This window comes from Vagococcus silagei (assembly GCF_004795745.1).
In the GTDB taxonomy this organism is placed as follows: Bacteria; Bacillota; Bacilli; order Lactobacillales; family Vagococcaceae; genus Vagococcus; species Vagococcus silagei.
In genome coordinates this window covers 83,755-140,499 of sequence record NZ_SDGV01000014.1, presented here as the reverse complement: position 1 = coordinate 140,499, position 56,745 = coordinate 83,755, and the positions used below count along the sequence as shown (strand labels likewise).

Sequence of the window (56,745 nt, the reverse complement as noted above, 5' to 3'; positions counted from 1 at the left end):
AGATATTGACTCAAATCCAAACCGTATACGGAACCGTACGTACGGTGGTGTGAGAGGGGCAATAAACCTAAAGGTTTATTCCTCTACTTGATTTACGCCGATTGTAAAATTAAGCTAGACAACTAAAAAATCATTTGTGATAAACTCAAATTGTATTTCCGACCAAAGAAAACAAGGAGAGCGATCACAAATGACCTATACACATCTTACTACAGACGAACTCGTTTTAATAGAATCATATTACTATTAAAAGAAGAAAGTAACTTTTGTTGCTAAACAATTGAAACGTTCTAGACAGACTATCTATAACGTTTATAACGCATTAGATGATGGTTTATCTATTCTTGATTATTATAAAAGCCGAAAATTTCAAGTACAAGTTAGCCACCTGTAAAGTGTCTAACGTCATTTAAAATTCCTAGTAAATATGTCAAATCGCGTTAAGTCCAGTTTTAATTTACAGATTTCGTTAATAAAAGACTCATAAGGTGTTTGCATAGCTCATCATCTTTCTTGGTAAATTGTTCATCCACTGTTGGATATATTTTATGTTTGATACGCTAACTGTACTGATTTTTGTCCCTTTAGGTATGAAACGACGAATCATTCGATTATGATTTTCGTTGGTCCCACGTTCCCAAGATGAATAAGGATGTGTGAAATAGACCGCCAATTCATTTTGAAAGAGACTGGTTAAACCTGAAAATTCTATCCCATTATCAGATGTGATGGACTGAAAGATTTTTGAAAAATTATGGCCCAATGCTTTCATTAAACCAAAAAGTGCTTTTTATATAAGTTCAAAGCGTGTTAGCCTTTCAGTTAACGTTAATAAAACGGGTTCGTTTCTATTTAATGAACCAACAACGGTATCAATTTCCCAGTGCCCAAAAGTCGCTCTTGTATTGATAACTTGTGGTCTTTTATCAATTGATATACCTAGATTGGTCTTGTTTCTTCTCGCTTTTTTCTTCTTGGTATTGCGACTCATCTTGTAAAGTAAATCAATATTTTTTGTTTTTAGAAAACCTTGATCAATCCAATGATAAAGAGTAGAAGTACTGGGCAATTCACTCGCTAAAAAGTCCCCATTATTTCTCAAAATATACAAGGCGATATCTGGTGAGAAGCAATTTTTTCCACTCATCAGGTCATCCAACTTTCCAAGTATGTCAGGAAAATCAACCCACTTCATCCGGCGTCCCGAATTTTGACGATTCTCATGGTATTTACGCTCGGCAACATCAGCTAAATATAATGTGTGTAGATATTGATACACTTTTCCATTTTGTTTCCGTTGGCTGATTTGAGTCGTCATCCCACGTTTAATTTCATTATTAATCGTTTATGGCGCACGACCTAAATGCTTCGCAATCTCACGATTTGAGTCGCCATCTTGTTTCCAACGTTCAATAGAGATACGTTCTTTAAGAGATAAGTGTTTTCCTTTAGTTGTTTTTGTGATAATCTTAGTTTGCGTCATAGTGAAATCATCCTTTATTAGTTGGTGTTGGAACCCTAATAATACATGAATTTTCGCTATGACGTTTTTTTAATGTTTCAAGTGGCTAACTTGATTATAAAATTTGCCTAAAAAAAAAATTGTATATATCTCTTTCTTTATACAACAAGTTATCAAGATGTGTCATACTACCCAAAATTTGGCTTTAAAATAAATTCAGAGATTGATAATTATCCACTAAAAGATAGACAATTCGTAAGTTTTATAAAGGAGATTTAAAAATAACGCTTTTAAACTGCACTACACAATCATTTTATAAGAAATAACGATCCGACCATTAAACGCTCGTTGCTCTTCTTCAGTGAGATTACAATTCATCGAAATATCTACGAGACAGCTGTTAGTATATTTCTTTAAGATGATCCCTGAATAGTTTCGTGTATCATTTAAAACGTGAAATGTGATTTGATCTCCTACGTTTCTTTGCAAATTGTAAGTATTTTCTTTAATATCAAAATCTAACGAGCAAGATCTTGTTTTGTAGTTCATGTGAGCCCTCCTATGACATATTAATACAAATATTATATCGTATGAAACTGATAGGTACGCTGAATTCTTAAGGAAAAATTAATAAACAAAGATGTAAAGATAGGGATTAAGTAAATTTTTTAACAAAAAAATAAGCATTCACCTTTCATGGAAGAGGTAAATGCTTTCAGTAATAATAAGAATCCGAATCGTTCATTTGGGTTGTTAACTCCTTATACAATTTTTTGTAATTCTTTTACTGCTTGTTGAATGGTAGTACCAGTTGCAACTTTGTTTTCATTTTCTTTTGAGAAAACGATGAATAAGTTTAGATTAGTATCTAATGTTACGCGGTACTCCAATTTTTTGTTATTGAATGTCATATAGCATTCTCCTTTCTGTATGTTGATGAAAGGCAACTAAAACGTTCATAACGAAATTCCATTATTAGTATATTATATTAAAAAGAAAATTGCAAATGAAAAGTTTCAGAAATTGAAAAATCGAATGAATCCTTGTTTTGACTCATTCGATTTTCTTTTTTATTTATCTATGGTTTTTTTAGTAAGATACTCATACCAAGAGCAGTACTAATTAATGAAATGCCTAGTAGTGTGAAGTGAGTTGCTTTTTCCCCGGTTTGAGGGAGTTTCTTAGTTGGTGTAGTTGTAATAGGTTTAGTTGTATTCGTAGTAGTTGGTTTTACAGGGTCGATAATTGGTTCAGGTTTTGGAACGACAAAGGTAAATTTTTCACCAACACCTGTGCTATCAGAAGCTGTAATATAAATAATATCTCCTGCTTTTGCTGGTGCCGAAATGCTGAAGTCTCCATTTTTATCAGCATCAACAATGCCATTTCCGCCATCTTTTCCAACGATTGAAACTGCTGCGCCTGGTTTAGTTGTTCCACTCAATGTTTGAGTATTAAAGTTATAAGCCACATTAGAAATATTGAGCTCAGTATTAGTTACAGTCACTGAATAGTTTGCAGGCATTAAGTATTGCTGTCCACTGTTGATTGTTCCAATAAGTTCAATAGTTTTAACGCCAGATTTATCAGTTATAGGAGTGAGACCATCTTTGAATTTAAGTTCAATAAATTTAAGATTATGTATTTCTTCTAAACCATTTTTAAAATCAGCGGGACTTGCTTTTTGACCAGCTTGATAATTGACTAAAACAGATCCTGAGTTTGGTAGTGTGATGATTTCTTTAATTGGTTTGGTTTCTGTTGTTGTTGGTTTTGTCTCTGTCGTATTAGTGGGTTTAACTTCAGTTGTATTTGTTGTCGTTGAAGTAGAGTCGGCAAATACAATAGCGGAAGTACTAGCAAGAGATGATAATGTAAATAGACTAAGAATAATACCGGTTGTAATAACTTGATTTTTTTTCATGATTTTCAGCTCCTTAATTTTTGTAACGCTACATAAATGTTTGTAACTTATTTGTAACACAATCGTAACATCAGGATGTATATTTGTCTATTACTTTTTTAATAAAATTTATTAAGAATTCTTAAAGATACAGAAAAAGTGACATGCTTGTCAGTGTAAGATATCGTATAATTCAGTCATAAATAATAGAAAGTAGGTATAGACGATGATTTTATTTAATCAAATTACTAGATAAAATTTTGATGAATGTCTCTTTTTGGATGTGACTGAAGCACAAGAAGATTTTGTAGCATCAACAATGTATTCGTTAGCAGAAGCCAAAATTTTTACAGAAAACCAACCATTCGCTATTTATGATGAAGAGCAAATGGTCGGATTTATCATGTATTCTTTAGATCCTGACGACAATCAATATTGGGTGACGCGATTATTAATTGACGAAAAATTCCAGCAAAAAGGATATTGCTCTCTAGCGATGAAGAACATACTAAAGCTAATTAAAAACGAATTTAATCCAAAATGTGTGTATACAAGCTTTGAACCAGAAAATAAAGTAGCTGAAAAATTGTATCTCAAGCTCGGATTTTTACATACTGGCCGCATCATTGATGATGATGAACTAGTCTTGGAATATATTTATTAGTTTATTTATTGAATAGTTTGACAATGTGTTCTTTTAAATTCTAAACTTATCATATATGTAACTAATTTTTTTGAGGTGGTATTTAATGGATTTAAATAATAGCAATCTATCTGAACAAGATAGAATTCAAGTGAAAAAAATTGTGTCAATGATTGAATATGAATTAGATTCCAAGTTGATATCTCTTTACTTATTTGGTTCAGCTGTTGATGAAGGATTAAAGGTAAACAGCGATTTAGATTTTTTAGCAATCACGAAGAGCACGATTCCGAATAGGAAGAGGGGACTTATTACAAAGCAGTTAATGAATAACTCACGTGAAATAGGGACAACTGATAAAATTCGTTATGTTGAATTGACAAGTGTTGTACTTGAAGATTTGCACCCTTGGAAACACCCAATAACGCAAGACTTCATATATGGAGAATGGTTAAGGGAGGAATATCAATTAGGAGAGTATTCACAACGACTCATCAATCCAGACTTAACCATTTTGTTATATCAAATCCAAAAGCAAGGTATCTTGTTAATTGGTAAAGACAAGCAACTTCCCAATGTACCATTTAGTGATGTTAAACTTGCAATTAGTGATCAACTTGACATTTTAGTTACAGAACTAGATGGTGATAAATCAAATGTTATTCTTACTTTGTGTCGCATGCTCTATACACTTAAAACACAAGAGTTTATCTCAAAAAATAAAGCTGCAAATTATGTCGTGGAAAACTTTAGCACAATTGAGACAAAAGTCATTTTGGCTGCTCTTGATGAGTATCTAACGGGAAAGTCGATGAATTTGATGTCAACGAGAGTTAAATCAACGGTTCATCAACTTATCCAGCAAATAAAAATTGAGATAGGAGTTTAGAAAAATGATCAAAAAAATAAGTCAAATCACACAAACCGAACTTGATACGATTTCAGATATTTGGTTGACTGCGAATAAAGAAGCACATGAATTTATTTCCGAGAGCTATTGGGATCATCATTATGCGGAAGTTAAAAAAATGTTACCGGAGTCAGATTTATATCTATATTACATGGAAGAAGAAATTGTTGGTTTTATGGGAATTATGGATGATTATATTGCCGGAATTTTTATTAAATCTTCTTATAGAGGAAAAGGGATTGGTAAGTGTTTAATTAAAGAGGCTAAAGGAGACCACGAAAAATTAGAACTCGCTGTGTATAAACGAAATGATGCTGCCTATCAGTTTTACATTCAACAAGGATTTATTGTTTCTGTAGAACAATTGGAAGAAGAAAATAACGAAGTTGAGTATATCATGACCTGGACGAAAAACGAATAACAGTTAATGTAATTAAATAAGCAGTGTTGCTATCTTAAATGGAGGTGCCATATGTGTACAAGTATTTATTTTAAAACAGCAGATCAAAAACATTTACTTTCAAGAACAATGGATTTTTCCTATGAATTAAATCCGAATCCAATCTTTATGCCACGACGATATCAATGGAAATCAACCATTGAAGGTGAGCTTAGAGAAAATAAATTTGGATTCGTAGGGGCGGGAAAAAAGTTAGCTGATCATTATTTTGTTGCCGATGGTGTAAACGAAAAAGGCTTAGCAATTGCTGAACTTTATTTACCTGGTGAGGCAAAGTATCAAAGTTCACTTGACCCGGACATGATAAATTTGGCACCACACGAGTTTATTACCTTTTTACTTGGCAATTGCGCTTCGATTGAAGATGTAAGGATTCTACTTTCAGAGATACGACTTGTCGAAGCAAAAGTACCAGTCATGGGCATTGTAACGCCGCTTCATTGGATTTTAACTGATTGTGACGGTAATTGTTGTGTGATTGAACCAACTGAAAAAACACTAAAATTAAAACCTAATCCGGTTGGGGTGATGACTAATACGCCTTGTTTAGAGTGGCACTTGGATAATTTAAGAAATTATTTAAATCTATCAAATAGGCAACGTCCTTCATGTCAATTTGGTCAATATACAGCGGTACCGTTTTCGCAAGGAACAGGAAGTTTAGGTCTACCAGGTAGTTATACGCCACCAGATCGATTTGTCCGTGCAGCCTTTTTCAAAGAGCATACACTTGAAGCTCAAAATGAAGCAGAAGGTGTTCTAAATGCCTATCATATTTTATCAACAGTTTTTATACCTAAAGGTGTTGTTGTGACGGACCGTGAAACGAACGACTATTCTCAATATATTGGTACCATGTGTAATGAGAGTCGAACATACTATTATAGTTCATATGATAATACGCAAGTTTCTAGTATTATATTAGATGAGGAACTATTAAAAGAAACGGAACCAAGAATATTTAATATTAATCAAGAATTTATCATTCGAAATCTGAATGTTTAGTAAATTGCGTGAATGAAGTGGAGATGAAAAAGATGCGAATTTTGTCGGTTATTGATTCTATGAAAGGGTCTTTAACAAGTATAGAAGCTAATGCGATAATTTCTGAGGTTTTTTCTGATGAAATATTTTCAGTGACAGAATTAGCAATTGCTGATGGCGGTGAAGGAACAGTTGCGGCATTTCTCCAAAATTGTGCAACAGAAGAGAAGTTGGCTAAAGTATCGGATTTAGCAGGTCGAGAGATGCTGGCGCATTATGCTTGGCTTGAAAAAGAAAAACTTGCTGTTATTGAATCTGCGAATACTGCTGGGATTCATCTCTTAACGGATAACAATATAAGCCATCCGCGGCAAACAAGTACTATTGGTGTTGGTCAAACGATTCAAGTTGCACTCTCTAATCAGGCAAAAAAGATTATCATTGGCTTAGGTGGAACTGGAACGATTGATGGTGGCATTGGGGCAATGTCGGCCTTAGGAGTTGCATTTTTTGATGTTGAGGGAAAATTATTAGAACCGATTGGCAATTCACTTGGTTCAATCTGCACGATATCCTATGATAATGTCGACCCACGAATACGAGATGTCGAGTTTATTCTTGCATCTGATGTGGACAGTTTTCTAACTGGTGAAGCGGGTGCCGTACAAATGTTTGGCAAACAAAAGGGACTTAAAGATTCTGATATGAACCAATACGAAGCAGACATGTTGTCTTATCATAAAACTTTAACAAGTTCTTGTGAAAATGTAGCTGGCGACGGAGCAGCAGGTGGTTTAGGAATTGGTTTAAGAGTATTACTACAAGCAGAAATGGTTTCTGGAATTGATTTACTTGCCCAATATTTTCAGCTTCTAGATCAAATTGCTCAAGCGGATTTAATTTTTACTGGAGAAGGGAAATTAGATTCTCAGAGTCTAAAAGGAAAAGTGCCTGTTGGTATTAGTCGTCTAGCTCAAAAAAAAGATGTACCAGTGATCGCATTTGTTGGTTCATTTGAAGGTGAAAGTCGACAATATGAAGAAGTTGGCATTCATGCAGTGGTGCCAATGATTACTAAAGTCTGTACTTTGGAACAAGCGTTGTCTGATGCGGTAAAGAATTTAACTCAAGCAGCCAATACGGTAAAAAATATTTTAGTATTAAACAAAGGAAGTAACGCTTAATGGATTTAAACGATACTAAAAAAGCAGTTTCTCAACGGAATATATTTCCGCTAAGAAACTGCTTTTTGTCTAATCTGGTTGTTGACCATCGTGAGGTAACCATAGACATTCGCCAAATTTAAATTCAGAAAAGCTTGCTTTAAAGGAAGAGTCTTCAGGTGAACATGCGTAGATACCAAACTGAACATCTTCATAAGCTTCATGCATATGACAAATACGCATTTGATGGAAGTAAATACCATCTGTGGAGTGTTCAATACAAAAATCTTGATCTCGGCGACTCAAGCGATACCACATCGTTTTTTGCGAACTATCAATCTCAGTCGTAGCCCAGTCAGAAAAGCCGTGATTTGTGACAACACTACCTAAATGTTGAAAAGTATCATTTTCATATTCAATTGACGCTTTGAGCCAGTTTTCGCTATTGAGATACATAACAATGCCGCATTGATCGAATCGGACAGCACTATCTTTGAAATCGGTCTTAACACTAAAACTGAAAGATTTAAGAGCGGTATTGATTTGAAAGACAGGAGCATTATCATTCTGAAAATGATAATAGGTACGTTGCCATAAGTCTGTTTTAGGTTGAGTTAAAATGTCGATTTTATCATCATTAAGCCAATAATATTTCGGTGTTCGTGTCCATGCAAAGTCAGTAAGTTTCATTATTGTTTTCCTTTCGTCATCATTTTAAATTCAACAATTCAAAATGATGAGTAATCCATGTTGAAAAATCAATCAGATAGTAGTTTGGACCGGTTAGAGTGATCCGAATAAATTTTTGTGGTAACAATTGATAATTAAATTTTTTAGTAACAGAACTTTCAGCATACATTAGATTAAAGTGTGCTAACGTTTTGTCGCGAAAGAGGCTGATTGCTTGATCTGAATCGAATTGAAATGTTAGGACAGTTAAGCCTTGGTTTAGTTCCGGTACCTGTTTTAAATAGTTTAAAGCTAGGTTGTTTTCTTCGTTTAAATCATCTGTTTTACCAAAAAAATCGTAAATATTTTGTTCGGTGAAACGCCATTGTCCCCCTACTTTTGTTCCCGTCAGTTTTCCTTCCTTTAGATAGTTACGAATGGTGCGGGTGGTCACATTTAATTCTTCAGCAAGTTGTTCAACAGTTAGCATTCTTCAATGTCCTCCGTTAAAGTTTTATAGTTTTGGTTGCGTGAATTTGATTGGTTTGATCATGAGAAGTATAGATGACAATTTTACCTTCAGCGTGCGAGAGCAATGTCTTAAAAATGTGTAAACTAGCTTCTTCATCAATATTACTAGTACATTCGTCCAAGATATATAAATCGGCATCAGTCATTAAGAGTCGGGCGATTGCAAGACGCTGTTTTTCACCACCAGATAGATTGCTACCATTTTCAGTTAAAAGAGTATCCCAAGACTTTGTTTCAAAAATGGGTTCAAGAATTTTCGTATTGCGAAGGTATTCTTTTTGACTACTCGTTAGTTTTGTTCCTAAGCCAATGTTTTCCTCAATTGTCGCTGTTAAGATTAATGGATTCTGCGATAGATAACCAATTTTTGCTCTTAAACTGGTTTGCAAGATTTGATTGATAGGCATTTGATTAATGTATATACCTTCAGAATGCCTGAATTGAAGTAGTAGTTTTAATAATGATGATTTCCCACAACCTGATTTTCCAGTGAGGTAGATAATGTCACCTTTTTCCATCTCTATATCAATAGTATAACCAAAGATTTCTTCTTGTAAATGAAAGCTGGGATTTTTTAGCGAAAGAGTAGTAATCTGTTCAATAGATTGGTTACCCTTTATTTCTAAGTTTTGATCTAAGTCAGTTTCAATAAAATCTCGTGTTGAAGTTAACGTATTATAATCGATATTCATTTTTGTTAAATCACCCAGGGAAGCAAAAAATAATGGGAGTAAAATACTGACGATAATTAAATTTGCAAGTGGTAATTGATTTTGGCTAATCAAAAGACTAGTTTGAATCAAGACAAAAGTTTGAAAAGTTTGATTCAGAAACGTTAAGAAACTACTCGTTGTTTGCGCAAATTTATTTAATTTTGCGACAGTCTGATACATGTCGCTAATGTTTACATACAGTAAATGATGAAGGGTTTGAGCGTTTAATTGAATTTTTACCGCGTCATGATTACCGAAAGTAGCAATCAAGTTTTTATTCGTCTGAGCTGCTGATTTTTGCATATCGTTTAGACGTTGTTTAAGTTGTTTGTTGATATATCTGAAACCAAAATAGTTAATTGGAATTAAGAGAAACATAAAAAAACTTAGTTTAATTGAAATAAAATGAATGAGAGTCAAGGATAGGATAATTGTGAATCCCGATCTAACTCCCGTACTAAAACTTGAAATTAAAAATTGATATAAAGCATCGACTGCACTAAAGATTCGATTAATGAGGTAACTTGATTCGAGCTTAAGAAATGCATCATATTCAAGGTCATACATCTTTGTTAGTAAGTTAAACAAATAATCAGTATTAAATTTTGCAGCGTAATTCTCTTTATAAACCATGATGAACATTTGGATAATAAAAGAGCTGAGCATGGCCAAAAAAATGATGACTAATAGATTTCCGTTGAGCGTTTTGTCTTTTTGGGCAATTTGTAATAAAATGGGGGCAATTAAAGAAGTTAAGGTTGTCACAATGGCTGTAAGACTAATCAAAATAATAAAATGTTTATTTTCACGGATAACCTGTTTCATAGCGAGACCTACTTTCCTACTTTTTCTCTATTTTAGGAAAATAAAGGAATAAAGTCAAGAGTTGTTTACGTTAATTTTCCTAACTGAAAGGAATAAATAGGAAAAATAAAATTAAAACAAACTATTTTGTTGACCTAAAACGGGTTACAACAGTTAGAATAGAGGTGGTAAAGAAAGCGTTTTGGAGTGAGCAGTAAGGTGAGCATGATAATCTGACGTTTTTTGCCAGAATATCATGATTGACTTAGTGCCGAACTCCAGCTTTCAGTCCCCGTAAATAGAGGTGATAAAGTTTGCTCTTTAGATGAACAATAAATAATACGAGCATGATAAATAGAACAATACCAATGCTTACCCTCTATCATGGCCCTATAAAAAAGACAAGGAATGATAATCAATGATAAAACGAATTTTTTCGGATATGGATGGAACTCTATTAAATAAACAAGGTGAAATTAGTAATGCTAATATGAATACTATTAAAACAATGCCAATCCCTTTGACACTAGTATCTGGTCGTGCGCCAATTGAAATGGCGCCTTCAATCAAGCGGCTAGGTTTGACAGAAGATCAAATTGGATTTAATGGTGGTCTGATTTATAAAGTAATTGATGGTGGTTTTGAACTATTACATGAAAATTATTTAGAATTAGAAGTGATTGAAACAATCAGTCGAACAATTAGAGAGAAGTATCCTCAAGTCAGTTTAAGTGTTTATGATGAAGCAAATTGGTTTTCGGATTTAAAAGATCGAGGTATTGATTTGCAGCATCAAGCAACGAGATGTAATGTCCAACTGACATCATTGGCAGAACTATTCCGGGCTAAAAAGCGTAAAATTTTCAAAATGATGTTGATTGTTTTTGATCAAAAACAATTAGATGAAATACACGAATATATATTAAGTTTAGGCTTTGACTCGATTGCGGTTCATCGTTCGGGAGGAATCTTTTTAGAGGTGACATCAAACCAAGCACAAAAAGCCTTAGCGATTCAAAAAATTATGGCTTTAGAGAACCTAAAGAAAGAAGACATTGCAGCTTTTGGTGATGGTCACAATGATATCTCGATGTTAAAATTAGTAGGAATGCCCATTGTGATGGGAAATGCTCAAGATGAAATCAAAGAGTATGCGTTACACATTACAAAGAGTAATCTTCAAGACGGTGTTGCTTACGGGATTGAAAAGTTTTGTTTACCAAAATAAAAGGAGTGAGTATTTGTGGCAAATATCTATGATATTGCGAAACAAAGTGGTTATTCTGTGGCAACTGTTTCAAGGGTTATTAATGGACATAAACATGTTTCTAAAAAAGCACAGCAGGCAATCGAGGAAACAATGACACGACTTGAATTTGTTCCCAATGCGATGGCACGGAATTTGAGCTTTGGTAACACCTATAATATTGGTGTTGTATTACCACACACAAAACATCCTTTTTTTACAGAAATTTTAAACGGTATAATTGAACGTGCTATTTCAACGTCATATCAAATTGTGATCTTACCATCAAAATACGATGAAGATTTAGAACTAAAGTATTTGGAGCAATTGCGACAAAAAGCAATTGATGCGATAATTTTTACCTCACATGGTATTTCATTAGAAACATTAGCAGAATATTCAGAGTACGGCCGGATTGTATGCTGCGAAAAAACGAATCGGAAGGAAATATTATCCGTTTATCCAGAACGAGAAGGGGCTTATGTAGAAGTTTTTTCATGGTTAAAAGAAAAAGGGATTAAACAGATGCATATTCTGTTAAGTCGTTCATATGATAAGAGTACTACCAGTCAAGTTACGATTGATACATTTCGAAAGGTGTATGCAGAGACACCACACAAGGAAGAAATCATTACAGGTATTATTTCAAATGTTGACGCCAAAGAGGCGATGCTCAAAAGAATAAACGCTGGAGAAAAATTTGAGTGTATTTTCTCAAATGGTGATGATGTGGCGTCTGGCGTTTATGAGGCATTTTTAGAGAGTGAGCAGGAAATGCCGCTTATTATTGGTCAAGAAAACCAAATTAGTGGCCGCTTATTAGGTTTGCCAACCGTTGAACATCGCTTTAAAGAGATTGGTTTGCGTGCTTTTGATCTTGCAGTTATGAATCAACCTAGTCAACCTGAACCAATCATCTCGACCTTCATTCCTCGCTAACGAGTGTGTAGGTCGTTGCCTTTTCAAGTGAAATAAGGTAGTGTTAAAAATAAAAGGACGTGATTAAAATGATGATTGATTTAGCAAAAAAATTTAAAGAAGAAAATATCTATTTTGAGTTGTATAATCATCGTGCGATTTATACGAATGAAGATGCTTTAGTGATTAAAGCTGAACAAGGATTTAATGGCACTGAAACTAAAAGTTTATTTTTAAAAAATAAAGCAGGCGATAATTTTGTTTATTTAACTTTTACAACAAAAGCGACTGATTTTAAAAAGATTAAAAAAATTGTGGGTCAAAAATTATCGGTAGTAAAACCTGAAGATATGGAAGCAAAAACGGGTCAAAAACCGGGTGCTGTTTCTCCTTTTGGTTACAAAGAACATGTGCCAGTCATTGTGGACGCTGAGCTATTGCAACACGAAAAACTTGTTTTTGCTCCGGGAAGACCAGATCAAACGATGGTTGTTTTAGTGAAAGAATTGCCAAAAATTATCGATGTTTTAAATATTGAGACATATGATTGTCCAGTTGAAGATATTGAATAAGTGAGGAACAATTGATGCAGATATTAGAAGGATCTATGCCTTATTTAGGATATGAAACATATTACCGAGTTGTCGGTGAGAAGAGCACAAAAAAAGCGCCACTCATATTAATTCATGGTGGACCGGGCTCAACGCATAATTATTTTGAATTATTAGACGAACTGGCTAATGAGGGGCGTCAAATTATCATGTATGACCAATTAGGTTGTGGTCGCTCGAGTATGCCTGATCGACCAGATTTATGGCATGCCAAAACTTGGATTGAAGAATTGATGGCTTTAAAAAAACATCTAGGCATTGAAGACTGTCATTTGTTGGGTCAATCATGGGGTGGTATGTTAGTTATTGCTTACCTTTGTGATTATCAGCCCAAAAATGTTAAGAGTGCTGTTTTTTCGAGCACACTATCGTCAGCTAAGCTGTGGGCTGAAGAACAAGCAAGATTGATTCGTTTCTTGCCAGAAGTACACCAAGAAGCGATTGCAAAAGCTGAACAAACACAGAATTTTAAATCAACTGATTATCTAGAGGCCAATGCATATTTTATGCAGAAATATGCAGGTGACCGTCCGACTGAGGCTTCACCAGAACCATTAAGAAGACCTAAAAATAGCGGCGTTCAAGCATATCAAACTGCTTGGGGACCCAACGAATATATGCCAACAGGCACACTAAAAGATTTCAATTATACTGAAAAATTAGCAACAATTGAAATCCCGGTGTTAGTCACAAGTGGCACAGAAGATTTATCAACGCCATTTGTGTCAAAAACAATGGTTGATCATCTCTCTAATGTGCGATGGGAGTTATTTAGACAGAGTCGTCATATGCCTTATGTTGACGAAAATCAGCGTTATATTAAAGTTTTGAATCAATGGTTAAATCAACAAGATTAACTATTTTGAGAAACTCGGATTCATTTGAGAAGCATATTGCATGCTTCTTTTTTCTTGTTCAACAGCACTAATTTTCATCACGATACCAATGAGAATTGAAAGTGTTAATAAATTAGAACCACCATAACTCATAAATGGTAATGGCACACCAGTTAAGGGGATAATACCTAAAATTCCACCTAAGTTGACAAAAGTTTGAATCAGTAAGACAGCACCAGTTCCTAAGCAGACTAAGGAATTAAACGGGTCTTGAATTTGAACGCCGATGGCCAATATTCTTAAAATTAAGAGAAAAAGTAGCAGTAAAATACCAATTGAAGCAATAATGCCAAGTTCTTCTGTGATTAAAGAGAAAATAAAATCGGTTTCTGTTACAGGAAGAAAACCTTTCTTTTGAATACTCTGTCCTAAACCTTGGCCAAACCAACCGCCATTGTGAATGGCAATATATGAATTCGAAAGTTGATACCCATTTGTTGAAAAGTAAGCAAAAGGGTCTTTCATGACAGCAAATCGATCAAAAATATAAGCATACTTTTGTGGTAAGAGTGCACCATCTTTAAACATAATCAGCGATGTAGCAAGGAAATTAATGATAAACACACCTAGAAGACCGCCAAGAAAATATAAATATGAGATACCACTAGCGAAAATCATTGTGAAAAATAGTAAAGTAAGAATAGCTGCGCCGCCAACATTTGGTTGAATCAGTGTTAAAAAAATCAAACTCCCAACAATTAAACCAGGTACTAGAATTGATTTAAAAAATGAGTGTTGTAATGTTTTTCCTTTCTTTGAAAACTGTACGGCGCAAAAGAGAATCACAGTAATCATCATCACTTCAGAAGGTTGAATACGAAAGGGGCCAAATTCAAGCCAGCGCTGTGCGCCTCCAACCACAGTACCTAAACCTAAAATACTTGTGATAAACAGTAAGACAAAAGACCCGATGATCATCAATGATTGAAAAATATTACTTTTAAAAATACTTAATTTTATTCTTAAAATAATAGCGATTAAAATAAGTGAAAGGATTAAAAAGACACCTTGTTTTACGCCCGTACTCATTGTATTTTTTTGCATTTGATCAAGATGATATGAACTCGCACTGGTAATCATTAGTAAACTAATCATATTTAATAAGAGATAGGGGATGAAAATTTTAAAATCAATTTTTTTTAACATGGTTACACTTCCTTTCGCTTTTTAGCATACATGAAAAGTTTTCTGATTAAAAAAACAATTGTCAACATTTAAAGAAAATTAATAAATAAGCGGGTTTATTTAAAGGTCACATTTGTGCTATTGTTGACATAGAAAATAAATTTGTTGAGGTGACATATGAAAAGAGTACTTGTGTTACATACAGGAGGTACAATATCAATGGTTCAAGAAGAAGGAGGCGTCACACCTACTTCACATCATCCTTTGATGGACCCAATGGCATTTTTACCTAAAGATATCGAAGTGACTGTTGAAGAAATATTTAATTTACCTTCACCACACATTAGACCTGAAGAAATGTTACAGTTAAAGACACGCATTGTTGAAGCACAAAAGCAAGGGTTTGATGGTGTCGTGATTACACATGGAACGGATACCCTTGAAGAAACAGCGTATTTCTTAGATATGACGGTATCAAAACAAATTTCCGTTGTCATTACGGGCGCAATGCGATCTAGCAATGAAATAGGTTCAGACGGCCAATACAACTATTTACAATCAATTATTACGGCTGCAAATGAAGAATCAAAAAATCAAGGCGTACTTGTCGTGATGAATGATGAGATTCATGCAGCCAAATTTGTGACTAAAACTCATACCACAAGTGTTGATACTTTTAGAACACCAACATTTGGGCCAATTGGGATTATTTCTAAAAAAAAGGTCATCTTTATTAAAGATGTTGTTGATCAACGAATTGTCGATATTAATACAGTGACAGGAAATGTGCTTTTAATCAAAGCATATGCAGGGATGGATTCCTTTATTTTTGATTTAATTGAAAAGCAAGATGTCGATGGTATTGTGATTGAAGCACTGGGTGCTGGTAACATGCCACCTAGTGTCATTGAATCGCTACAACGCTTAATTGATAAGGAAATTCCGATTGCACTTGTTTCGCGATGTTCAAATGGAATAGCGCAAGATATTTATGATTATCCTGGTGGAGGGATTCCCCTATCTAAGATGGGTATTACTTTAGTTAAAGGCTTGTCGGGACAAAAAGCACGTCTTAGAATGTTAGTTGGGTTAAACTGTGGTTTCAAAGCACAAGAACTGAAACAATATATGATGAGTTAGAGTATTAAAATGTTGATGTATTTGTATCTTTCACTTGCATGAGGTGCAAGTATCGGATAAACTACATTAGGAATCTATTAGTTGATAAATATAGGAGGTGACTAAAAATGACAAAACCAACATTAGCAATTGTCGGTCGTCCGAACGTCGGAAAATCTACCATTTTTAATCGAATTGCAGGCGAGCGTATTTCTATCGTCGAAGATGAACCAGGAGTAACGCGTGATCGCATTTACGCTCAAGGTGAATGGTTAGGTCGTGAGTTTAATATTATCGATACTGGTGGTATTGAGATGAGCGATGAGCCTTTTATGGAGCAAATTAAGCATCAAGCAGAAATTGCGATTGAAGAGAGTGATGTTATTCTTTTAATCGTTAGTGGTCGTGAAGGTGTGACAGATGCAGATGAGTATGTATCACGTATTTTGTATAAAAGTGATAAACCTGTCATTTTAGTTGTAAATAAAGTTGACAATCCAGAGATGAGAAGTGATATTTATGAATTCTATTCTTTAGGGTTAGGTGATCCATTCCCAGTCTCAGGAGCACATGGTATCGGATTGGGAGACGTGCTTGATGAAGCGTGTCAAAATTTTGGTATCGAAGAACAAGAAGAAGAAGACGATATTATTCGTTTCAGCTTAATCGGTCGTCCGAATGTCGGTAAATCTTCATTGATTAACGCGCTTTTAGGCGAAGATCGTGTGATCGTTTCGAATGTTGCGGGAACAACTCGTGATGCAATTGATACTTCTTTTGTTTCAGCAAGTGGTCAAGAGTTCATTATGATTGATACGGCTGGTATGCGTAAAAAAGGTAAGGTCTATGAGAATACTGAAAAATATAGCATGATGCGTTCTCTAAGAGCGATTGAACGCTCAGACGTTGCATTAGTAGTATTAAATGCTGAAGAGGGTATTCGTGAATATGATAAGCGTATCGCTGGATTCGCACATGAAGCTGGTAAAGCGATTATTATTGTTGTGAATAAATGGGATACATTAGAAAAAGATAATCATACGATGAAAGAATTTGAAGAAGATATTCGTTCTGAGTTCCGCTATCTTGATTATGCACCGATTATGTATGTTTCAGCGAAAACAAAACAAAGACTACACTTATTACCAGAGATGATTGAGGAAGTGAGTCAAAATCAAACATTACGTATTCCATCATCAGTTTTAAATGATGTGATCATGGATGCGGTGGCAATTAATCCAACACCAACTGATAAAGGTAAACGTTTGAAGATTTTTTATGCAACCCAAGTTGCGATCAAACCACCAACATTTGTTGTATTTGTAAATGAAGAAGAATTGATGCATTTCTCATATGCGCGATTCTTAGAAAACCAAATCAGAAAAGCTTTTGTTTTTGAGGGAACACCTATTCGTATTATTGCACGTCGTAGAAAATAATTTTGCATTTTACCATAGTTTTTTAATTTAAGCAATAACTTGGCATTTATTAAAAAAAAGTCCTAATAAAAGACTGAAAAGCCTTGATATCACTTGGTTCATATGGTATCTTGATTAAAGAAATATTGAAATCAATATTTTAAATAATCATTTTTGGACCACTCAAAAATGATTACTCTTATGATGAATAATCATACATCAATTCCTTTTTGAGGAGGTGAAAATTAAGATGGCTAACAAAGCAGAATTAATCGAAAAAGTTGCAGAAGCAACTGGTTTAACTAAAAAAGATGCAACTGCATCTGTTGATGCTGTATTCGCATCAATCCAAGAGTTTTTATCTGAAGGTGAAAAAGTTCAATTAATCGGTTTTGGTAACTTCGAAGTACGTGAACGTGCTGCCCGTAAAGGACGCAACCCACAAACTGGTGAAGAAATCCAAATCGCTGCAAGTAAAGTACCTGCATTCAAACCAGGTAAAGCTTTAAAAGATGCAGTAAAATAATGTAACAAGTAAAACCCTTGCGTAGCAAGGGTTTTTTGTATGTCTTGGGCTAGTAAAACTGTTTTAGTGACAAAATGCATATTTATATTCTTATATAATATATATAAAATTTATAAAAAATAAGATCAATAAAAAATCCCGATTAAACAGTGTAATGACTCATTACTTTGTTCAATCAGGATTTTTTTATTTAAGTTGTTTATTATTTTTTTACAATAAAGATTTCAACTCGGCGATTCTTCGCACGATTTTGTTCAGAATTATTGGCAACTTTCGGTCTGAACTCACCATAAGCTTGAATTGAGACTTTCTTCTCGCTGACAGCTTTTTGTTGAACTAATTCGTCCATGACACTAATTGCCCTAGCTGCACTTAATTCCCAGTTAGATTGATATTCAGCAGTATGGTTAGGGACGTTATCAGTATATCCGGCGATAATAATTTCATTCTCGACATTCTTTAGCGAATTTCCGATTTTTTCCATTACTTCTTTTGCTGAACTTGGAATTTTTGTACTACCAGGAGCAAAAAGTAAACCACTATCAATGATGATACGAACGCCATCTTTTTCTTCATTTACTTGTACTTCAGAACCATGGCCAGCTTTTGTTAACTCACTTTTAATATCTTCACCGGCTTTATTGATGGTTTCTTCGTTTTCTTCTTGTTTTGGTTTCTGTTTGTGAGCTTTAGGATGAGCAGGTAAGATGCCACCATTTCCACTAGTAGCACTTCCAGAAAGGATAATATTAAATTGATCACTTAAATCATTTAATTTACCAGTATCTGTTTTTGCCATAGCAAACATTACGATAAACAAGGCTAGAAGTAACGTCATCATATCAGAATAAGGTAAAAGCCATCCTTCATCGACATGGTCTTCTTGTTTCTTTCTACGCTTCATGTTTTCACCTCGTTACTTATTACCATCATTTCTTAAATTAGGATCCATTAAACCATTTAGCTTGCGTTCAATTGTATTTGGATTTTGACCACTTTGAATGGCAAGAATCCCTTCAATTGCGATGAGCATATAATCTACTTCTTCTTGAGATTTACGAGCAAGTCGATTACCAAACGGGATTAAGATGACATAACCCAAGAATATTCCGTAAAGAGTAGCAACGAAAGCTGCAGAAATCATATGTCCTAAAGCATCCACATCATTTAAGTTACCAAGCGCTCCAATTAAGCCGATAACTGCTCCTAAAACGCCAAGAGTAGGTGATGATGATCCAGCAGTTTTCATCATAGCTGCTCCAGTTCCGTGTCTAGCTTCTAAAGACATCACTTCGTTTTCCATAATCTCTTTAATTTGATCAGGGTTCATCCCATCAACTACCATTTCCATTCCGTTCTTTAAAAATGGATTTTCTAAGGCGTTAACTTCTCCTTCTAATGAAAGTACACCTTCACGACGCGCTTTTTGTGCCAATCCCAAAATCGTTTCAACAAGTTCACCAGTGTCGAATGATTGATTTTTAAAAAGGACGCCAAAAATTTTGGGAAGACGTTTAATATCTTTTCTCGGATATGAGTTGATTAAAGCTGCAAATGTTCCGATGAATATGATAATCGCCGCAGCTGGGTTTAAAAGAGCTAAGACATTTGCCCCTTTAACAATCATCCCAACAATAACAGCAAACAGTCCTAAAAATATCCCGATTAGTAAAAATATATCCATGATTCCTCTCCTAGCTTAAATTTTTTATAACACTTTAAATATCGGTTATATCATCCTAAATATTAAGGGTTCTTAGACATTAAATCAAGTGAATATACAAAATTAGAATGACTGTTAATTGATTACGTTTAAAAAGTATACAATTAAATGGTGGTTTTTTAACACAAATGGAAATTTGTTAAAATGGTTTTGACAAAGTTTTCGTGCTATATTACCATGGGAACAGAGTGCAAATAACAAAATATTGATAATTTGTATACAATATTGAGTTGTTTGCTGAAAGTTTCAATACATATTTTTAGAAAACGTTTTTAACGATATGTAAAATAACAACAAAAAATCAGGAGAATGCGGAAATGACTAACAATATTTTGATACGTCAAGCAATGGACGCGGCAAACTTGAGACAACAGACTATCTCAAATAATCTTGCTAATATTAACACCCCGAATTTTAAAGTCGAACGAGTCGTTTTTGAGGACAAATTGAAAGATGCTGTAAATAATCAAGTCAATTTACCTCTCACTCGAACAAATCAACGTCATGTTGATCCACGTGGAACTTTAGGTCCGGAAGTCCTCAAAAGAACGAATACGTCAACGAAGGAAAATGGCAATAATGTTGACATCGAAATGGAGATGGCGGAAAAAGCAGCGAACGAATTTTACTATAATTCATTAGTTCGTCAAATCAACGGGCAGTACAATATGTTAAATACTGTAATTAATAGTTAGAGGTGGAGGAGAAAGAAAATGGCGATTTTTGATGCATTTAACATCAATACTAGTGGACTTGCATTGGAGCGATTTAAGCTCGATACGATTTCTACTAATATAGCGAACGTGAATACAACACGTGGAGAAAATAATGAACCATATAGGAAGAAAACAGTTCTTTTTACTGAAAGTTTGAAAGAACAAGAACAGAAATGGCAGACACAAGCCGCTCAGCCTCAATCAAAAAGTATGGGTGTTCGTGTCGTTGGTTTAGAAGAAAGTCAGGAAGAATTCAATCAAGTCTATCAACCAGATCATCCAGATGCGGATGAAAACGGTTATGTTTCATTGCCAAATGTAAACATAAGTGACGAGATGGTTCAGATGATGGAAACGGTACGTACCTATGAAGCAAACGTTTCTGCATTTGAAAGTAGTAAAAACATGATGCGAAAAGCATTGGAAATTTCTAAAGACTAAAAAGGAGAGTGTTAGGAATGAATATTGAATCAAAGCTTCCATTAATGGATTACCAAGCTACTTTAAAAGAACTTGGTAATTCGACTTCTCAGATTGGTAGTCCAAAACTTAATCCAGCTGAGGTTTATCAACAAGAAAAGGATTTTAATCAATTCTTTGAACAAGCATTTAATGGTTTGGAATCTAAGATTAATAAAACTGAGACAAATATTCCAGATTCAATTACGGGTAAAACTGAGAATTTACACGACGTCATGATTGATATGACTGAAGCGCAATTGAGTTTGCAAACAGCAATTCAAATTAGAAATAAAATGGTAGAAGCCGTAAATGACTTAAAAAATATGCAGTTTTAATGATGTTAGAGGGGAAACGAGAAGCAAATGAAAGAAAAGTTTCAAGAACTGACGGAGCGGTTCAAGAATTTTTGGACAGAATTAGCTCCATTAAAGAAAGTAGCGATAATTTCTGCTTGCATCAGCTTCTTTGTAATAGTAGGCTTGTCATTTTACTTAACGCAAAAAGTAAATTATACAACTCTATTTCAAGGGTTATCTGAAGCTGAATCGGGGGCAATTGTAGAAGATCTTGAGTCAAAAGGAATCAAATATAAGATTGAGAATAAAGGAACTAAATTATTGATTGATGAAAAAGCAATTGATAAGTTTCGTATTGATTTAGCAGTTGAAAATAAATTACCTAAAAAATCAACAGGTTTTGAAATATTTGATTCGACAGGAATGATGACAACGGATGAAGATCGCAAAATTATGTATCAACGTGCAGTAACAGGAGAAATTGAGCGTTCGATTGAAACTTTAGATTCAGTTGAAAAAGCAAAAGTAATGCTTGTTTTACCCGATCGCAGCATTTTTGAAGAAAAAAATAAAGATGCGAGTGCTTCGATTGTATTGAATTTGGTTAACGGCTCAATTGACGAGAACTCGATTAAAGGAATTGCTTCATTAACATCCGGTGCAATAGAAAACTTACCTCTTAAAAATGTCAAAATTGTTGACGCGAAGGGAAACGTTCTTTCAGATATTTTAGAAGAAGGGACACCAAACGCGACATCAATGATTAGCAAGTATACAGAGATAAAACGTGATTATGAAACGCAATTAGAACGTAAAACAGAAGATCTATTAGGCGCTCTGTTTGATAAAAATAAAGTCCGTCTTTCTGTAAATGCTGATTTAGATTTTGATTCAATTGAGCGAACGACCGTCACTTATGGCGATACAAAAGTCAGAAGTGAAAGTGTTAACGCTTCAGGAGACCGTTTGAATCAACAACAAGTTCAAGGTGGCAATATTAACGATAATGTCGCTAATGTTATTGGGAATAACAATAATAATGGTAGTAAAAATTATCAAAAAAATACGAATAACGAAGTCGATACGGAAACAACTAAAGTTTTAAGCGCACCAGGAGTTGTCAAAAAAGTATCAGCTTCAGTCTTAATCAATCAAAATCTTTCAAATGCCGAAAAAGATCGTCTTGAACAAGTTGTTCGAGGTGCTGTTGGTTTTGATGCGAAACGTGGTGACACAGTAAGCATTCAAGGAATGAACTTTTCAAGTGCTGAGGAAGAGGAAGTTGTTAAAGAAAAAGAGACTGGAATGATGAAAGTGTTGCAAGAAAAAGGTGCATGGTTCCTTGTTGGAATACTAGCCATTATTACATTAGTCATCCTAATCGTACTATTAAGAAGAAAGAATAAGCAGTCATCTGAGGATGAATTAGATCTTGAATTAGAAGAAGAAATCGATGTAACTCAAGAAGTACCAGTCTTCATGCCAACAGAACCTGTTGCAGTTGAACCAGTACAACCTGAACCTATCGAAGAGCCTGAAGAAGATCTTGAAGCGCAAAGGAAATTAGAGCGTGCAAGAATCGAGCGAGAAAATAAGGCAAACGAAGAAGAACAAAAAATTAATGATCGACTCGAAGAAATGGCAACTGCTAAAAAATATGCAAAAGATAATCCAGAAGTTGCAGCTGAGTTAATTAGATTATGGATGAAAGAAAAATAGGAGATTGATGTAGTGGACATGGAAGATGGAACAAGAAAAGCAGCCCTATTACTGATTTCATTGGGAAAAGAATCGGCTGCAAAAGTTATGAAATTATTGCCGGAATCAGTAATTCAAAAAGTAAGTTATGAAATTGCTAACATCGATTATGTGAGTGCTGAGGAACGAGAAAATGTCATTTCTGAATTTGTGAACACCTCCAAAGCTAGAGAATATGTAATTGATGGTGGATTAGACTATGCTGTTGACTTACTCAATCGAGCATTGGGTTCGCAAAAAGCAAAAGAAGTTATTGGTGTATTAAATCAAATTCAATTAAGGGAAAGACCGTTTGATATTGCAAGAAAAGCCGATACACAACAATTAGCAAATTTACTTCAAGGAGAACATCCGCAGACTGTAGCGCTAATTCTTTGTTACATGCAGCCGGATAAAGCAGCACAAATTTTATCTCAATTTCCAGATCATCGCCAAGCAGAAGTTGCAGAGCGAATTGGTACGATTTCAAATACGTTGCCAATCGTGATTGAAAAAATTGAAAAAGTTATCGAGAACAAATTCTCAAATGTAGTTGAAAATCGCACTGAAAATGTTGGTGGTGTGAACACGCTAGTAGAAATTCTTAACTCTGTGGGTCGTAGTACTGAGAAAAATATTATTGATGATTTAGAAAAAACTCAACCCGAATTATCAGAAGAAATCAAAGCGAACCTATTCACCTTCGAAGATATTGTGGGACTGGAACGATCAGACGTACAAAAAGTTTTACGCGACGTCAATCACGATGTTTTGGTGCTTGCGCTTAAAGGTGCAAGTGAGTCAATTAAAGAATTTATCTATAGTAACCAAAGTTCACGTTCTGTTGAGATGCTGAAAGAAGATTTACAGTTCTTAGGACCAGCACGTTTATCTGCTGTTGAAGAGGCACAACAAAATATTGTGGCTGTTATCAGACGTTTGGATGAGCAGGGTGAAATTTACATAGGACGAGGGGATCAAGATGCTGTTATCTCATAAAGTTGTTAAATCAAATCAAGTGAATGAGACAGATAAAAATAAAAAAATTGAAGTTTTACAAGCTGCAATTAAAGCAGATTCAACCCTAAATACGTTAGCTGGAAATTCTGAAGAAGTGTCGGTTGTGGAATTAAAAAAGCGTGAGAGTGCTTTCTTTAACGATGTTGAAAAAATGAAAGCATTTATAGCTGAAGAAAAAGAAACCCAATTAAAACAACTTGATATAGAATTGTCAGAAAAAAAAGCAGCACATCAAGTTGCTTTGGAACAAGAGAAAGAAATATTTAATCAGGAATTACAAGAGTTAAAAATGAAAATGATTCAGGAAACTGAGTTAGAAATTGAAATTCTTAAAAAAGATGCAGAACAAGAAGGCTTTGAACAGGGACAACAAGCTGGCTATCAAAAAGGTTATGAATATGGTAAGGCAATTGTCCTTCAAGAAATGGATGAAGTTCGAGCTAAGTCAATTGAGACGATGCAAGATGTCGTTAGAAAATCGCAAGAATACGCGATTGAAAAAAAACAGGAATGGATTGATTTAGCCGTTACAATGGCTCAAACCATTCTTGAAACAGAAATTTCTCAAGATGACACTTCCTTATTCCTAATCTTAAAACCGTATTTATTCACCTTAAAACAGCAGGATTCATATGTAATGGTTTTTGTGAATAAAAAGAATTCTGAAAAGATTAAGCATGATGTTTTAGCTTTTAAGGAAGAAAATCCGCAATTAAAACTATCGATTATTGTTGATGAATTACTTGCAGATGACGCGTGTCAAATTGAAACGACCTCAGAAATTGTTGATTTATCAATCAAAGATCAATTAGAACGCATGAAAAATACATTGGTAAATGAGGCACTTGAAAATGTTTAATATGGATTTTGAACACTACCGAAAAATTTTAAATAAAAATAAATATTATTTAAAATCTGGAAAAGTTTCGCAAGTGGTAGGACTCATTATCAAGGTGGAAGGACTGGACGTTTTTATTGGTGAAGTTTGTGAAGTCACAATTACTAAAACTAAAAAAATTGTTTTGGCTGAAGTGGTGGGATTTGTCGATAAAACCGTTTTGTTAATGCCACTTGATGAAATTGACGGCATTGGTCCAGGTTGTTTAGTTAAGCCAACAGGTAAAAGTTTACAGTTAAATATTAGTGAAAAAATGCTGGGATGTACTCTTGATGGTCTGGGGAGACCACTTACAACAAAACCATTTGAAGAAGGCGAATCGTTTGATGTCAATCGTGAATCTCCTAATCCGTTTACGAGAAGAAAAATCGAAAATATTATGAGTACGGGTGTGAGAGCGATTGACGGGATTTTAACCGTCGGAGAAGGGCAAAGAATGGGGATTTTTGCCGGTAGTGGTGTTGGTAAGAGTACACTCCTAGGCATGATTGCACGATACTGTGAAGCTGATATTATCGTGATTGGTTTAATAGGTGAGCGTGGTCGAGAGGTAACGGAATTTATTCAAAATGATTTAGGTGAAGAAGGCTATCGTAAATCTGTGGTTGTTTGTGCAACCTCAGATCAACCGCCGCTAGTCAGATTGAAAGGTGCATATGTTGCAACTGCCATTGCGGAGTACTTTAGAGACCAGGGGAAAAAAGTAGTCTTAATGATGGATTCGGTCACACGTTTCGCAATGGCTCAGCGTGAAATTGGTTTGGCAACTGGGGAGCCACCAACTTCAAAAGGATATACGCCGTCAGTATTTACGCAACTGCCGAAATTATTAGAACGCAGTGGTATGAACGAAATTGGTTCAATTACTGCCTTCTATACAGTTCTTGTCGAAGGGGATGACATGAACGAACCGATTGCAGATGCGGTTCGGGGGATTCTAGACGGACACATTGTTTTATCTAGAAAAATCGCATCTGAAAATCATTATCCGGCAATCGATATTCAACAAAGTTTGAGTCGATTGATGAAGAGTATCGTTTCTAAAGAAAGTAATGCCTTGGCTGGGCGTTTAAAAGAGTCTTTAGCTACTTATGCGGAATCGAAAGATTTAATTGATATTGGTGCCTATCAAAAGGGTACAAATTTGAAAATTGATCAGGCGATTGAGTTAAATGATAGTATTAAATCTTTTTTAAAACAGCCAACAGATGAACCTACAAGATATGATGAAACAGTCGTCCGTCTAAATAAAATATTTCAAGATAATCGAAACTGGTCTGTGTAAATAAGGAGTAGTCAATGAAACAATATAAATTTTCAATGGAAAAAGTTCTAAACTTGCGCCAATCACAAGAAGATGATGCTAAAAAGGACTATTTAGAAAAAAAATTACTTCAGCTTCATGAAGAAGAAAAATTAGAAAAAATGGTCAAAGCAAGTCAGGACTTAAAAGAAACAACGCATTCATTCGGAACAGTTAATGAATTACGTCAACAGTATTTATATAAAAACTATTTAGATGAACAAATAAAATTTCAAGAATCAGAAGTTGCGTTAGCCGAGAGAAATACTCATTTTGAATTGTCAGTTTTTGTCGAGAAACAAAAAAAACGCAAAATGATGGAGCGTTTAAAAGAAAAGAAATATGAATCTTTTAAAGAAGAAGAACGTAAAGAAGAACAAAAAGAGCTTGATGAAATGGGTATTCTAAGATTTAAATCAAAAACAATATAAAAGGGGGTTGACTGTAATTGGATATTAATCCTACGCAGGAACTTAACCTACAACAATCTGAAAGTGGCAATAAACAGTCGGTCCCAGTTGATGTGTCACTGTTCAAAGCATTGCTCAATCAACAAGTGATATTGACAGGTTCAGAATATTCAATCGCACCTCAAGATGCGGGTGTAGAAAATACTGAAATTATCCCAGAACAATTAGTGGAAAGTTCCGTTAACAAAACAGAACTGTTAGATGCTATTACAGAAATTCCAAATCAAGTTCATTCGAAACCTGATATGGATTTAACGAAAGTTTTTCAAAACTTTAATGGTATTTTGAAAGATGGCACACAAATTAATTTGTGGATTGAACCGCAATCAGAAACAGCAATTCCTTCAGTAAATCAGGAGGGATTTAATCTAAATGTTGAAAATGAAGCAACTTTAATATCTGAATTTCCGAATTTAGAGTGGGAAGAACGTGTTTTAACTGAACCCATCACGCTTAAGAGTGGGCAAGTTCTAGGCAAAGACCAAAAAGTAATTTTACTTGATATGCCAACACATCATCAAAAAGATCATCAATTGATGTTAATTCCAAGTGAATTTTTAGATCTTGAGGCAGATGTCTTGCAAGTGGAATCAAAACAAATTGAGACAACAATGCCAGTTAGTCTTGAATCAATGTTAACTACATTAGAATTAAAAAATAAGCAAGAGATGTTAATTGAGCCGGTGATTGTTCCGCTTGAAAAAGCAATAAATACTGGATTTTCAAGTGAATCACAAGCAGTATCAAGTGTTATGTCAAAAGAAGCTTCGATGACCAGTCAACGTTTAACCCAACAAGTTTTCCAAAAAGAAAACGTACCTAAAATTAGTCGTGAAGTGACTGAAGTTTTAAGTCACATCAAGGATGGTGAAACGTTAACAACGAGATTAACGTTAAAACCTGAAAGTTTAGGAAAAATAGAAGTTGTTTTACATAAACAAGAAAATGCTGTTCAAGCAAAATTTATCGTTGGTAGCGAACAAGTAAAAGAATTAGTTGAAAAAAGTTTACCTTTATTTGAACAAAATCTAGGCAAACAACAAATTTCTTTAAATAAAGTTGAGGTTGTCACACCTCAAGTAGCAACAAGCGATTTTAATTTTAGCGGTCAGTTTTCTCAAGAACAACATCAAACTTTTCAACAGTTTAAATCACTTAGAAAAGAATCTTCTCAACGTCAATATCAAGTTGAGCAAGAGATTGATGAAAAAAAATCTGACGTCTTAGCAAGTCGCGTCGATATCACGGTTTAGGAAAAAGGAGAAAGAAAAATGCCAAATGTATCAGGACCAACAAATTATGGTGTTGGTAGATCTGCCAATGCCGCCGCAGCATATGGTAGTCAAGATTCTGCTATCAAGAGAAATAGTGGAATTGACATGAATGATTTTCTAAAAATTCTTGCCGCAACGATGAGTAATCCGTCAATGGGTGGCGAAAGTGGTGGACAAGGAACGGACTATATTTCTCAGTTAGTTCAATTTACAACACTGGAACAAATTGAGCAGCTAAGTACAAATTTAGAAAATACGATGTTTATGACGCAGCAACAACAGGCAATGAGTATGATTGATAAAGAAGTCACACTTGTAAATGAAGCCGGTGAAACAATCACTGGAAAAGTTGAACGTGTTAAATTTATCGGCGGGATCCCAACGATAAAAGTATCTGGAAAAGATTACATGATGGGACAAATTGTTGAATTAGGAAAATAATAACAACTTATTAGGGGGAATTTTAAAATGCTTAAATCATTATATTCTGGAGTTAGCGGAATGAAAAGTTTACAAACTAAGATGGACGTTGTCTCAAATAATATTGCCAACGTAAATACGACTGGATTTAAAGCGGGACGTGTTCGTTTCCAAGATATCATGAGTCAAACAGAAGCAAACGCGCAAGGCCCAAATGATTTTGGGTTGGGTGGAACGAATGCTAGACAAGTAGGTTTAGGAGTAAAAGTTGGTGCTATCGATACAATGACAGGTGTAGGTGCACCGCAACCAACAGGACGACCATTAGACTTTGCTTTAGATGCTGGAGGCTATTTTATTCTAGATTCTGGCAATGGCGATACGAAATTCTATTCTAGAGATGGTGCGTTTACTTTAGATAATGAAGGAAACCTTGTTTCTTCAAGTGGATTCAAAGTGATGTCACGTGGGGTATCATTTTTAGATGAAAATGGCCAAGTAGATGGTCAAAAATTAATTAAATATGATAAAGATTTTACAAATGATCAGTTACAACCAACAGATGATTTGAAAACAGTTAAAATCCCAACTGAGTTAAAAGGTGAAACAGGAGATACTGTTAATTTAGTAAGTTACTCAATCGATTCTACAGGATTGATTACAGGTAAGTATAGTGATGACAATACTTATGTCTTAGGACAAATTCAAACAGCAACATTTGCTAACCCGGATGGATTAGAAAAAACAGGAGGCAATAACTATGTGGTTTCAGGTAACTCTGGAGAACCAACTGTAGGTGCACCTGGTTCAAACGGTTCAGGAAAAATGGTTCAAGGAGCTTTAGAAGGTTCAAACGTGGACTTAGCAAATGAGTTTACTGAAATGATCATCGCGAGTCGTGCTTATCAAGCGAACTCAAGAAGTATTAGTACATCCGACGAGATGTTACAAGAATTGATTAACTTGAAACGATAATAAATGAAACGAATTGAGGAATTTTCATGATAAAACTAACGTTGCTTAACGGCATAAAAATATATTTGAATACAAGTGTAGTTAGAACCTTAGAAGCATCACCAGATTCAATCATAACGTTAGTTGATGGAAAAACAATAATTGTAAAAGAATCACCGGAAGAAATAGTGGATCTTTTTAAAGAATATCACCAAAGTATTGGTCTTATAGGACTTTAAGTAGTTTGGATTATTTAATGAAAGACGGAGTGAATGAAATGGAAAAAAATCAGGATGTAGAAAAAGAACTTCAAGAAGTTGAAGAAACCGAAGTACCAATCGAGAAAAAAGGTCACTCAAAAATGATTCTATTACTGGTTGTCGTATTAGTTGTTGGGGTTATTGGCGGAACAGCAGGCACGTTTATCGGTAATTTATTTTCAAATAAAAAAGCAAAAACAGAAGAAGTTGACCATATTTCTGGAAAAATCAGCAATGAGCAAGATTCAATTGCACTTGATGAATTTTTGGTGAATTTAGCACCAAGTAAAACTGGTGAGGACGAGTACATTAAAATCTCAATTTCATTACTTGTACCAGCTAAAGTTGGTGAAAAAGAAGTTGAGAAAAATAAAGATGTCATTCGTGATAGTATCGTTAATACATTAAGAAAAACGCAAGCTGAGAGTATTCTAAACGATAGTAAAGGTGTTGAATCATTAAAAGTTGAGTTGAAAGAAGCGATTAATAAAGCAAATAACTCTTCATTAGTGAAAGAAGTCTTTATTACCAATTTAGTTATTCAGTAGTTAGTCAGTCAAACATCAGGGGGAAAAAATGGATCAAATGTTTATGTTAATTAAGGGGATTTTCTTTCTTATTGTTGTCCTGTTACTGGCAAATTATGCGATTCGTTTTCTAAATCGGTATGTCAATCAGAATACCCAAAATTTAGAAATTATTGAAAGACTTGCTGTCAGCAAAGAAAGTAGTTTATGTATCGTCAGAATGTGCGGTACATACTACTTTATGACAGTTGGTCAAAGTAGTTCAGATATAATTCGAGAACTGACAAGCGAAGAAGTCGAAGAGATTAGCCGAAAAAAATTAAAGGCTGAGGTGAAACAAGTAGCACAACAAACAAAGTATCAAGAAGTTGTTTTACGTTTTTCTTCATGGGTTACTGGCAAATTAGAAAAGAGGAAAAAAAGTTGAAAAGAAAAATTTCAGTTGTTTGTTTGTTGATTGCCTCATCTCTTTTTATATTTACTGAGAAAGTTGAAGCAGTAGGTTTAGATGATATTACAACCACCATTGAAAAATTAATGGGTCAAACAAGCGGTTCTTCAAATGTGATTAATATTTTCGTATTGATGACATTACTCACTTTAATACCGACTCTTTTAATTCTGACAACTTCATTTACCAGAATTATTATGGTGCTTTCTTTTGTTAGAACGTCTCTAGGTACACAACAAACACCGCCAAATCAAGTATTAGTGGGAATTGCTTTGTTTTTGACCTTTTTTATTATGACACCTGTTTATCAAGATGTGAATAAAGAGGCTATTCAACCATTAATAAAAAACGAGATTACCCAAACTGAAGCAATCCAAAAGGCTGAAAAGCCAATCAAACGCTTTATGTTAAAAGAAACACGGGAAAAAGATATTGAACTATTTTTAAAACATTCAAAAGCTAAGAAACCCAAAAATCCTGAATCCTTATCAATGGTGGTAGTAACGCCAGCCTTTTTAATTAGTGAATTAAGAACAGCATTCAGTATTGGTTTTTTAATCTTTTTACCATTTTTAGTGATTGATATGGCCGTTTCAAGTATTTTGATGTCGATGGGGATGTTTATGCTCTCGCCGGTCATGATATCGTTGCCGTTTAAATTATTATTATTTGTATTAGTCGATGGCTGGTATTTGGTCGTTGAAAGTTTAATTCGAGGTTTTAATTAGAGGGGGAAATTATGACAGTTCAAATGGTTTTAGATGTAATGCGAGATGCATACATAAAGATAATGCTCGTGTCAGGTCCGATTCTAATTATTGCAATGGTTGTGGGCTTATTGATTTCAATTATCCAAGCTACAACACAGCTTCAAGAGCAAACGTTGAGTTTTGTTCCTAAATTACTTGCAGTTTTCCTTTCATTGATGATCTTAGGAAATTTTATGTTGAATACCTTGTTAGAGTTTACCAAATCTCTTTTCAAAATAATTTCAACATTATAAAAGAGGGAAATTATGAGCGAAACACTTTTCAATTTTTTATTAATATTTTCTAGAATAACGGCGTTTATCACTTTGGTTCCGGGACTATCGTATAAGCATTCACCAGTGATAAGTAAAGTCGTTGTGTCGGTTGGATTAACAATCGTTTCTTTAGAAGTGATGACTCAAGGGGTTCCTTTACCAGATTCTTCACTACTAATATATTTTGGTTTAATGCGTGAAGTATTATTGGGACTTGCAATGGGGTTTATCGTTCAAATGCTTTTTCTATCTATCGAAATGGCGGGACAATTTGTCGATTTTCAAGTTGGTTTTTCAATGGGAACTGTTTTTGATCCAGCATTGGGCATACAAGCTTCTAATTATGGACGATTATTTCATTGGATCAGTTTAGCGTTATTTTTCGCCTTAGATTTTCATCATTTAATTATCGGTCAATTATTGGATTCGTTCATCGCGATTCCAATCGGTCAAGCCCAACTTTCCAACTCAACAATTGAAGGCATCATTAAATTGTTTGGTGAATCGATGAAGCTCGCGTTAATATTGGCGTTGCCACTAATGATAGTAGCTTTAACGGTTGATGTCATTTTAGGAATCATTTCAAGAAGTGTCTCTCAAATAAACGTCTTAATGTTAGGTTTGCCTTTAAAAATCTTAACCACATTTGCTTTTATGTTGTTTTTGATTCCTAATTTAGTTCGTGAAATTCAAAAGATATTTCCTATAATAGTTCGTTATCTAGCAGAATTTATTACGTCAATGAGTTAAAAGAGGTGAGGATCGTTGTCTGATAAAGATGGAAAAACAGAAAAACCCACCCCAAAGCGGCTGAGTGATTCCAGGAAAAAAGGGGACATTGCGAAGAGCCAGGAGTTAATTTCTGCTGCTAGTTTTGCAATTATTACATTTGCTTTTTTGCCTCTGTGGCGCTTAGTCACCAATCAAATCATGAACTTATTAAAAAAATCATTTAGTGAAAATTTAGGGGTAACCGGTTTTGAAAATAATGTCAGTCCTATCGTTATGAAGATGATGCTGAATTTTATTGTGATTATCGGTCCATTTCTAATACTTGGCTTTTTAGCCTCAGGGTTAGCAGTTTTTTCTCAAGTTGGCTTTCTATTTACACCAGAGGCAATCAAATTTGATTTAAAAAAACTAAACCCGATAAGTGGTTTTAAAAATATCTTTAGTTCGCAAGCGATATTTTCTTTAATAAAAAATCTAGTTAAATTAGCTTTGATTTTTTACATTACAATTCAAGAAGTAAAAAAAGTACTACCAGAATTATTAAATCTTTTTAGTGTCCCGCTTCAAGTAAGTTTTAATTTCTTTTTGGATTTACTCTCAAGTATTGGTTTTAAATTAACATTTGTCCTACTTGTCTTAGGTTTTGCTGATTTCTTTTATCAAAAGTATAAGTATAAAAAGAAATTAAGAATGTCAAAACAAGAACTTAAAGATGAATATAAAGAGCAAGAGGGCGATCCTCAAGTTAAGTCACAAAGACGAGCGATGTATCAGCAGTTGACAAGTGGGATGATGAATAACGTGAAAGATGCAACAGTCGTTATTACCAACCCGACACACTTGGCAATCGCGATTAAATACGAAAGAGATCAAGAACAAGCACCAATCATATTAGCTAAGGGTGCTGATTTTATTGCTCAAAAAATCAAAGAAGAGGCTAAGCTTCATGAGATACCAATTATTGAGAATAAACCAGTCGCCAGAGCGCTCTATAAAATTGGTGAAATTGGCTTACCAATTCCACTTGAGATGTACGAAACAATTGCAGAAGTTTTAGCACTCGTCTATCAAATGGAAGAATCAAACAAAGGAAAGATTTAACAATCTAAGTAAAAATGGAGATAAGGAAGGGAAAATTTTTGAAGGAATATTCAATAAAAAAACGTCTCAGCCATATCAATTATGCAGACGTAATTGTGTCATTCGTAGTTGTTGCGGTAATAGGGTTAATAATGATTCCACTTCCAAGTTTTTTACTGGATTTCTTAATTATTATCAACATAACAATCGGGATAAATGTACTGTTAATGACACTCTTTACGAAGAGTGTATTGGAATTTTCAACATTTCCAACCCTGTTATTAATCACGACAATGTTTCGATTAGGCTTAAACATTTCTTCGACACGATTAGTGTTGACGCAGGGAAATGCAGGACATGTTATTGATGCTTTTGCCAATGTTGTAGCAGGTAATAATTATATTGTAGGGGCAGTCATTTTTGTCATTATTACAATTATCCAAATTATCGTTGTAACTAATGGTGCCAGTCGAGTTTCAGAAGTGTCGGCTCGTTTTACTTTAGATGCAATGCCAGGTAAACAAATGGCAATTGATGCTGATTTAAATGCTGGCATTATCAGTGAAGAGGAAGCCAAACAACGACGAAGTGATTTACAACGAGAAGCCAGTTTCTTCGGTGCCATGGATGGTGCTAGTAAGTTTGTTAAAGGAGATGCTATTGCAGGTATCATTATTACTTTAATCAACTTAATTGGTGGAATTTTGATTTTCTCAATTGGTCAGGGCATGGAAATTACAGAGGCCTTGAGTACTTTTGGGAAACTTTCAATTGGAGATGGTTTAGTTAGTCAGATTCCGTCACTATTAATCTCGGTTTCTTCAGGGATTATCGTGACGCGTTCGAATGATAATTTAACATTTGGTGGCTCAATCAGTGGGGACTTATTCAAGAATCCATTAATCATGTGGATTGTCACAATTGTCTTAATCACATTAGCACTTGTACCAGGTTTTCCAACGATTCCATTTCTCATTGTTGCAGCTTGTTTTGCCGCAATTGGTTATTTCTTGAAAGGTAAAGAAAAATCAGAAATAGCAGCTGCCAAGAAAGCAAAACAAGAACAAGCTTTAATTCGAAAAGAACAAGAAATGGAAGAGGACGAAAGTGTTGCATCATTCCAAGTAGAACCAATCTCAATCGAAATTGGCTATGCTTTAATTTCTTTAACGGATGAAACAATGGATAACAGCTTGATGCGCCAAATTGTAAATATTCGTAAACAATGTGCCCATGAACTCGGGGTATTATTGAGTCCAATCCGTATTAGAGATAATTTGCAACTCGCACCAAATGATTATTGTATCAAGATTAAAGGTAATGAGGTCGCGCGTGGTGACATTTATCCGACTAAATATCTTGTTGTTAATCCAGATACCGATCAGGTAACACTAGATGGCATTCCAACAAAGGAACCAGCTTTTGGATTGGATGCTTTGTGGGTGGATGAAGGCACAAAAGAGTTTGCCGATTTAAATGGGATGACGATTGTCGAACCGGTTACTGTAATCGCAACGCATTTGAAAGAAGTCATTTATCAAAATACCTCAGAGTTGTTGGGACGACAAGAAGTTAAGACCCTACTTGAAGGAATTAAGGATCGTTACAATGTGGTCATTGATGAATTGATTCCAGATATTTTAAGACTGGGTGAAGTTCAAAAGGTCTTACAAAATTTATTAAAAGAACAGATTCCTATTAATGACTTGGTCACAATTCTAGAGACATTAGCCGATTTTGGAACGATGACTAAAGATGCTGAATTATTAACGGAACACGTTCGTCAAAGTTTAAAACGAACAATCGTCAAACAATATTTAACGAATGATGATTCACTATACGTCATTACATTATCACCGACTGTTGAAGATATGTTAACTAAGAACATTCAGAAAACCTCAACTGGGTCGATTCCGGTCTTGAAACCAGAAATCATTACGGCCATTTTTGATAACTTGAATACAATCCATCAACAACTTGTTGCACAAGGATTAAATCATGTCGTCTTAGCTTCACCAAATACACGATTAGTTTTCAAGAAACTGATTTCGTATAACTTTCCAGAAATATCTGTCTTGTCACTTAATGAAGTGCCGAATGAAGTGTCAATTGAAACATGTGGCATGATTACGGTTGATCACGCAGAGTAAGAATAATAGTTAGTGAGGTGGAATCATGTACGAACCAAATCTTGAAGATGAAGTATTACGATATTTGCCGCTCGTTAAACGAGTAGTCCAACGTATCGATATTAAAAGTAATGACTATGAACTAGATGATTTAATAAACATTGGTGTGATAGGTTTGATGGATGCACTAAAAAAATATGATGCGACAAAAAAAGCTTCTTTTGAGACATACGCTTATATTCGAATTCGCGGAACAGTCATTGATGAGGTTCGTAAGACTTCACGTGTTTCCAGAAATCGTATGGATCAATTAAATGCTTATTATCGAGCAAAAGAGGTCTTGGAAACAGAAAAGAAACAAGAAGTATCCGAACGTGAGATTTGCAAAAAGATGGGGATTTCTGAGAAAGAATTGCGAAACATACATGAAACACTTCACTACTTAGCAAATGTTTCATTAGAGGATACATTATTCTCCTCCTCTGATGAAGAGATGACTGTTCAAGAATTAATTGCAGATGAAGAAGCTGTTCCTGCAGATGACTTACTAGTTCAAGATGAACAAAAATTATCTTTAACAGAAGCAATCAGTCAATTAAAAGAGCGTGATCAACTCATTCTAAATTTGTATTATGTTGAGGAATTAACGCTTAAAGAAATTGCTGAAGTCATTGAGGTGTCAGTACCAAGAGTGTCTCAGTTACATGGAAAAATCATTTTAAAGCTAAAAAGTTTAATGGAGGATAAAGCGGATGATTAGAAGTATGGATACGCTTCAAAGTAATTTAAATATTTTACAAAAAAAGCAACAAAATATTAGCAGTAATGTGTCGAATGCCAATACACCCGGTTATCGGGCACAATATTTGTCACAACAAACTAAACAAAGTTATGAGATGTTTAACTTTACCAATGGTCCCAAAATTAATGAACAAAATATTTTTGGTGATTATATTTTTGGTAATCAAATTGACCAAAGTTATCGCAACCAAGAAGCAGGTGGTTTAAAACAAACTGATCGAATTACAGACTTTGCTGTGCTTGGTCGAGGTTACTTTAATGTCCAATTGCCAAATGGTCAAACTGCGTATACTAAAAATGGTAATTTCACAGTGAATGAAATGAATCAACTGACAACTCAAGAAGGATATTTGGTTCTTGATCGAGCAGGCCAAGGTATTGATTTAACAACACAAAGAGGGACACCTAATTTTGCTTTAACAACATTTGAAAATGAGTCTGAGATGACTTCATTTGGTCAAACTTTGTATTTATCTAATGCGGGTCAAGATGATAATCAAAGTTTGGTTCAAGAAAAAATGTTGGAAGGGTCGAATGTGTCAATGGTTGCTGAGATGACGAATTTAATTGAGACAGCTCGCCAGTTTGAAACAAATCAAAAAGCATTACATGCTTCTGATGAAACTTTAAGATATGCAACGACGCAAGTCGGAAAAGCGTAGGAGGGATTTTAAGTGAATACATCATTACACATTAGTAAATCGGGTTTGAATGGTTTGCAAAAAAACTTAGATATTATTTCTAATAATATCGCGAACGTTAATACAACTGGTTATAAGAAAAAAGATGGTTCGTTTCAAGAACTTTTATTAAATGATTTACAACAAGAGTCGGTTCCTTTAGCAAATAATGCAGATGCAGCCATTAACCGCGGTACAAAAGTTATTCAAGATCAAGTTAACTTTACTCAAGGTGGTTTAGTTAAAGGTCAAAATCCTTACGACTTAGCAATTGAGGGTCAGGGCTTCTTCGCCGTTCGCAATCGTAATAATGAACTACTCTTAACAAGAGATGGTGCATTCGCAATGGATGAGAACCGAGATCTACGATTATCAACGGGTGAGCGCTTAGAATTAAATGAAGTAATACCTAAGGGTCAATGGCCTGAAGGTGAACTTAAAATCACTTCATCAAAGGAGGTGATGGTGGGAGGACAAGTTGTCGCACGACTACCCATCTTTTCAGTTGCACGCGAGGGAGAACTTATCCCAGTAGGTCAAAATCGTTTTGCACTTCCAGCTGGATTACAGCTTCAAGAATTACAAGACAGTAAGGTTCATCAAGGTTTCCTTGAAACATCTAACGTGGATTTGGCTGGAGCAATGACCGATATGATTGTGACACAACGTTCGTATTCATTAAATGCAAAAGTTTTACAAGCAACTGATGACATGATGCAACGCATTAATGAGTATCAGCAGTAATGTGGTTTTTAAGGTGAGGTGAAAAGCTAATGATCAAGTTTACAGATGTTTACAAAACATATAATCAGAAGCGTTGGGCGTTGAAAAAAGTTAACTGCGAGATTGAACAAGGGGAGTTTGTTTATCTTGTAGGAAAAAGTGGAGCTGGTAAAACAACTTTTTTGAAACTCTTGACTCTTGAAGAGCCTCTTACACGGGGAGCTCTTCAAATCGGGAATGCCAATTTAACAACAATGACGGAAAAACAATTGCCGATGTTTAGACGCCAGTTAGGAATTGTATCGCAAAATTTAGCACTTCTCGAGAATATGACGGTCTTAGAAAATATATTATATGTTTTAAGAGCAACGGATTTTGGTGGAAGATACGCAAAAAAACGCGCTTTAGAAGCTTTAGCCGAAGTGGATTTAGTCGACGTGCAAAAGAAAAAACCAGAAGAGTTATCAATTGGTCAAAGACAAAAAGTATTGATTGCCAGAGCAATAGTCAATCAACCCAAAATCATCTTAGCTGACGAACCAACAGGAAACTTAGACGATAAATCTGCAATTGAAACCATGCGCATTTTTTTCCGTTTAAATCAAAAAGGCACGACGGTTATTATGTCGACCCATCATAGCACGATTGTTAACACAGTGAGGCATCGTGTTCTAGAAATAAATGAAGGGCAGATCGTTCGTGACCAGTCTGAAGGAAGTTATGGACAACCAACAGACGGAAGAGACATTTTCTATATATAAGAAGTACATTCGATATCGAGTGGGGTTCGAAAGGGGAAAAAGAAGTTGACAAAAAAAGAAAATAGGCAAAAATCATTAGGACCAAAAATAATCGGAACGTTACTGGCTGTATCGATTATTCCTTTAGTAATAATTATGTTAATTAACATCCAAGTAATGACTGGTATTTTGGAGCGAAGAATGGATGTCGAAGCGAAAAACGAAGTAGATAATGTTTATCAAACTCTAGATAACATTATTAAAGATGTTCAAAATTCGATTAAAGTAACTAGTGAGATGCCTGAACTACGTCAACCAATTAAAGGTAAATCGGAAGTACTTGCAATTGAGTCTCGTATGAAGACGGTTGGAGCAACAAATCCAAATATTACATCAATTTATTACCAACCAGTAAATAAAGATACAATTTCAAGTTTAGATTCAAATCTAACATTTGCGGAAATGAGTGTTCGTCCTTGGTATAAAGGTGCTGTTGATAACCCAAATGATTATAATTATACAGATCCAATGCGAGATGTTGCAACAGGTCATACTGTTATCACAGTGTCAAAAGCTATTATGTCAAATGGGAAACTAGCAGGCGTTTTAGCTGCTGACGTTAATTTCCCGCGTGTAACGCAAATGATTAAGAAGTCTAGAATTGGTGAAACTGGAAAGGTTCAATTAATGAGTATGGAAGGTGAAGTATTAGCTTCACCATTCGAAAAAGATATGGGAACTAAAGTTAACGATCGTAACATCTTTAAAGAAATTAAAGCAGCTGGTAAAGCCGGAACTGTTGAAGATAGTACAGGTCGTGCAACATTTAAGAAAAATTCTCATAACATTATTGTGACATCATTTATTCCACCAAACGAATTATCTAAAAATAAAAAAGAAATCGTTAAAGTATCACTGGTCTTAATTTTAGGTTGGGGTCTGTTAGCTATTATCCTAGCATTATTCATTGCTAAAGCAGTGATGCAAATTGCCAAACTGTTAGTGGATGCATTTGATCGTGCAAGTCTTGGTGATATGACAGTTAAAATTGAAACACTGAGACCTGAAGGAAAAGAACCAATTTTAGCAAAAATTCCATTTATTTCAAGAAGACTTGGAAATGGTGAAATTGATGAAAATGGACATGAAGTTCATCGGATTGTAGTTGCATTTAATCGTATGATTTTAGGCTTTAGTCGTTTGATTGAAGGTATTCAAATGGAGAGTGATAACTTAGCCCAAATGGCAGTAGACTTATCAGAAATCTCAAAACAAACAAACTCTGCAACAGAAGAAGTGTCAGAAACAATCACAGGTATTGCACAGGCAACGAGTTCTCAAGCAATCGATGCTGAAAGTACTGTGTCTGAAATGAATAGTTTAGGCCAGTCAGTTGATAATATTTTAACTAAATCAGTTGAAATGAATGATGCAGCTAAAGAAACAACAGAGTTGAACGTTGAAAATACGAGATTAATGGTTAATGTTTCTGAGAATTGGGAAGTTGAACGCATGAAATTAGGCGAACTTGCTCAAAGTATGGAAATGATGAATTTAGAAATTCAAAATATCAATAAAATTATTAATGTCATTACTGATATATCTTCACAAACGAATTTACTAGCATTAAATGCTTCAATCGAAGCAGCACGCGCTGGTGAAGCAGGAAAAGGATTCGCGGTTGTAGCAGAAGAAGTCCGAAAACTAGCTGAGCAAAGTGCAAATTCAACTAAAGATATTGAAGGAATTATTGAAACAATTCAAAGTAAGTCTCAAGAAATTGTAACGCAAGTCACAGATTCATATGAGGGTGGCGTAAAACAAACAGAAATTATTAATGGCGCTATCGGTTCTAATAAACTTGTTTCTGAGAAAGTCGATTTGTTTATTGATCAAATTAAACAAATTGATGAGTTAATTGAAAAAGTTAAATCAGAAAAAGACACAGTTTTATTCGCAGTTGAAAATATTTCTGCATCGACTCAAGAAAACTCTGCTGGGACTGAAGAAGTTTCAGCCAATGCTGAAGAAATTCTGGCAACAATGGAAGAATTTACAACCAACATTACGGAGTTGGAAAAAACAACAGATGTCTTAAATCTACAAGTGAATAGTTTCAAATTGAAATAAGTTTAATAAAAATGAACCAATGTTTAAGTAGCATTTTCAGTTAAAATTTCTTTTGCTTTAAAGCAATCATTTCTAGTATTTAATGCTAGAAATGATTGTCATTAATACACACCAATAATTCGCGTTACACATATTTTTTTGCACATCATCTATTTAGTTGAAGATAGTGTTGGTATTAAAGATTTTAAAGTCAATTACTTCGTTAAACCTGGTTTTATGGGTTTTAGAGCTCATAATTAAGCCGTTTATATAGATTGAGAAACATTAGTTTGAGAGGGGAAAGAAAGTTGACTAAAAAAAGCACAAAACAAAAATCATTAGGACCAAAAATTATCGGAACATTATTAGCAATGTCAATCATACCTTTAGTAATTATTATGTTTATAAACTCTAAGGTAATGACAAACATCTTACAAAAGAGACTAGATATAGAAGCGAAAAATAATGTCGAAAATGTTTATCAAACATTAGATAGCATTCAAGACGCAGTTTTAGGTGCTGTTAAAGCGACAGCACAATTACCTGAATTAGGTAAACCTGTAAACAAACCTATGGAAGAGCTAAAAATCAAAAATGCTTTAGAATTAGTTGGAAAAACTAATCCAAATATTACTGAAATTTATTTTTTACCAAATGATCATGATTTAATTTCAAGTGTAGATGTTGAGGCATCTTTTGCAGAAATGAGTGTTAGACCATGGTATAAAGCAGCAATGGATAATCCAAATGACTATAATTGGTCAAAACCACAAAGAGATAAGATTACTGGCGATACAGTATTAATGATTTCTAAAGCTATATATTCAAATGGAAAAATAGTTGGTGTTTTATCTGCTGATATGAGTTTCCCACGGGTAAATAACATGATTAAGAAATCAAAAATTGGTGAAACAGGCCGTGTCGTCATGATGAGTGATGAAGGTAAAATTTTGGCTTCACCACAAAACAAAGAATTAAATGAAAATGTCCAAGAACATCAAGTCTATAAAAATATTATGGAAAGTGGTAATTCCGGGTTTGTCAAAGATAAAACAGGAAATGCCTATTTCAAGAAAAATAAACATGGCTTAATTGTCAGTTCATTCTTAGAGCCAAACGAATTGAATAACAATAAAATGGCTATACTACAAAAATCTTTAATAATGATTATCATTTGGAGTGCAATTGCTATTTTTGTAGCATTAGTGGTTACAAGAGAAGTAATTAAGATGGCTCGATTAATGGTTGATTCATTTGGGCGAGCTAGTATGGGTGATATGACAGTCAAAATTGGTGTCTTAAGACAAGCAGATGAAAATTCTATTTTAAGAAAAATTCCATTTATTAAAAATAGAATAGGTAACGGTGAAATCGATGAAAATGGCAACGAAATTCATCGTATCGTTTCAGCATTTAATCGCATGATTGAAGGCTTCAGTCGTTTAATTGAAGGTATCCAGATGGAAAGTGATAACTTAGCTAAAATGGCTGTTGACTTAGGAGAAATTTCGAAACAAACAAATTCTGCAACAGAAGAAGTGTCAGAAACAATTACCGGAATTGCTCAAGCAACGAGTTCACAAGCCGTGGATGCTGAAAACACAGTTTCAGAAATGAATAATTTGGGTGAAGCAGTTGAGGGAATATTAAATAAAGCAAATGAAATGAATGATGCAGCTGCTATTACAACTGAGCTTAATGTTGAAAATTCAAGACTAATGGTCAATGTCCATGAAAATTGGGAAATTGAACGTGTTAAACTTGGAGAATTAGCTGAAAGTATGGAAACAATGAACTTAGATATTCAAAATATTAATAAAATCATTAAAGTCATTACTGATTTATCAGCACAAACAAATCTGTTAGCATTAAATGCTTCAATTGAAGCTGCCAGAGCTGGTGAAGCTGGAAAAGGTTTCGCTGTTGTAGCGGAAGAAGTTCGTAAGTTAGCGGAACAAAGTGCTAACTCAACAAAAGATATTGAAAACATAATAGAAACAATTCAAACTAAATCACAAGAAATCGTGACACAAGTTAGCGAATCTTATGAGGGTGGTTTGAAACAAACAGAAATAATTGATGGTGCAATTGAATCAAGTAAAGAAGTTGCTGCTAAAGTAGATGTGTTCGTTAATCAAATTACTGAAATTGACGCCTTAGTTGAACACGTTAAAGCCGAAAAAGATACTGTCTTATTTGCAGTTGAAAACATTTCAGCTTCAACACAAGAAAATTCGGCCGGTACTGAAGAAGTTTCAGCAAATGCTGAGGAAATTTTGGCTACAATGGAAGAATTTGCTACGAATATTTCAGAACTTGAAAAAACAACAGAAATACTAAATCTACAAGTGAATAGTTTCAAATTAAAATAATAGCAATTGATTAAGTAGGCACATTACGTGCCTACTTAAATCAAGTGATGTACTTATGGGGGAATCAATATGAAGAAGCAAATTGTTTTTAAGAGTCATCAACAAACCTTTAGTCTCCCAGTTGAGCAAATTGAAAAGATTATTTTATGGGAACAACCAGTTTCAGTTCCGTTAGAACAGGAATTTGTTCTAGGTGTGATCAAACATCAAGGACATGTTGTTCCAGTTATTGATTTATCTTTTCTATTTTATCAAGCGTTCACTGAAATTAATTCTTCGTGTAAATTGATTATTAGTTCGTTAAATGGAAAACTAATTAGTTTTCTAGTTGAAGACATTGTTGGTATTAAAGATTTTGAAAAACAACAATTTGAAGAAGTCGATGATGAATTTATGGTTGAAAAAGAATTTATTGAAGCATTTGTTAAAACAGATGCTGATATTATCTTAGAGTTGAACCTAGCTCGTTTATTAGATTTAAAAGCGATTAAAGGTATTGAACTTGAAACATTTATTCAATCATTAGTGGACAAGGAAGACGCATAATGTGTAGCGAAATAAAAGTAGGTATTGCTGATTTTAAAATTACAGAATCACCCAATGTAATTCAAACGTTAGGATTAGGTTCTTGTGTTGCCGTTTTTGTTTACGATAAAGCAAAAAAAGTTGGGGGATTGAGCCATATTATGTTGCCAGATAGCACCATGTTTCAACATCGGGCTGAAATAAAGGCGAGCAAATTTGCTGATTTAGCAATTAAAGACATGGTCAATGAAATGATGACTAAATATGGCTGTACAAAACTCGTTGCAAAAATTGCGGGTGGTGCTAATATGTTTAGTTTCAATCAATCTTCCCAAACCAAGAATATCGGTGAACGGAATGTCGTGGCTGTTGAACAAGAATTAAAAAAATTAAGAATTCCGATTTTAGCAAGAAATACTGGTGGCACGACTGGACGCTCATTTTTTGCCAATTTAGAAAATCTTGAGGTAAAAGTTAAGATTGTCAATTCTGACATCATTTATTTGTAAATAGGGGGAAACAAGATGTCAATTAAAGTTTTAGTTATCGATGATTCAGCGTTTATGCGCAAAATTATTTCCGATACAATTAATAAAATTTCAGAGTGTGAGGTTGTAGGAATCGCTCGTGATGGAGAGTCGTCACTACCACAGATTCGCAAACTGAAACCAGATATTATTACACTTGATATTGAAATGCCGGGAATGAATGGCTTAGAAACACTAAAAAAAATTAAAGCAGAATTCGATATTCCAGTTATTATGTTGAGTTCACATTCTGGTGAAGAAATGACGATTGCTTCCTTAGAAATTGGTGCGATGGACTTTATCGAAAAACCAGAAAATTTATTTAGTATTAGTAGTGATTTTGAAAGTGAGTTAAAACAAAAATTAACATCGATTTCGGCAACTAAGCCGACTAAACAACGAACCCCTTCAGAAAATAGACAAAAAAGAAGGATACAGAACCGTAATCTTCCGAGTTCCGTTAAAGCAATTGTGATTGGGGCTTCAACGGGTGGTCCGAGAGCTCTAATGAGACTTATTAAATATATTCCAAGTTCTTTAAAAATTCCTATTGTTATTGTGCAACATATGCCAAGTGGCTTTACGTTATCTTTTTCAAAACGCTTAAATCAAGAAGCAAATGTAAACGTTGTTGAAGCAAGAGACAACATGATTCTAAAAGGTGGCACAGTTTATATTGCACCTGGTGACTATCATTTGCGAATTAAAAGTGGACGCATAAAACTAACTGAAGATGAAGCAAAGATTCACGGCGTCAGGCCAGCAGTGGATTATCTCTTTGAATCAGCATCTGTAGAGTATGGTGAAAATTTAGTAGCAATTATTCTAACAGGTATGGGTAACGACGGTACAATTGGTATGAAGAAAATTAAAGCTTTAAAAGGATATACGATTGCGCAAGATGAGGAAACTTCAGTCGTCTTTGGTATGCCAAGACGTGCCATCGAAAGTGGTGTGGTTGATAGCATACTAAGTCTAGATGAAATTGGAGACCAATTAAATGTATTGATTGAGGAGAAACAATGGAAACAGAATTCATAGAATTTTATCATTGGGTAAAGAAAAATTTGGGTTTAGACTTATTTTCTTATAAAGAAAAACAATTACAACGACGTATTTTAACAATTATGAAAAATACAACGGCAACAAATCTTACTGATTATTGTCAGTTGATGAAAACTAATCCAGAAGTAAAATATGAGTTTTTGGATTATATTACGATAAATGTGACTGAATTTTTCAGAAATCCGGAATTATTCCGTACCTTTGAATCAGAGTTAGTTTCAAAAATTGCGCCTCAATTTTCTTCATTAAAAATATGGAGTGCAGCTTGTTCAATTGGCTGTGAACCGTACAGTGTGGCAATGTTGGCCGATAGGAATCAATTATCATTAACATCGAACAAAATAATTGCGACTGATATTGATCAAACAATTCTAACTCAAGCAAAAAAAGGCGTTTTCAAAGATAGTCATCTTAAAAATGTTTCCGATACAGATTTAAAAAACTATTTTAAAAACGAAAAAGATGATTTTTATATTTCAGATAAGATAAAGCGAAAAGTTCACTTTAAGAAACATGATTTACTGCTTGATCGTTTTGAAAAAGATTGTCATGTCATTATTTGTCGTAATGTGACAATCTATTTTAAATCAGAAGCACGTGATAAAATCTATCAACAATTTAGTGAGAGTTTAGTACCTGGAGGATTGTTCTTTACAGGTGCAACTGAAACCATCATGAATCCAGAACGTTTTGGATTAAAGAAAATGGGAACCTTTATGTATCAGAAAATAGGTTAGAAACAGAAAGGGGTGTTTTTTATGGATGAAAATAGTCAATATCGAGAACTGTTTTTTGAAGAAACAGCTGATCATCTTGAAAGTTTGAACGATGCTATCATGGAATTAGAAAGTGACCCAACAAGTAGTGAATTAATCGACAGTATTTTTAGATCAGCACATACACTAAAAGGTATGGCGGCTACTATGGGTTATGAATCAATGACTAAGCTTACGCATAAGATGGAAAACATTTTTCAACTTGTCAAAGACCAAGAAATCGAAGTGACACATCAAGTTATTTCATTAATTCTAGAAAGTTTAGATTGTCTTGATACCATTGTTGAAGATTTAAAAATTGAAATTGAGACAGATATCAGTATCATTCAAGAACTCATTGAACGCTTGGATCATTTAAATCCAGAAACACAAGATACATCAGATACAGAAAAAACAACGCCGGAATCAACAGAATTTTTTCAACATTTGGATGAAACAGAAAAAATGATGATTGATGAAGCACAAGACAATGGTTTTGAAGCATTGGGGCTCAAAATTACTTTAGATGAGTCGTGTACGATGAAGGGACCTCGAGTATATTTGATTCTAAATAGTTTAGAGTCAATGGGAGAACTTGTTCATTGTGAACCCGAAATGGAAAAACTAGAGAACGGTGAGTTTGATCAAGCTTTTACACTGTTATTTTTCACTAAAGAAACAGCAGAAACAATTGTAGAAACAATTAAAAGTGATATCGATGTAGCGCAAGTTGAACTTAAAAAAATGACACCGCTTGATGAAGAAAATGTTGTGGAAGAAGCGACAGCTTCAGAAGTGGAAACTGTTGGACAATCGGATAAACAAGCAGAACCAGGCAAAACAGTTATTAAAAAGAATGATAAACTAAAAGAAAAGCCACGACAAAATCAAAGTATCAAAGTTGATTTAGATCGGTTGGATACTTTCATGAACTTAGTTTCTGAACTGGTTGTATATCGTACACGACTTGAAAACTTGAGTCATCAATTTAATGCAACTGAAATTCAAGATCCACTTGGTCAAGTTGGTCGGATTACGTCTGAATTACAGGACTTAGTCTTAAAAATTCGAATGCAACAAGTCAGTGTCGTGACAAATCGCTTTCCTAAAATGGTTCGTAATTTATCTCGTGATCTAGGTAAAGAAATGAATTTAATTATTGAAGGTGAAGAGACGGAGCTTGACCGAACAGTGGTAACCGAGTTGAGCGAACCATTAATTCACTTGATTCGAAATTCTGCCGATCACGGGATTGAAAGCAAAGAACGCCGCTTAGAACTTGGTAAACCAGAGATTGGACAAATTAAATTAACAGCTTGCCAACAAGGAAATCGCGTTATTATCACACTTTCGGATGATGGTAAGGGCTTGGATCCAGAGATGCTTGCTCGAAAAGCGCAAGAAAAAGGCATTGAAATTGATGGTAAGGGCGAAAAAGAAATCTTAAATATTATCTTCCATCCTGGTTTTTCAACTGCTCAAGAGGTAACAAACGTCTCAGGTCGAGGTGTTGGAATGGACGTTGTTCATTCTAAAATTGAAAGTTTAGGCGGTAGCATTGAACTTGCGAGTGAGGTTAATCGTGGGACCGAATTTACGATTAATTTACCATTAACGCTATCTATTATTCAATCCTTAATGGTTAAAGTGATGGATCAAACATTTGCATTGCCTTTAGGTGTCATTGAAAAAGTTATTTCAATTTCCGAAGAAGATTTAATCAGTGTCCATCAAACTGAAATTTATACTTATCGCGGTAAGGCAACACCAGTTATTCGTATTAAAGATGTTCTTGGGTTTGAATCAAATGAAGTCACAACTGAAAAACATTTAATTATGATTTTACTCGGTAAGAAACATTATGCTTTACTAGTTGATGAATTGATTGGACAACAAGAAATTGTCATTAAAAAATTAGGTAAAGAACTAGGACATTTAAAAAATTATCTAGGTGCAACAATTTTAGGTAATGGAGATGTAACTTTAATTCTTGATATCAATGCAATTTGCAATGAAAGTACAGGTGACGCATATGGAAAAGTCGATTAATAGTATCCAAATTGATGCTTTAAAAGAGCTGATTAATATTGGAGGAGGAAATGCCGCAACAAGTATTTCTGAAATTATCGACGAACCTGTCAACATGCGAGTACCGGTGATTGATATAATGGATTATGAAGAGTTGTATTCAACTGTTATGGCAGAGGATAAACCAGTCTATGCTGTAATGAATCAAGTTTACGGAGATGCAGGCGGAATATTTTTATTTTCATTGACGCATGAAGTTGTAAAAACAATGACAGCAATGATGTTGCCGAAAGATATTGAAGTAACAAGTGAGTTGGAACAATCTGCGATTATTGAATTAGAAAATATTGTTGTGAATTCCTTTTTAATGGCTTTAAGCAAAGAAATAAACTACAATATGCTTTCGTCAGTTCCTCAACTTACAATCGATATGTTTGGTTCGATTATTAGTAGTCTCTACATGGAGATGGGGCAATTTGATGAGCAACTTTTAATTATAAAAAATGAGTTTCTATACTTAGGTGATAAAATTGATGCGTCACTTTATTTTATACCGTATGAAGGAACATTAGAAAAAATATTTAAATCAATGGGTGTATAGGGAGAGATTATAATGTCAAAAAAAGTATTAATCGTGGATGATGCGGTATTTATGAGAATGAAATTAAAGGATATTCTAGAAAAAAATGGTTACGTTGTCGTTGACGAAGCACAAAATGGTCTAGAAGCAATTGAAAAATACAAAGCAACACAACCAGATATCGTGACAATGGATATCACAATGCCAGAAATGGACGGCTTAGATGCATTGAAAGAAATCAAAGCATTTGATAGCAACGCAAAAATCTTGATGTGTAGTGCAATGGGACAACAAGCAATGGTTATGGATGCTATTCGTTCAGGAGCGCTAGACTTTATTGTTAAACCATTTGATGCTGATCGCGTGATCAAAGCACTAGACAAAGTCACATTTTAGTTTGCCTAAATTTTTTTAACGAGAGGAAGATTGGATGCAACTGATCGTATTTGTAAAAGAGAAAAAATATTACGGCATTCAAACTGAAAATGTCGGTGAAATAATCAAAAAAGGAAAAGTTTTCCCAGTTCCTCAGGCGCCGATTTGGGTTGAAGGATTAATAAACTTACGTGGAACGGTCGTGACACTTGTCAATTTTGCTACATTTTTAGCAGAAGAGACAAATGAAGAGCTAGAAAACATTATCGTTTTAACTAAAAATACTGATAAAATTGGTCTTTTAGTGGAAAAAATCCATGGTGTTTTCACAGTTAATCCAGAAGATATCCAACACATTAAAAAGTCAGAACAAAATCAGAATATTGAAGGATTAATCTCAATTGATGGTAAGATGACGAATATTATTAATATTATGACAATATTCTCGGAAAATGAGGGATTTCATTGAAGCAAGTATTAAGTCAACAAGAAATCGATACATTGCTCTCAGCGATGAATAGTGGTGATATCGACGAGATTGTTTTAGAAGAAAATGAGTCGGAAGAAAAAGTGAAGTTGTATGATTTCAAGCGTCCTACAAAATTATCTAAAGAGTATATTAATACTCTACATATGATCTTTGAAGATTTCTCAAAATATGCTAGTAATCAATTAACAACGCAACTTAGAACAAATGTTGGTGTCAAATTAGCTGCGATTGAACAAGTCAGTTATGATGAGTTTATTCATTCGATTCCTAAATTTACATTATTAGGAGTCTTTCATTCGGCGCCATTAAATGGAATCCAAATGATTGAGATGAATCCTCAATTTAGTATGCTAATTGTTGAATTGTTATGTGGTAGTACTGAGCAAGTAATTGCAAGAGCTCAAGAACAAGATTCTGATAAGAAAACATTTACAGATATTGAACTTGCGATTTTAGAAGAAGTAGTGAAAACGCTGGTTGGTGCGTTTGAATCATCTTGGAAAGACATTGAAAACCTTGAATGTCATTTAGACAGCTTAGATACTAATCCACAACTATTACAAAATATGTCACCGAATGAACCAGTTGTTTTAGTTACTTTTAGAACAACAATTTTTAAAAAGAGCACATTTATCAACCTTTGTGTACCTTATGTCTTCTTTGAAGGTATTATGGACAAACTAAGTATTCGTAATTGGTTTGATTCAGATAAAGGCTTTAGCCGCAAAGACAATGAACATTTGAAAAAAAATATTGAGACTGCCAATTTGGCCGTTGAAGCGAGTTTAGGCAAAACAACAATGACCTTGTATGATTTTGCTAACTTAGAAGAAGGCGATGTAGTTGCCTTGGATCAGAAAATTTCTGATCCATTGAAGCTTTACATTGAAAATCAGTATTTTGGGTTAGTGAGACCTGGAAAAAATAATGAAAAGCTTGCAGTGGAAATACTGGAGTTTATAGAAGGGGATGTTGAGTAATGGCCAATGATTTATCACAAGAACAAATTGATCAACTCGTAAAAGAAAAAGAAACATCAAATGAAAATACAAATGATACTGGTGCGATTCCAATTGATCAAGAAATCGTGGATTTAATTGGAGAAGTTGGTAATATTGCAATGTCTCAGGCTGCTACAACATTATCTTCTATTTTAAATCGTGCGGTGAATATCACCACACCAAAAGTAAGTTATGTACCGTTCCAAGCAATTTTAGAAGATTTGGTTACACCAAAAGTATCTTCGATTGTTGAATTTAGAGAAGGACTTGAAGGTAGTAATTTCTTATTACTTGATGTTAAAGATGCTATTATCATAGCTGATTTGATGATGGGTAATGACGGAACGACTAAAAAAGAAGAGTTTACAGAATTAGAATTAAGCGCGGTTGCAGAAGCAATGAATCAAATGATTGGATCAGCATCGACTTCGTTAGCAACAATGTTAACGAAAAAAGTTGATATCTATCCACCAAATGTTATTCTTTGGGAAGATGAACAAGCGGTTGAATATGCGAAAATTTCACCAGAAGAGATCGTTTGTAAAACATCATTCTCATTAACAGTTGAAGGTGTTATTGATAGTGAAATTATGCAAATTTATACTGAAGACATGGTAAATGAAATTTGTGATATCATGTTGGCTGATTTCAGTAAAGAACCCGCACAAAATACAGAAGCACCAGCTGAAGTTGCAGTTGAAGCTCCTAAAAAAAGTGAGGTAGTTAAAGTGGATGATGTGAATCGTAAAAAAATTAATGTTCAAAGACCTGAATTCCAGGATTTATCAAATAAAGAAGTGACATCTAACGTTGAAAATCTCGAATTATTAATGGATGTGCCACTTGATTTTACCGTTTCATTAGGAAAGACTAGAATGTCTATTAAAGAAATACTATCACTTGGCGTTGGTTCAGTCGTTGATTTGAAAAAATTAACAGATGAACCATTAGAGATTTTTGTAAATGGTAAATTAATTGCCCAAGGTGAAGTTGTGGTAATCAATGAAAACTTTGGCGTACGTATTACAAATATTGTGTCTCAAAAACAACGTTTAAATAATATTTCGTAATTAAAAATTAGAGGCAGCTATTAAAATAGTCACCTCTAATTTTTTTATCTAAAAAGACTTAATAATTTTTAAAAATGACCGATATAGGACGTAAGAGCTGTTATACAGTTTAAATTGTATAAAAAAAGGAAGTGACTTCATGAAAATAAATCATCAATATCAAGCGTACTTAGACGCAAGCCAACATCTAAATGCAAAGGTTTCTTCAAAACAAGCGAATAAACCAAGTAAGGATTCTTCGGTTCAAATTGAGATTTCAGAAGCCAGTCGTAAATTATTAGCTGCAAATAGTGGTAGTACTGATGTTCAGTCTGCAAAAGTATTAGCTATTAAAAATGCAATTAAAAATGGAACTTATCAAGTTTCTCCTGAGCGTATTGCTGATTCTATGATCGCACAAATGAATCAAGAAAAGGAATAAACAAGCAATGGATAACAAAGAGATGCATTTTTACTTAAAACAATTTATTTCAATTTTGAAGAAAGAACAAAAAGCCTTAATTCAAAATAAAAATGAAAAAATTGAAGCGATTGTAAAACAAAAAGAAGAATTTGTGGCAGTGTTTGAATCATTTGAACCTGTTGATAGTCCAGAAATCAAACAATTAATTTTAGAAATTAAAGAACTACAAACAACTAATTTAATGTTGACCGAACAAGCAATTCAGTACAACGATGCATTCTTATCGGCCGTTGTAAAAGAATCAAAAAAAACACAGTCAACTTATTCTGCTGATGGAAAATATACACAACAGAAAGATGTTAGTTTTATTGAACAATCATTTTAGAAAAGGATGGTGAGTGTTTATGGCAGGTTTATTTGGTACATTAGGTACTGCGAATAAAGGCATGAACGCACAACAAAAAGCCTTAGAAACAACAAGTCATAATATTTCTAATGCAAATACTCCAGGATTTTCACGTCAACGTGTGAATTTACAAGCTGATTTACCATATACAATGACTGGAATTGGACAAATTGGAACAGGAGTGAAAGTTTCGTCAATTACACGAATTGTTGATGATTTTGTCATTAAAAATATCCGTAACGAAACCTCTGCACTTCACCAATATGAAGTTAAATCAGATATCTTGGGCCAATTAGAAGGTATTTTTAATGAAGGAGATGACGTAAAAGGTTTGTCGTATGATTTAAGTGTCTATTTTGACTCATGGACAAAACTAGCGAATAATCCTGAATTTGATAATGCTAAATCGATTTTATCTGAGAATGGAAGTACATTAACAGATAATATTAATCATATGGCGATTCAAATTGATGATCTTAAAAATAATACTTTATCGACATTAGAAAAAAGTGTTCTTGATGTGAACGGTAAATTAACTGAATTGCAAGATATCAATAGTCAAATCTATAAACTACAAAATGATGGCGTTTATCCAAATGATTTATTGGATCGTCGCGATAGTTTATTAAAAGATATCGCAGGCTTTTCAAAAGTTGATGCGAGTTTTGACCAATACGGGCGCGTTTCGGTTAAGATGGATGGTCAAGATATCTTAACGCCAAATAGTCTTTCAACGATTAGTGTCGTTGTTGGCCATGATAAGGATGGTAATGCGTTAGTTTCTCATGGTGGAAATTCACTCGTAAATCGTGAAACGGTTGATCAAAAAGATCTTAAAGTTGGTCAATTGATGATTTCAAATGATAAACAAAATGAAAAAGATTATCAAACTTTGGATGTGATTTCTGGATCAAGTAAAGGTCATCAAGACGCTCTAACTGAATTAGATCAACGTTTAGAGGAATTAAATCAATTTGCATTTGGTTTAGCGTCTAGTGTAAATATGATTCATTCAGATAATGGTAAGAGTATTGATTTCTTCGACTTAGGTAGTGATAAAAATTATGCACGTAACCTTAAAGTATCTGATGAAATTAAGAAAGATCCTAAAAAAATTAATGCAGCACAAAATATTGATAATCACGAAGTTGGAGACGGTTCACGTGCTTTAGCGATATCACGATTGAAAGATATCACTTTTAATTATCCAATTACAAAAGCTGATTTAGACGCTGCTTATGATGAAAATAAAATGACCTTTAAAGCTGTTGACGGTGGTTTAACATTTTTAGGTTCATTTGTTGATATCGTTACTAAAAATGGTATCTCAAAACAACAAGCTGATAATAAAATGATGGCGCAAGACTATATTGTCAATCAATTAGAAGTGAAAAACTCTTCGATTTCAGGTGTCAATATAAACGAAGAAGTTTCAGGCGTTATTCGTTACCAACGTGCTTTCCAAGCTAATGCTAAAGTTATTTCTGTCATTTCAGAGATGCTGGATACATTAATTAATCGAACAGGAGTGTAGAGTATGAGAGTTTCAACGTCAATGATGTATACTGATTTTACTCGCAATATCAATCGAAATTCGAGTAAACTACAAAAATATCAAAATCAATTGAGTACTTTAAATGAGTACAGTAAATCATCTGATAATCCAATTGAATTTGCTAAAATTATTAATTTAACTGATCAAATTTCACAAAATAAATATTTTAATGAAACAATAAATGATGCTATTTCTTGGAGTAACTCACAAGATGGTGCTTTAAGTAACGCGTCGGATTCTTTCCACCGCATTCGTCAATTGATTACTTCTAGTGCGACAGGCACACAAGGTTCAGAAGAAATGGAAGCCAATAAAAAAGAAATTATGTCTGAAATTGAAGGAATTGTGGATGCTTTGAACACAAACTTTGATGGTCGTTATATCTTTGGTGGACAAAATACAAAACAAGCTCCTTTTGAAGTGGTAAAAAATGATAAAGGTGAGTTAGTCGAAATTAAATATCACGGAACTGATAGTAAAGATGGTCAGGTCAAAACAAATCTAGGTCGTGAAATATCAAAAGGCGTGACGATTGATTTGATTACTGATGGTAATTTATTTATCAATGAAAAAGGAACTGATGCAGACCCGGATAATTTGAGTTCATTTTTCAACGAAGTGATTACCGCAATTAATGATGGTGATCAAGACGCTTTATCTGGTCCGCTTCTTGAAAAAGTATCGATCCATTCAGAGAATTTTGTGAATGTTCGTTCTCAAATTGGGACATTATCAAACCGCTTATCGGCAGCAAAAGATCGTAATGAGATGGAAAGCTTGAATTTAAAACAAGTCTTATCAAACAAACAAGATGTTGACATTGCTGAAAAGTATATGAATTTTTCAAAGGAATTGATTTCATATCAAGCGTCTCTTTCAATGGGAACAAAAATCTTACAAACAAGTATTTTAGATTATGTATAAAAATAAGAGCTGACTTTACAATTATTAAAGTCTAGCTCTTATTTTTTTAGTAATGCGTAGGTAAAACATGTAATGAATCAACTTGTTTAGGTAAATAACCTTTACCCGGTTGCCATTCAATAACGACACGATAAGCAGCCCCGGTTTGGCGATTGGTCAGAAATCCTTCAACTAAGTTACCTTTAACATTTGTGAGCCACCATTCTTCAAGTAAGTCTGGCGCCACATCTAAACTTTGTGCAAAAGCTTTTTTCATTTCAATGCGGTCGAGACTACCAGCATCAAAAGAAATACGGTGCGGTTCACTTTGACTCGTTTTTACGATATGCCATTTTGAATCTTGGTAAGACTCTTTAACGTTAGCATCCGCAGATTGTAGTTTTTTCTTAGTTTCTTTTTTTGAGTCATCCAACGTCGGCATTTTTTCTTGATCAACAATTTTCTTTTCAGGTGTTTTCGCCACTTTTTGATTATTGCTGGGTTCTGTTAATTTAATTGTTTCTCCGCCAATGGTTTCTTGTGGCTTGTCCCGAGCGGCCATTTGCTTGCCAGTTGAAAAAGCAAAAAGGCAAATGAGTACAACTGCGAGATACCCAAAATACTTTCTGTTGACATAAATTTTTCGTTTCAAAAGAATCCCCATTTCTTTCATTAATCTTCATCATTATACCATTTTTAGATGGATAAAAAAAATCTATTTAAAAAGATTAACTATTATTTTTTTTTGCCGATAATATGTTTTGAGGATAACCTCAAAGATAAAATTGGAGGAATTACAAATGAGAATTAATACAAATACAGCAGCTTTAAACACTTATTCACGTTTAGGTGCAGCAAACGCATCAAAATCAAACTCTTTAGCTAAATTATCTTCAGGATTACGTATCAACCGTGCTGGCGACGACGCAGCTGGTTTAGCAATCTCTGAAAAAATGAAAGGCCAAATCAGTGGTCTTAAACAAGCAACTCGTAACGCTCAAGATGGCATTTCATTAATCCAAACAGCTGAAGGTGCTTTAAACGAAACTCACGATATCTTAAACCGTATGCGTGACTTAGCTTCACAATCAGCAACAGGAACTTTAGGCGACGATGACCGTAAAGAATTGAATAAAGAATTTAGCGCATTAAAAGAAGAAATCACTCGTATTTCTGATACAACTGAATTCAACAAGAAAACTTTATTAAATGGTGACTTCAATACAGCTGGTTCATTAACTGAAACTAAAGGTGCTGATGCAAGCAAATATTATTCTGTTAATGTTTCTGATGAAGCTAAAGCAGATAAATTAGAATTATCATTTACTCGTACTGATGGAACTGCTGGTAAAGCAACAGTTAACACAGGTTTCTTCTTAGATGATGCTGATGGAAATATTTATACAGGTACAGATAAAACTGGTGATTTAGTAGGTAAACTTACTTATACAACTGAAGGTAAAGCTACAGCTGGCGATGTTGCAGCAACTGCAACAAAAACAACTTTTGCTGCTCCAGTTGAAGACAAAACTAAAGCTCTTAAATTACACATCGGTGCTAACAAAGATCAAAACATCAGCGTAAGCATTGGTAAAATGGATGCTAAATCTTTAGGAATTAACGAATTAGACTTATCAAAACAAGAAGATGCTAATGATGCTATCGAAGTTATTGATAAAGCAAAAACTCAAGTATCAAGCACTCGTTCTGACTTAGGTGCGGTACAAAACCGTCTACAACACACAATCAACAACCTTTCTACAACACAAGAAAACTTATCAGAAGCTAACTCACGTATCCGTGACGTTGACATGGCTGAAGAAATGATGAGCTTCACTAAGAGCAACATCCTTTCTCAAGCTGCAACTTCAATGTTGGCACAAGCTAACGCTATGCCACAAAGCGTTCTTTCATTATTACAATAATCTGAGAATGTGAGAAAAGAAACCAAAATTTTTGGTTTCTTTTTTTTCTTTAGGGTTAACATTTCTAAATGGACACCGATAAATAGGGTAGAGGATAACCTCAACGAAAAACATATTGGAGGAATTACAAATGAG

General features: G+C 34.3%; 62 protein-coding genes and 2 pseudogenes. 53 read left to right on the top strand and 11 right to left on the bottom strand.

Annotated features, from left to right (window positions below; all coding sequences use genetic code 11):
- Positions 1–190: 190 nt before the first annotated feature.
- Positions 191–367: pseudogene (locus ESZ54_RS12665) on the top strand (IS30 family transposase); the annotation flags it as partial.
- A 38-nt stretch (positions 368–405) separates the two neighbouring features.
- On the opposite strand, the pseudogene ESZ54_RS06360 reads toward ESZ54_RS12665, so the two are convergent.
- The 4 genes and pseudogenes from ESZ54_RS06360 to ESZ54_RS06350 form a co-directional block, all read right to left on the bottom strand.
- Positions 406–1,483, bottom strand: a pseudogene (locus ESZ54_RS06360) (IS30 family transposase).
- A gap of 279 nt (positions 1,484–1,762) precedes the next feature.
- On the bottom strand, positions 1,763–2,011 hold the full coding sequence (locus ESZ54_RS06355) for a DUF2187 domain-containing protein (RefSeq protein ID WP_136136828.1): 249 nt from the start codon (positions 2,009–2,011) through the stop codon (positions 1,763–1,765).
- Between the two features lie 212 nt (positions 2,012–2,223).
- On the bottom strand, positions 2,224–2,373 hold the full coding sequence (locus ESZ54_RS12565) for a hypothetical protein (RefSeq protein WP_204249517.1): 150 nt from the start codon (positions 2,371–2,373) through the stop codon (positions 2,224–2,226).
- A 167-nt stretch (positions 2,374–2,540) separates the two neighbouring features.
- Complete coding sequence (locus ESZ54_RS06350; protein WP_136136827.1) at positions 2,541–3,386, bottom strand: Ig-like domain-containing protein; 846 nt, start codon at positions 3,384–3,386, stop codon at positions 2,541–2,543.
- A gap of 262 nt (positions 3,387–3,648) precedes the next feature.
- Here ESZ54_RS06350 and ESZ54_RS06345 point away from each other — a divergent pair, with 262 nt between their 5' ends.
- The 5 genes from ESZ54_RS06345 to ESZ54_RS06325 all read left to right on the top strand — a co-directional run bounded on the left by ESZ54_RS06345 (position 3,649) and on the right by ESZ54_RS06325 (position 7,546).
- Positions 3,649–4,029, top strand: a complete 381-nt coding sequence (locus ESZ54_RS06345; RefSeq protein ID WP_136136826.1) for a GNAT family N-acetyltransferase — start codon at positions 3,649–3,651, stop codon at positions 4,027–4,029.
- Positions 4,030–4,114: 85 nt separating this feature from the next.
- Positions 4,115–4,897, top strand: a complete 783-nt coding sequence (locus ESZ54_RS06340) for an aminoglycoside adenylyltransferase domain-containing protein (protein WP_136136825.1) — start codon at positions 4,115–4,117, stop codon at positions 4,895–4,897.
- A gap of 4 nt (positions 4,898–4,901) precedes the next feature.
- Complete coding sequence (locus tag ESZ54_RS06335; RefSeq protein WP_136136824.1) at positions 4,902–5,339, top strand: GNAT family N-acetyltransferase; 438 nt, start codon at positions 4,902–4,904, stop codon at positions 5,337–5,339.
- A gap of 51 nt (positions 5,340–5,390) precedes the next feature.
- The gene (locus ESZ54_RS06330) at positions 5,391–6,383 is read left to right on the top strand and encodes a choloylglycine hydrolase family protein (RefSeq protein ID WP_136136823.1); all 993 of its coding nucleotides are present in this window, start codon (positions 5,391–5,393) and stop codon (positions 6,381–6,383) included.
- 23 nt (positions 6,384–6,406) lie between these two features.
- Entirely contained in the window at positions 6,407–7,546 is a 1,140-nt protein-coding gene (locus ESZ54_RS06325) for a glycerate kinase family protein (RefSeq protein WP_136136822.1), read from the top strand.
- 69 nt (positions 7,547–7,615) lie between these two features.
- Here the strand turns inward: ESZ54_RS06325 and ESZ54_RS06320 are convergent, their stop codons facing one another.
- From ESZ54_RS06320 to ESZ54_RS06310, 3 genes are read right to left on the bottom strand one after another with little or no spacing between them, the layout of a single operon-like run.
- Positions 7,616–8,215: a DUF1349 domain-containing protein gene (locus ESZ54_RS06320; protein WP_136136821.1), complete on the bottom strand. Its 600-nt coding sequence runs from the start codon at positions 8,213–8,215 to the stop codon at positions 7,616–7,618.
- Positions 8,216–8,234: 19 nt separating this feature from the next.
- The gene (locus ESZ54_RS06315; RefSeq protein WP_136136820.1) at positions 8,235–8,684 is read right to left on the bottom strand and encodes a helix-turn-helix domain-containing protein; all 450 of its coding nucleotides are present in this window, start codon (positions 8,682–8,684) and stop codon (positions 8,235–8,237) included.
- A 16-nt stretch (positions 8,685–8,700) separates the two neighbouring features.
- Positions 8,701–10,263, bottom strand: coding sequence for an ATP-binding cassette domain-containing protein (locus ESZ54_RS06310; RefSeq protein WP_136136819.1), 1,563 nt, complete (start codon positions 10,261–10,263; stop codon positions 8,701–8,703).
- Between the two features lie 397 nt (positions 10,264–10,660).
- Between ESZ54_RS06310 and ESZ54_RS06305 the strand changes: the two genes are divergently transcribed.
- The 4 genes from ESZ54_RS06305 (at position 10,661) to pepI (ending at position 13,874) form a co-directional block, all read left to right on the top strand.
- Positions 10,661–11,470, top strand: coding sequence for an HAD family hydrolase (locus tag ESZ54_RS06305; protein ID WP_136136818.1), 810 nt, complete (start codon positions 10,661–10,663; stop codon positions 11,468–11,470).
- A 15-nt stretch (positions 11,471–11,485) separates the two neighbouring features.
- The gene (locus ESZ54_RS06300; RefSeq protein ID WP_136136817.1) at positions 11,486–12,427 is read left to right on the top strand and encodes a LacI family DNA-binding transcriptional regulator; all 942 of its coding nucleotides are present in this window, start codon (positions 11,486–11,488) and stop codon (positions 12,425–12,427) included.
- 71 nt (positions 12,428–12,498) lie between these two features.
- Positions 12,499–12,978 carry a YbaK/EbsC family protein gene (locus ESZ54_RS06295; RefSeq protein ID WP_136136831.1) on the top strand — a complete coding sequence of 160 codons (480 nt, stop codon included), beginning with the start codon at positions 12,499–12,501 and terminating at the stop codon, positions 12,976–12,978.
- 14 nt (positions 12,979–12,992) lie between these two features.
- On the top strand, positions 12,993–13,874 hold the full coding sequence (gene pepI / locus ESZ54_RS06290) for a proline iminopeptidase (protein ID WP_136136816.1): 882 nt from the start codon (positions 12,993–12,995) through the stop codon (positions 13,872–13,874).
- On the opposite strand, the gene ESZ54_RS06285 is transcribed toward pepI, so the two are convergent.
- Positions 13,875–15,059 carry an FtsW/RodA/SpoVE family cell cycle protein gene (locus ESZ54_RS06285; RefSeq protein WP_136136815.1) on the bottom strand — a complete coding sequence of 395 codons (1,185 nt, stop codon included), beginning with the start codon at positions 15,057–15,059 and terminating at the stop codon, positions 13,875–13,877. It lies immediately after the preceding gene.
- 156 nt (positions 15,060–15,215) lie between these two features.
- Between ESZ54_RS06285 and ESZ54_RS06280 the strand changes: the two genes are divergently transcribed.
- From ESZ54_RS06280 to ESZ54_RS06270, 3 genes are all read left to right on the top strand, one after another.
- Complete coding sequence (locus tag ESZ54_RS06280; RefSeq protein WP_136136814.1) at positions 15,216–16,178, top strand: asparaginase; 963 nt, start codon at positions 15,216–15,218, stop codon at positions 16,176–16,178.
- 107 nt (positions 16,179–16,285) lie between these two features.
- Positions 16,286–17,596 (top strand): ribosome biogenesis GTPase Der, encoded by a 1,311-nt coding sequence (gene der / locus ESZ54_RS06275; protein ID WP_136136813.1) that lies wholly within the window; start codon positions 16,286–16,288, stop codon positions 17,594–17,596.
- A gap of 229 nt (positions 17,597–17,825) precedes the next feature.
- Positions 17,826–18,101: an HU family DNA-binding protein gene (locus tag ESZ54_RS06270; RefSeq protein WP_136136812.1), complete on the top strand. Its 276-nt coding sequence runs from the start codon at positions 17,826–17,828 to the stop codon at positions 18,099–18,101.
- Positions 18,102–18,303: 202 nt separating this feature from the next.
- Here the strand turns inward: ESZ54_RS06270 and ESZ54_RS06265 are convergent, their stop codons facing one another.
- Positions 18,304–19,005, bottom strand: coding sequence for an OmpA/MotB family protein (locus tag ESZ54_RS06265; RefSeq protein WP_136136811.1), 702 nt, complete (start codon positions 19,003–19,005; stop codon positions 18,304–18,306).
- A gap of 12 nt (positions 19,006–19,017) precedes the next feature.
- Positions 19,018–19,785: a flagellar motor stator protein MotA gene (motA, locus tag ESZ54_RS06260; protein WP_136136810.1), complete on the bottom strand. Its 768-nt coding sequence runs from the start codon at positions 19,783–19,785 to the stop codon at positions 19,018–19,020.
- A 356-nt stretch (positions 19,786–20,141) separates the two neighbouring features.
- On the opposite strand from motA, the gene flgB reads away from it, so the two are divergent.
- The 39 genes from flgB to flgL all read left to right on the top strand — a co-directional run bounded on the left by flgB (position 20,142) and on the right by flgL (position 54,706).
- On the top strand, positions 20,142–20,519 hold the full coding sequence (gene flgB / locus ESZ54_RS06255; protein ID WP_136136809.1) for a flagellar basal body rod protein FlgB: 378 nt from the start codon (positions 20,142–20,144) through the stop codon (positions 20,517–20,519).
- A gap of 18 nt (positions 20,520–20,537) precedes the next feature.
- Positions 20,538–20,981, top strand: coding sequence for a flagellar basal body rod protein FlgC (flgC, locus tag ESZ54_RS06250; protein ID WP_136136808.1), 444 nt, complete (start codon positions 20,538–20,540; stop codon positions 20,979–20,981).
- Between the two features lie 17 nt (positions 20,982–20,998).
- On the top strand, positions 20,999–21,337 hold the full coding sequence (fliE, locus tag ESZ54_RS06245) for a flagellar hook-basal body complex protein FliE (RefSeq protein WP_239433755.1): 339 nt from the start codon (positions 20,999–21,001) through the stop codon (positions 21,335–21,337).
- A gap of 27 nt (positions 21,338–21,364) precedes the next feature.
- The gene (gene fliF, locus ESZ54_RS06240) at positions 21,365–23,017 is read left to right on the top strand and encodes a flagellar basal-body MS-ring/collar protein FliF (protein WP_136136807.1); all 1,653 of its coding nucleotides are present in this window, start codon (positions 21,365–21,367) and stop codon (positions 23,015–23,017) included.
- Between the two features lie 12 nt (positions 23,018–23,029).
- Entirely contained in the window at positions 23,030–24,034 is a 1,005-nt protein-coding gene (fliG, locus tag ESZ54_RS06235) for a flagellar motor switch protein FliG (protein WP_136136806.1), read from the top strand.
- Entirely contained in the window at positions 24,018–24,914 is an 897-nt protein-coding gene (locus ESZ54_RS06230; protein WP_136136805.1) for a FliH/SctL family protein, read from the top strand. Before fliG ends, ESZ54_RS06230 begins: the two co-directional genes overlap by 17 nt.
- A 1-nt stretch (position 24,915) precedes the next feature.
- On the top strand, positions 24,916–26,238 hold the full coding sequence (gene fliI, locus ESZ54_RS06225) for a flagellar protein export ATPase FliI (RefSeq protein ID WP_239433758.1): 1,323 nt from the start codon (positions 24,916–24,918) through the stop codon (positions 26,236–26,238).
- A gap of 14 nt (positions 26,239–26,252) precedes the next feature.
- Entirely contained in the window at positions 26,253–26,687 is a 435-nt protein-coding gene (gene fliJ, locus ESZ54_RS06220) for a flagellar export protein FliJ (RefSeq protein ID WP_136136803.1), read from the top strand.
- Positions 26,688–26,704: 17 nt separating this feature from the next.
- Positions 26,705–27,979 carry a flagellar hook-length control protein FliK gene (locus ESZ54_RS06215; protein WP_136136802.1) on the top strand — a complete coding sequence of 425 codons (1,275 nt, stop codon included), beginning with the start codon at positions 26,705–26,707 and terminating at the stop codon, positions 27,977–27,979.
- 18 nt (positions 27,980–27,997) lie between these two features.
- On the top strand, positions 27,998–28,441 hold the full coding sequence (locus tag ESZ54_RS06210) for a flagellar hook capping FlgD N-terminal domain-containing protein (protein ID WP_136136801.1): 444 nt from the start codon (positions 27,998–28,000) through the stop codon (positions 28,439–28,441).
- A 27-nt stretch (positions 28,442–28,468) separates the two neighbouring features.
- On the top strand, positions 28,469–29,395 hold the full coding sequence (locus ESZ54_RS06205) for a flagellar hook-basal body complex protein (protein WP_136136800.1): 927 nt from the start codon (positions 28,469–28,471) through the stop codon (positions 29,393–29,395).
- 26 nt (positions 29,396–29,421) lie between these two features.
- Positions 29,422–29,613 (top strand): flagellar FlbD family protein, encoded by a 192-nt coding sequence (locus ESZ54_RS06200; protein WP_136136799.1) that lies wholly within the window; start codon positions 29,422–29,424, stop codon positions 29,611–29,613.
- Between the two features lie 38 nt (positions 29,614–29,651).
- Positions 29,652–30,182 (top strand): flagellar basal body-associated FliL family protein, encoded by a 531-nt coding sequence (locus tag ESZ54_RS06195; RefSeq protein WP_162615116.1) that lies wholly within the window; start codon positions 29,652–29,654, stop codon positions 30,180–30,182.
- 28 nt (positions 30,183–30,210) lie between these two features.
- Positions 30,211–30,588: a flagellar biosynthetic protein FliO gene (locus tag ESZ54_RS06190; RefSeq protein ID WP_136136797.1), complete on the top strand. Its 378-nt coding sequence runs from the start codon at positions 30,211–30,213 to the stop codon at positions 30,586–30,588.
- On the top strand, positions 30,549–31,340 hold the full coding sequence (gene fliP / locus ESZ54_RS06185) for a flagellar type III secretion system pore protein FliP (protein WP_136136796.1): 792 nt from the start codon (positions 30,549–30,551) through the stop codon (positions 31,338–31,340). The genes ESZ54_RS06190 and fliP overlap by 40 nt, the downstream gene beginning before the upstream one ends.
- A gap of 11 nt (positions 31,341–31,351) precedes the next feature.
- Positions 31,352–31,615 carry a flagellar biosynthesis protein FliQ gene (gene fliQ / locus ESZ54_RS06180; RefSeq protein ID WP_136136795.1) on the top strand — a complete coding sequence of 88 codons (264 nt, stop codon included), beginning with the start codon at positions 31,352–31,354 and terminating at the stop codon, positions 31,613–31,615.
- 12 nt (positions 31,616–31,627) lie between these two features.
- Positions 31,628–32,386, top strand: coding sequence for a flagellar biosynthetic protein FliR (gene fliR / locus ESZ54_RS06175; protein WP_136136794.1), 759 nt, complete (start codon positions 31,628–31,630; stop codon positions 32,384–32,386).
- 15 nt (positions 32,387–32,401) lie between these two features.
- The gene (flhB, locus tag ESZ54_RS06170) at positions 32,402–33,469 is read left to right on the top strand and encodes a flagellar biosynthesis protein FlhB (RefSeq protein ID WP_136136793.1); all 1,068 of its coding nucleotides are present in this window, start codon (positions 32,402–32,404) and stop codon (positions 33,467–33,469) included.
- 38 nt (positions 33,470–33,507) lie between these two features.
- A complete protein-coding gene (gene flhA, locus ESZ54_RS06165) occupies positions 33,508–35,598 on the top strand; it encodes a flagellar biosynthesis protein FlhA (RefSeq protein ID WP_239433754.1) in 2,091 nt (696 codons plus the stop codon).
- A gap of 25 nt (positions 35,599–35,623) precedes the next feature.
- Positions 35,624–36,337 (top strand): sigma-70 family RNA polymerase sigma factor, encoded by a 714-nt coding sequence (locus ESZ54_RS06160; protein WP_136136791.1) that lies wholly within the window; start codon positions 35,624–35,626, stop codon positions 36,335–36,337.
- Positions 36,330–37,040, top strand: coding sequence for a flagellar hook-basal body protein (locus ESZ54_RS06155; protein WP_136136790.1), 711 nt, complete (start codon positions 36,330–36,332; stop codon positions 37,038–37,040). Before ESZ54_RS06160 ends, ESZ54_RS06155 begins: the two co-directional genes overlap by 8 nt.
- Before the next feature lie 12 nt (positions 37,041–37,052).
- Complete coding sequence (locus tag ESZ54_RS06150; RefSeq protein ID WP_136136789.1) at positions 37,053–37,802, top strand: flagellar hook-basal body protein; 750 nt, start codon at positions 37,053–37,055, stop codon at positions 37,800–37,802.
- 29 nt (positions 37,803–37,831) lie between these two features.
- Positions 37,832–38,542, top strand: coding sequence for a cell division ATP-binding protein FtsE (locus ESZ54_RS06145; protein ID WP_136136788.1), 711 nt, complete (start codon positions 37,832–37,834; stop codon positions 38,540–38,542).
- 45 nt (positions 38,543–38,587) lie between these two features.
- Positions 38,588–40,651 carry a methyl-accepting chemotaxis protein gene (locus tag ESZ54_RS06140; protein WP_136136787.1) on the top strand — a complete coding sequence of 688 codons (2,064 nt, stop codon included), beginning with the start codon at positions 38,588–38,590 and terminating at the stop codon, positions 40,649–40,651.
- 287 nt (positions 40,652–40,938) lie between these two features.
- On the top strand, positions 40,939–43,002 hold the full coding sequence (locus tag ESZ54_RS06135; RefSeq protein ID WP_136136786.1) for a methyl-accepting chemotaxis protein: 2,064 nt from the start codon (positions 40,939–40,941) through the stop codon (positions 43,000–43,002).
- Positions 43,003–43,071: 69 nt separating this feature from the next.
- A complete protein-coding gene (locus tag ESZ54_RS06130) occupies positions 43,072–43,548 on the top strand; it encodes a chemotaxis protein CheW (RefSeq protein WP_136136785.1) in 477 nt (158 codons plus the stop codon).
- Positions 43,548–44,036 carry a chemotaxis protein CheD gene (locus ESZ54_RS06125; RefSeq protein ID WP_136136784.1) on the top strand — a complete coding sequence of 163 codons (489 nt, stop codon included), beginning with the start codon at positions 43,548–43,550 and terminating at the stop codon, positions 44,034–44,036. Before ESZ54_RS06130 ends, ESZ54_RS06125 begins: the two co-directional genes overlap by 1 nt.
- 15 nt (positions 44,037–44,051) lie before the next feature.
- Entirely contained in the window at positions 44,052–45,095 is a 1,044-nt protein-coding gene (locus tag ESZ54_RS06120) for a protein-glutamate methylesterase/protein-glutamine glutaminase (protein WP_204249516.1), read from the top strand.
- A complete protein-coding gene (locus ESZ54_RS06115; RefSeq protein WP_136136783.1) occupies positions 45,077–45,856 on the top strand; it encodes a CheR family methyltransferase in 780 nt (259 codons plus the stop codon). The genes ESZ54_RS06120 and ESZ54_RS06115 overlap by 19 nt, the downstream gene beginning before the upstream one ends.
- Positions 45,857–45,877: 21 nt before the next feature.
- The gene (locus ESZ54_RS06110) at positions 45,878–47,923 is read left to right on the top strand and encodes a chemotaxis protein CheA (RefSeq protein WP_136136782.1); all 2,046 of its coding nucleotides are present in this window, start codon (positions 45,878–45,880) and stop codon (positions 47,921–47,923) included.
- Positions 47,907–48,503, top strand: coding sequence for a chemotaxis protein CheC (locus ESZ54_RS06105; RefSeq protein ID WP_162615115.1), 597 nt, complete (start codon positions 47,907–47,909; stop codon positions 48,501–48,503). Before ESZ54_RS06110 ends, ESZ54_RS06105 begins: the two co-directional genes overlap by 17 nt.
- Positions 48,504–48,515: 12 nt before the next feature.
- Positions 48,516–48,878, top strand: coding sequence for a response regulator (locus ESZ54_RS06100; RefSeq protein ID WP_136136780.1), 363 nt, complete (start codon positions 48,516–48,518; stop codon positions 48,876–48,878).
- A 34-nt stretch (positions 48,879–48,912) separates the two neighbouring features.
- A complete protein-coding gene (locus ESZ54_RS06095; RefSeq protein ID WP_136136779.1) occupies positions 48,913–49,326 on the top strand; it encodes a chemotaxis protein CheW in 414 nt (137 codons plus the stop codon).
- Complete coding sequence (gene fliM / locus ESZ54_RS06090; protein ID WP_136136778.1) at positions 49,323–50,327, top strand: flagellar motor switch protein FliM; 1,005 nt, start codon at positions 49,323–49,325, stop codon at positions 50,325–50,327. The genes ESZ54_RS06095 and fliM overlap by 4 nt, the downstream gene beginning before the upstream one ends.
- Complete coding sequence (gene fliY / locus ESZ54_RS06085; RefSeq protein ID WP_136136777.1) at positions 50,327–51,418, top strand: flagellar motor switch phosphatase FliY; 1,092 nt, start codon at positions 50,327–50,329, stop codon at positions 51,416–51,418. Before fliM ends, fliY begins: the two co-directional genes overlap by 1 nt.
- 139 nt (positions 51,419–51,557) lie before the next feature.
- Complete coding sequence (gene flgM, locus ESZ54_RS06080; protein ID WP_136136776.1) at positions 51,558–51,839, top strand: flagellar biosynthesis anti-sigma factor FlgM; 282 nt, start codon at positions 51,558–51,560, stop codon at positions 51,837–51,839.
- 7 nt (positions 51,840–51,846) lie between these two features.
- The gene (locus tag ESZ54_RS06075; protein WP_136136775.1) at positions 51,847–52,206 is read left to right on the top strand and encodes a flagellar export chaperone FlgN; all 360 of its coding nucleotides are present in this window, start codon (positions 51,847–51,849) and stop codon (positions 52,204–52,206) included.
- Between the two features lie 19 nt (positions 52,207–52,225).
- Positions 52,226–53,761: a flagellar hook-associated protein FlgK gene (flgK, locus tag ESZ54_RS06070; protein ID WP_136136774.1), complete on the top strand. Its 1,536-nt coding sequence runs from the start codon at positions 52,226–52,228 to the stop codon at positions 53,759–53,761.
- Positions 53,762–53,764: 3 nt separating this feature from the next.
- Positions 53,765–54,706, top strand: coding sequence for a flagellar hook-associated protein FlgL (flgL, locus tag ESZ54_RS06065; RefSeq protein WP_136136773.1), 942 nt, complete (start codon positions 53,765–53,767; stop codon positions 54,704–54,706).
- 46 nt (positions 54,707–54,752) lie between these two features.
- On the opposite strand, the gene ESZ54_RS06060 is transcribed toward flgL, so the two are convergent.
- Positions 54,753–55,358, bottom strand: coding sequence for a YrrS family protein (locus tag ESZ54_RS06060; protein ID WP_136136772.1), 606 nt, complete (start codon positions 55,356–55,358; stop codon positions 54,753–54,755).
- A gap of 127 nt (positions 55,359–55,485) precedes the next feature.
- Between ESZ54_RS06060 and ESZ54_RS06055 the strand changes: the two genes are divergently transcribed.
- The gene (locus ESZ54_RS06055) at positions 55,486–56,610 is read left to right on the top strand and encodes a flagellin N-terminal helical domain-containing protein (RefSeq protein ID WP_136136771.1); all 1,125 of its coding nucleotides are present in this window, start codon (positions 55,486–55,488) and stop codon (positions 56,608–56,610) included.
- Positions 56,611–56,745 lie beyond the last annotated feature (135 nt).

Coding starts and splice junctions, on each gene's coding strand:
- ESZ54_RS06355 (WP_136136828.1), bottom strand. CDS start 2,011: ATGAACTACAAAACAAGATCTTGCTCGTTAGATTTTGATATTAAAGAA.
- ESZ54_RS12565 (WP_204249517.1), bottom strand. CDS start 2,373: ATGACATTCAATAACAAAAAATTGGAGTACCGCGTAACATTAGATACT.
- ESZ54_RS06350 (WP_136136827.1), bottom strand. CDS start 3,386: ATGAAAAAAAATCAAGTTATTACAACCGGTATTATTCTTAGTCTATTT.
- ESZ54_RS06340 (WP_136136825.1), top strand. CDS start 4,115: ATGGATTTAAATAATAGCAATCTATCTGAACAAGATAGAATTCAAGTG.
- ESZ54_RS06335 (WP_136136824.1), top strand. CDS start 4,902: ATGATCAAAAAAATAAGTCAAATCACACAAACCGAACTTGATACGATT.
- ESZ54_RS06330 (WP_136136823.1), top strand. CDS start 5,391: ATGTGTACAAGTATTTATTTTAAAACAGCAGATCAAAAACATTTACTT.
- ESZ54_RS06325 (WP_136136822.1), top strand. CDS start 6,407: ATGAAAAAGATGCGAATTTTGTCGGTTATTGATTCTATGAAAGGGTCT.
- ESZ54_RS06320 (WP_136136821.1), bottom strand. CDS start 8,215: ATGAAACTTACTGACTTTGCATGGACACGAACACCGAAATATTATTGG.
- ESZ54_RS06315 (WP_136136820.1), bottom strand. CDS start 8,684: ATGCTAACTGTTGAACAACTTGCTGAAGAATTAAATGTGACCACCCGC.
- ESZ54_RS06310 (WP_136136819.1), bottom strand. CDS start 10,263: ATGAAACAGGTTATCCGTGAAAATAAACATTTTATTATTTTGATTAGT.
- ESZ54_RS06305 (WP_136136818.1), top strand. CDS start 10,661: ATGATAAAACGAATTTTTTCGGATATGGATGGAACTCTATTAAATAAA.
- ESZ54_RS06295 (WP_136136831.1), top strand. CDS start 12,499: ATGATTGATTTAGCAAAAAAATTTAAAGAAGAAAATATCTATTTTGAG.
- pepI (WP_136136816.1), top strand. CDS start 12,993: ATGCAGATATTAGAAGGATCTATGCCTTATTTAGGATATGAAACATAT.
- ESZ54_RS06285 (WP_136136815.1), bottom strand. CDS start 15,059: ATGTTAAAAAAAATTGATTTTAAAATTTTCATCCCCTATCTCTTATTA.
- ESZ54_RS06280 (WP_136136814.1), top strand. CDS start 15,216: ATGAAAAGAGTACTTGTGTTACATACAGGAGGTACAATATCAATGGTT.
- der (WP_136136813.1), top strand. CDS start 16,286: ATGACAAAACCAACATTAGCAATTGTCGGTCGTCCGAACGTCGGAAAA.
- ESZ54_RS06270 (WP_136136812.1), top strand. CDS start 17,826: ATGGCTAACAAAGCAGAATTAATCGAAAAAGTTGCAGAAGCAACTGGT.
- ESZ54_RS06265 (WP_136136811.1), bottom strand. CDS start 19,005: ATGAAGCGTAGAAAGAAACAAGAAGACCATGTCGATGAAGGATGGCTT.
- motA (WP_136136810.1), bottom strand. CDS start 19,785: ATGGATATATTTTTACTAATCGGGATATTTTTAGGACTGTTTGCTGTT.
- flgB (WP_136136809.1), top strand. CDS start 20,142: ATGACTAACAATATTTTGATACGTCAAGCAATGGACGCGGCAAACTTG.
- flgC (WP_136136808.1), top strand. CDS start 20,538: ATGGCGATTTTTGATGCATTTAACATCAATACTAGTGGACTTGCATTG.
- fliE (WP_239433755.1), top strand. CDS start 20,999: ATGAATATTGAATCAAAGCTTCCATTAATGGATTACCAAGCTACTTTA.
- fliF (WP_136136807.1), top strand. CDS start 21,365: ATGAAAGAAAAGTTTCAAGAACTGACGGAGCGGTTCAAGAATTTTTGG.
- ESZ54_RS06230 (WP_136136805.1), top strand. CDS start 24,018: ATGCTGTTATCTCATAAAGTTGTTAAATCAAATCAAGTGAATGAGACA.
- fliI (WP_239433758.1), top strand. CDS start 24,916: ATGGATTTTGAACACTACCGAAAAATTTTAAATAAAAATAAATATTAT.
- fliJ (WP_136136803.1), top strand. CDS start 26,253: ATGAAACAATATAAATTTTCAATGGAAAAAGTTCTAAACTTGCGCCAA.
- ESZ54_RS06210 (WP_136136801.1), top strand. CDS start 27,998: ATGCCAAATGTATCAGGACCAACAAATTATGGTGTTGGTAGATCTGCC.
- ESZ54_RS06205 (WP_136136800.1), top strand. CDS start 28,469: ATGCTTAAATCATTATATTCTGGAGTTAGCGGAATGAAAAGTTTACAA.
- ESZ54_RS06200 (WP_136136799.1), top strand. CDS start 29,422: ATGATAAAACTAACGTTGCTTAACGGCATAAAAATATATTTGAATACA.
- ESZ54_RS06195 (WP_162615116.1), top strand. CDS start 29,652: ATGGAAAAAAATCAGGATGTAGAAAAAGAACTTCAAGAAGTTGAAGAA.
- ESZ54_RS06190 (WP_136136797.1), top strand. CDS start 30,211: ATGGATCAAATGTTTATGTTAATTAAGGGGATTTTCTTTCTTATTGTT.
- fliP (WP_136136796.1), top strand. CDS start 30,549: ATGGGTTACTGGCAAATTAGAAAAGAGGAAAAAAAGTTGAAAAGAAAA.
- fliQ (WP_136136795.1), top strand. CDS start 31,352: ATGACAGTTCAAATGGTTTTAGATGTAATGCGAGATGCATACATAAAG.
- fliR (WP_136136794.1), top strand. CDS start 31,628: ATGAGCGAAACACTTTTCAATTTTTTATTAATATTTTCTAGAATAACG.
- ESZ54_RS06160 (WP_136136791.1), top strand. CDS start 35,624: ATGTACGAACCAAATCTTGAAGATGAAGTATTACGATATTTGCCGCTC.
- ESZ54_RS06155 (WP_136136790.1), top strand. CDS start 36,330: ATGATTAGAAGTATGGATACGCTTCAAAGTAATTTAAATATTTTACAA.
- ESZ54_RS06145 (WP_136136788.1), top strand. CDS start 37,832: ATGATCAAGTTTACAGATGTTTACAAAACATATAATCAGAAGCGTTGG.
- ESZ54_RS06130 (WP_136136785.1), top strand. CDS start 43,072: ATGAAGAAGCAAATTGTTTTTAAGAGTCATCAACAAACCTTTAGTCTC.
- ESZ54_RS06125 (WP_136136784.1), top strand. CDS start 43,548: ATGTGTAGCGAAATAAAAGTAGGTATTGCTGATTTTAAAATTACAGAA.
- ESZ54_RS06120 (WP_204249516.1), top strand. CDS start 44,052: ATGTCAATTAAAGTTTTAGTTATCGATGATTCAGCGTTTATGCGCAAA.
- ESZ54_RS06115 (WP_136136783.1), top strand. CDS start 45,077: ATGGAAACAGAATTCATAGAATTTTATCATTGGGTAAAGAAAAATTTG.
- ESZ54_RS06110 (WP_136136782.1), top strand. CDS start 45,878: ATGGATGAAAATAGTCAATATCGAGAACTGTTTTTTGAAGAAACAGCT.
- ESZ54_RS06105 (WP_162615115.1), top strand. CDS start 47,907: ATGGAAAAGTCGATTAATAGTATCCAAATTGATGCTTTAAAAGAGCTG.
- ESZ54_RS06100 (WP_136136780.1), top strand. CDS start 48,516: ATGTCAAAAAAAGTATTAATCGTGGATGATGCGGTATTTATGAGAATG.
- ESZ54_RS06095 (WP_136136779.1), top strand. CDS start 48,913: ATGCAACTGATCGTATTTGTAAAAGAGAAAAAATATTACGGCATTCAA.
- fliY (WP_136136777.1), top strand. CDS start 50,327: ATGGCCAATGATTTATCACAAGAACAAATTGATCAACTCGTAAAAGAA.
- flgM (WP_136136776.1), top strand. CDS start 51,558: ATGAAAATAAATCATCAATATCAAGCGTACTTAGACGCAAGCCAACAT.
- ESZ54_RS06075 (WP_136136775.1), top strand. CDS start 51,847: ATGGATAACAAAGAGATGCATTTTTACTTAAAACAATTTATTTCAATT.
- flgK (WP_136136774.1), top strand. CDS start 52,226: ATGGCAGGTTTATTTGGTACATTAGGTACTGCGAATAAAGGCATGAAC.
- flgL (WP_136136773.1), top strand. CDS start 53,765: ATGAGAGTTTCAACGTCAATGATGTATACTGATTTTACTCGCAATATC.
- ESZ54_RS06060 (WP_136136772.1), bottom strand. CDS start 55,358: ATGAAAGAAATGGGGATTCTTTTGAAACGAAAAATTTATGTCAACAGA.
- ESZ54_RS06055 (WP_136136771.1), top strand. CDS start 55,486: ATGAGAATTAATACAAATACAGCAGCTTTAAACACTTATTCACGTTTA.